The organism is Streptomyces sp. NPDC031365 (assembly GCF_055569765.1).
Window position 1 is genome coordinate 61,130 of record NZ_JBVIIM010000023.1, and the last position, 53,958, is coordinate 115,087.

General features: G+C 70.7%; 56 protein-coding genes, 2 tRNA genes and 1 riboswitch (1 of these 59 running past the window's edge). Of the genes, 18 read left to right on the plus strand and 40 right to left on the minus strand.

Annotated elements, in window-relative coordinates; all coding sequences use genetic code 11:
• Positions 1-90 precede the first annotated feature (90 nt).
• Positions 91-513: an Hsp20/alpha crystallin family protein gene (locus ACZ5C2_RS28205; RefSeq protein ID WP_468797099.1), complete on the minus strand. Its 423-nt coding sequence runs from the start codon at positions 511-513 to the stop codon at positions 91-93.
• Between the two features lie 214 nt (positions 514-727).
• On the opposite strand from ACZ5C2_RS28205, the gene ACZ5C2_RS28210 reads away from it, so the two are divergent.
• The gene (locus ACZ5C2_RS28210) at positions 728-1,030 is read left to right on the plus strand and encodes a hypothetical protein (protein WP_468797102.1); all 303 of its coding nucleotides are present in this window, start codon (positions 728-730) and stop codon (positions 1,028-1,030) included.
• Between the two features lie 333 nt (positions 1,031-1,363).
• Here the strand turns inward: ACZ5C2_RS28210 and ACZ5C2_RS28215 are convergent, their stop codons facing one another.
• Entirely contained in the window at positions 1,364-1,798 is a 435-nt protein-coding gene (locus tag ACZ5C2_RS28215) for a DUF5980 family protein (RefSeq protein WP_468797105.1), read from the minus strand.
• 312 nt (positions 1,799-2,110) lie between these two features.
• Complete coding sequence (locus tag ACZ5C2_RS28220) at positions 2,111-3,529, minus strand: DUF445 domain-containing protein (protein ID WP_468797108.1); 1,419 nt, start codon at positions 3,527-3,529, stop codon at positions 2,111-2,113.
• Positions 3,530-3,731: 202 nt separating this feature from the next.
• Here ACZ5C2_RS28220 and ACZ5C2_RS28225 point away from each other — a divergent pair, with 202 nt between their 5' ends.
• Positions 3,732-5,099, plus strand: a complete 1,368-nt coding sequence (locus tag ACZ5C2_RS28225) for an SGNH/GDSL hydrolase family protein (RefSeq protein WP_468797111.1) — start codon at positions 3,732-3,734, stop codon at positions 5,097-5,099.
• Positions 5,100-5,232: 133 nt separating this feature from the next.
• Here the strand turns inward: ACZ5C2_RS28225 and ACZ5C2_RS28230 are convergent, their stop codons facing one another.
• From ACZ5C2_RS28230 to ACZ5C2_RS28245, 4 genes are all read right to left on the minus strand, one after another.
• Positions 5,233-5,988 (minus strand): DUF1707 SHOCT-like domain-containing protein, encoded by a 756-nt coding sequence (locus ACZ5C2_RS28230; protein ID WP_468797114.1) that lies wholly within the window; start codon positions 5,986-5,988, stop codon positions 5,233-5,235.
• A 43-nt stretch (positions 5,989-6,031) separates the two neighbouring features.
• The gene (locus ACZ5C2_RS28235) at positions 6,032-7,030 is read right to left on the minus strand and encodes an ABC transporter ATP-binding protein (protein WP_468797117.1); all 999 of its coding nucleotides are present in this window, start codon (positions 7,028-7,030) and stop codon (positions 6,032-6,034) included.
• 7 nt (positions 7,031-7,037) lie between these two features.
• Positions 7,038-7,802, minus strand: a complete 765-nt coding sequence (locus ACZ5C2_RS28240; protein ID WP_468797505.1) for an ABC transporter permease — start codon at positions 7,800-7,802, stop codon at positions 7,038-7,040.
• Positions 7,803-7,887: 85 nt separating this feature from the next.
• Positions 7,888-8,655 carry an ABC transporter permease gene (locus ACZ5C2_RS28245; protein ID WP_468797508.1) on the minus strand — a complete coding sequence of 256 codons (768 nt, stop codon included), beginning with the start codon at positions 8,653-8,655 and terminating at the stop codon, positions 7,888-7,890.
• A 288-nt stretch (positions 8,656-8,943) separates the two neighbouring features.
• On the opposite strand from ACZ5C2_RS28245, the gene ACZ5C2_RS28250 reads away from it, so the two are divergent.
• Positions 8,944-11,340 carry a transglycosylase domain-containing protein gene (locus tag ACZ5C2_RS28250; protein WP_468797510.1) on the plus strand — a complete coding sequence of 799 codons (2,397 nt, stop codon included), beginning with the start codon at positions 8,944-8,946 and terminating at the stop codon, positions 11,338-11,340.
• Between the two features lie 36 nt (positions 11,341-11,376).
• Here ACZ5C2_RS28250 and ACZ5C2_RS28255 read toward each other — a convergent pair whose 3' ends face one another.
• The 3 genes from ACZ5C2_RS28255 to ACZ5C2_RS28265 all read right to left on the minus strand — a co-directional run bounded on the left by ACZ5C2_RS28255 (position 11,377) and on the right by ACZ5C2_RS28265 (position 12,590).
• Entirely contained in the window at positions 11,377-11,697 is a 321-nt protein-coding gene (locus ACZ5C2_RS28255; RefSeq protein WP_103540969.1) for a DMT family transporter, read from the minus strand.
• Positions 11,698-11,730: 33 nt separating this feature from the next.
• Positions 11,731-11,792: riboswitch (guanidine-III (ykkC-III) riboswitch) on the minus strand.
• 66 nt (positions 11,793-11,858) lie between these two features.
• Entirely contained in the window at positions 11,859-12,161 is a 303-nt protein-coding gene (locus ACZ5C2_RS28260; RefSeq protein ID WP_399980417.1) for a GroES family chaperonin, read from the minus strand.
• A 99-nt stretch (positions 12,162-12,260) separates the two neighbouring features.
• Positions 12,261-12,590, minus strand: a complete 330-nt coding sequence (locus ACZ5C2_RS28265; RefSeq protein ID WP_468797121.1) for a DUF3618 domain-containing protein — start codon at positions 12,588-12,590, stop codon at positions 12,261-12,263.
• 139 nt (positions 12,591-12,729) lie between these two features.
• On the opposite strand from ACZ5C2_RS28265, the gene bcp reads away from it, so the two are divergent.
• The gene (gene bcp, locus ACZ5C2_RS28270) at positions 12,730-13,197 is read left to right on the plus strand and encodes a thioredoxin-dependent thiol peroxidase (protein WP_468797124.1); all 468 of its coding nucleotides are present in this window, start codon (positions 12,730-12,732) and stop codon (positions 13,195-13,197) included.
• Positions 13,198-13,323: 126 nt separating this feature from the next.
• Positions 13,324-13,408, plus strand: a tRNA-Leu gene (locus ACZ5C2_RS28275).
• A gap of 53 nt (positions 13,409-13,461) precedes the next feature.
• Here ACZ5C2_RS28275 and rdgB read toward each other — a convergent pair.
• From rdgB to ACZ5C2_RS28295, 4 genes are all read right to left on the minus strand, one after another.
• On the minus strand, positions 13,462-14,064 hold the full coding sequence (gene rdgB / locus ACZ5C2_RS28280) for an RdgB/HAM1 family non-canonical purine NTP pyrophosphatase (RefSeq protein ID WP_468797127.1): 603 nt from the start codon (positions 14,062-14,064) through the stop codon (positions 13,462-13,464).
• Positions 14,065-14,101: 37 nt separating this feature from the next.
• Positions 14,102-14,500 (minus strand): tropomyosin, encoded by a 399-nt coding sequence (locus ACZ5C2_RS28285; protein WP_468797130.1) that lies wholly within the window; start codon positions 14,498-14,500, stop codon positions 14,102-14,104.
• 141 nt (positions 14,501-14,641) lie between these two features.
• Positions 14,642-15,379, minus strand: coding sequence for a ribonuclease PH (gene rph, locus ACZ5C2_RS28290; protein ID WP_468797133.1), 738 nt, complete (start codon positions 15,377-15,379; stop codon positions 14,642-14,644).
• A 92-nt stretch (positions 15,380-15,471) separates the two neighbouring features.
• Positions 15,472-15,705: a PTS sugar transporter subunit IIB gene (locus ACZ5C2_RS28295; protein WP_103540962.1), complete on the minus strand. Its 234-nt coding sequence runs from the start codon at positions 15,703-15,705 to the stop codon at positions 15,472-15,474.
• 197 nt (positions 15,706-15,902) lie between these two features.
• Here ACZ5C2_RS28295 and ACZ5C2_RS28300 point away from each other — a divergent pair, with 197 nt between their 5' ends.
• Both ACZ5C2_RS28300 and ACZ5C2_RS28305 read left to right on the plus strand, forming a co-directional pair.
• On the plus strand, positions 15,903-17,216 hold the full coding sequence (locus ACZ5C2_RS28300; protein WP_468797137.1) for a PTS transporter subunit EIIC: 1,314 nt from the start codon (positions 15,903-15,905) through the stop codon (positions 17,214-17,216).
• A 219-nt stretch (positions 17,217-17,435) separates the two neighbouring features.
• Positions 17,436-18,686 carry a PTS transporter subunit EIIC gene (locus tag ACZ5C2_RS28305; protein WP_468797140.1) on the plus strand — a complete coding sequence of 417 codons (1,251 nt, stop codon included), beginning with the start codon at positions 17,436-17,438 and terminating at the stop codon, positions 18,684-18,686.
• Positions 18,687-18,762: 76 nt separating this feature from the next.
• Here ACZ5C2_RS28305 and ACZ5C2_RS28310 read toward each other — a convergent pair whose 3' ends face one another.
• The gene (locus tag ACZ5C2_RS28310; protein WP_468797143.1) at positions 18,763-19,515 is read right to left on the minus strand and encodes an MBL fold metallo-hydrolase; all 753 of its coding nucleotides are present in this window, start codon (positions 19,513-19,515) and stop codon (positions 18,763-18,765) included.
• Positions 19,516-19,716: 201 nt separating this feature from the next.
• On the opposite strand from ACZ5C2_RS28310, the gene ACZ5C2_RS28315 reads away from it, so the two are divergent.
• Positions 19,717-19,863, plus strand: coding sequence for a hypothetical protein (locus tag ACZ5C2_RS28315; protein WP_468797146.1), 147 nt, complete (start codon positions 19,717-19,719; stop codon positions 19,861-19,863).
• Between the two features lie 45 nt (positions 19,864-19,908).
• Here ACZ5C2_RS28315 and ACZ5C2_RS28320 read toward each other — a convergent pair whose 3' ends face one another.
• The 7 genes from ACZ5C2_RS28320 to clpS all read right to left on the minus strand — a co-directional run bounded on the left by ACZ5C2_RS28320 (position 19,909) and on the right by clpS (position 24,925).
• Positions 19,909-20,859, minus strand: a complete 951-nt coding sequence (locus tag ACZ5C2_RS28320) for a PLP-dependent cysteine synthase family protein (RefSeq protein ID WP_468797149.1) — start codon at positions 20,857-20,859, stop codon at positions 19,909-19,911.
• A 6-nt stretch (positions 20,860-20,865) separates the two neighbouring features.
• Positions 20,866-21,153 (minus strand): MoaD/ThiS family protein, encoded by a 288-nt coding sequence (locus tag ACZ5C2_RS28325; RefSeq protein ID WP_468797152.1) that lies wholly within the window; start codon positions 21,151-21,153, stop codon positions 20,866-20,868.
• A 104-nt stretch (positions 21,154-21,257) separates the two neighbouring features.
• On the minus strand, positions 21,258-21,353 hold the full coding sequence (locus ACZ5C2_RS28330) for a putative leader peptide (RefSeq protein ID WP_312847494.1): 96 nt from the start codon (positions 21,351-21,353) through the stop codon (positions 21,258-21,260).
• Between the two features lie 110 nt (positions 21,354-21,463).
• Entirely contained in the window at positions 21,464-21,886 is a 423-nt protein-coding gene (locus tag ACZ5C2_RS28335) for a M67 family metallopeptidase (protein WP_468797156.1), read from the minus strand.
• Between the two features lie 155 nt (positions 21,887-22,041).
• Complete coding sequence (locus ACZ5C2_RS28340; RefSeq protein WP_468797159.1) at positions 22,042-23,583, minus strand: alanine/glycine:cation symporter family protein; 1,542 nt, start codon at positions 23,581-23,583, stop codon at positions 22,042-22,044.
• Positions 23,584-23,949: 366 nt separating this feature from the next.
• Positions 23,950-24,552, minus strand: coding sequence for a DUF2017 domain-containing protein (locus tag ACZ5C2_RS28345; protein WP_468797162.1), 603 nt, complete (start codon positions 24,550-24,552; stop codon positions 23,950-23,952).
• 55 nt (positions 24,553-24,607) lie between these two features.
• Positions 24,608-24,925: an ATP-dependent Clp protease adapter ClpS gene (gene clpS, locus ACZ5C2_RS28350; protein ID WP_468797165.1), complete on the minus strand. Its 318-nt coding sequence runs from the start codon at positions 24,923-24,925 to the stop codon at positions 24,608-24,610.
• A 122-nt stretch (positions 24,926-25,047) separates the two neighbouring features.
• Here clpS and ACZ5C2_RS28355 point away from each other — a divergent pair, with 122 nt between their 5' ends.
• Positions 25,048-26,394, plus strand: a complete 1,347-nt coding sequence (locus tag ACZ5C2_RS28355) for a nicotinate phosphoribosyltransferase (protein WP_468797168.1) — start codon at positions 25,048-25,050, stop codon at positions 26,392-26,394.
• 118 nt (positions 26,395-26,512) lie between these two features.
• A complete protein-coding gene (locus tag ACZ5C2_RS28360; protein ID WP_468797171.1) occupies positions 26,513-27,106 on the plus strand; it encodes an isochorismatase family protein in 594 nt (197 codons plus the stop codon).
• A 307-nt stretch (positions 27,107-27,413) separates the two neighbouring features.
• On the opposite strand, the gene ACZ5C2_RS28365 is transcribed toward ACZ5C2_RS28360, so the two are convergent.
• Together ACZ5C2_RS28365 and ACZ5C2_RS28370 are read right to left on the minus strand one after the other, a co-directional pair.
• Positions 27,414-27,740 carry a hypothetical protein gene (locus ACZ5C2_RS28365; RefSeq protein WP_468797174.1) on the minus strand — a complete coding sequence of 109 codons (327 nt, stop codon included), beginning with the start codon at positions 27,738-27,740 and terminating at the stop codon, positions 27,414-27,416.
• Positions 27,741-27,862: 122 nt separating this feature from the next.
• Positions 27,863-30,220 (minus strand): immune inhibitor A domain-containing protein, encoded by a 2,358-nt coding sequence (locus ACZ5C2_RS28370; protein ID WP_468797177.1) that lies wholly within the window; start codon positions 30,218-30,220, stop codon positions 27,863-27,865.
• Positions 30,221-30,609: 389 nt separating this feature from the next.
• Between ACZ5C2_RS28370 and ACZ5C2_RS28375 the strand changes: the two genes are divergently transcribed.
• Positions 30,610-30,918 carry a hypothetical protein gene (locus ACZ5C2_RS28375; RefSeq protein ID WP_468797180.1) on the plus strand — a complete coding sequence of 103 codons (309 nt, stop codon included), beginning with the start codon at positions 30,610-30,612 and terminating at the stop codon, positions 30,916-30,918.
• A gap of 24 nt (positions 30,919-30,942) precedes the next feature.
• Here the strand turns inward: ACZ5C2_RS28375 and ACZ5C2_RS28380 are convergent, their stop codons facing one another.
• The 3 genes from ACZ5C2_RS28380 to ACZ5C2_RS28390 all read right to left on the minus strand — a co-directional run bounded on the left by ACZ5C2_RS28380 (position 30,943) and on the right by ACZ5C2_RS28390 (position 34,802).
• Positions 30,943-31,692 carry an RDD family protein gene (locus ACZ5C2_RS28380; RefSeq protein WP_468797183.1) on the minus strand — a complete coding sequence of 250 codons (750 nt, stop codon included), beginning with the start codon at positions 31,690-31,692 and terminating at the stop codon, positions 30,943-30,945.
• A gap of 88 nt (positions 31,693-31,780) precedes the next feature.
• Positions 31,781-33,256 carry an RDD family protein gene (locus tag ACZ5C2_RS28385; protein WP_468797186.1) on the minus strand — a complete coding sequence of 492 codons (1,476 nt, stop codon included), beginning with the start codon at positions 33,254-33,256 and terminating at the stop codon, positions 31,781-31,783.
• Between the two features lie 115 nt (positions 33,257-33,371).
• Positions 33,372-34,802 carry an FAD-binding oxidoreductase gene (locus ACZ5C2_RS28390; RefSeq protein ID WP_468797189.1) on the minus strand — a complete coding sequence of 477 codons (1,431 nt, stop codon included), beginning with the start codon at positions 34,800-34,802 and terminating at the stop codon, positions 33,372-33,374.
• Between the two features lie 104 nt (positions 34,803-34,906).
• On the opposite strand from ACZ5C2_RS28390, the gene ACZ5C2_RS28395 reads away from it, so the two are divergent.
• Positions 34,907-36,304: a tetratricopeptide repeat protein gene (locus ACZ5C2_RS28395; protein ID WP_468797192.1), complete on the plus strand. Its 1,398-nt coding sequence runs from the start codon at positions 34,907-34,909 to the stop codon at positions 36,302-36,304.
• Positions 36,305-36,630: 326 nt separating this feature from the next.
• Here ACZ5C2_RS28395 and ACZ5C2_RS28400 read toward each other — a convergent pair whose 3' ends face one another.
• From ACZ5C2_RS28400 to hppD, 4 genes are all read right to left on the minus strand, one after another.
• Complete coding sequence (locus ACZ5C2_RS28400) at positions 36,631-36,882, minus strand: helix-turn-helix domain-containing protein (RefSeq protein ID WP_468797195.1); 252 nt, start codon at positions 36,880-36,882, stop codon at positions 36,631-36,633.
• On the minus strand, positions 36,882-37,220 hold the full coding sequence (locus ACZ5C2_RS28405) for a helix-turn-helix domain-containing protein (RefSeq protein ID WP_468797198.1): 339 nt from the start codon (positions 37,218-37,220) through the stop codon (positions 36,882-36,884). The genes ACZ5C2_RS28400 and ACZ5C2_RS28405 overlap by 1 nt, the downstream gene beginning before the upstream one ends.
• Positions 37,217-37,600, minus strand: a complete 384-nt coding sequence (locus tag ACZ5C2_RS28410) for a type II toxin-antitoxin system RelE/ParE family toxin (protein ID WP_468797201.1) — start codon at positions 37,598-37,600, stop codon at positions 37,217-37,219. The genes ACZ5C2_RS28405 and ACZ5C2_RS28410 overlap by 4 nt, the downstream gene beginning before the upstream one ends.
• Positions 37,601-38,009: 409 nt before the next feature.
• Positions 38,010-39,158 (minus strand): 4-hydroxyphenylpyruvate dioxygenase, encoded by a 1,149-nt coding sequence (hppD, locus tag ACZ5C2_RS28415; RefSeq protein WP_468797204.1) that lies wholly within the window; start codon positions 39,156-39,158, stop codon positions 38,010-38,012.
• 136 nt (positions 39,159-39,294) lie between these two features.
• Here hppD and ACZ5C2_RS28420 point away from each other — a divergent pair, with 136 nt between their 5' ends.
• Genes ACZ5C2_RS28420 through ACZ5C2_RS28440 form a run of 5 tightly spaced genes read left to right on the plus strand, consistent with a single transcriptional unit; the run spans position 39,295 to position 43,524 of the window.
• Entirely contained in the window at positions 39,295-39,765 is a 471-nt protein-coding gene (locus tag ACZ5C2_RS28420) for an Lrp/AsnC family transcriptional regulator (RefSeq protein ID WP_189595521.1), read from the plus strand.
• A gap of 28 nt (positions 39,766-39,793) precedes the next feature.
• Complete coding sequence (locus ACZ5C2_RS28425) at positions 39,794-40,441, plus strand: ABC transporter permease (protein ID WP_468797209.1); 648 nt, start codon at positions 39,794-39,796, stop codon at positions 40,439-40,441.
• On the plus strand, positions 40,434-41,702 hold the full coding sequence (locus ACZ5C2_RS28430) for a betaine/proline/choline family ABC transporter ATP-binding protein (protein WP_468797212.1): 1,269 nt from the start codon (positions 40,434-40,436) through the stop codon (positions 41,700-41,702). Before ACZ5C2_RS28425 ends, ACZ5C2_RS28430 begins: the two co-directional genes overlap by 8 nt.
• Positions 41,699-42,562 (plus strand): ABC transporter permease, encoded by an 864-nt coding sequence (locus ACZ5C2_RS28435; protein ID WP_468797215.1) that lies wholly within the window; start codon positions 41,699-41,701, stop codon positions 42,560-42,562. The genes ACZ5C2_RS28430 and ACZ5C2_RS28435 overlap by 4 nt, the downstream gene beginning before the upstream one ends.
• Positions 42,559-43,524: a glycine betaine ABC transporter substrate-binding protein gene (locus ACZ5C2_RS28440; RefSeq protein ID WP_468797218.1), complete on the plus strand. Its 966-nt coding sequence runs from the start codon at positions 42,559-42,561 to the stop codon at positions 43,522-43,524. The genes ACZ5C2_RS28435 and ACZ5C2_RS28440 overlap by 4 nt, the downstream gene beginning before the upstream one ends.
• Before the next feature lie 5 nt (positions 43,525-43,529).
• Here the strand turns inward: ACZ5C2_RS28440 and ACZ5C2_RS28445 are convergent, their stop codons facing one another.
• From ACZ5C2_RS28445 to ACZ5C2_RS28470, 6 genes are all read right to left on the minus strand, one after another.
• Positions 43,530-44,321 carry a hypothetical protein gene (locus ACZ5C2_RS28445; RefSeq protein ID WP_468797221.1) on the minus strand — a complete coding sequence of 264 codons (792 nt, stop codon included), beginning with the start codon at positions 44,319-44,321 and terminating at the stop codon, positions 43,530-43,532.
• Positions 44,322-44,386: 65 nt separating this feature from the next.
• On the minus strand, positions 44,387-45,028 hold the full coding sequence (locus ACZ5C2_RS28450; RefSeq protein WP_468797224.1) for an IclR family transcriptional regulator: 642 nt from the start codon (positions 45,026-45,028) through the stop codon (positions 44,387-44,389).
• 276 nt (positions 45,029-45,304) lie between these two features.
• Complete coding sequence (locus ACZ5C2_RS28455) at positions 45,305-47,107, minus strand: DEAD/DEAH box helicase (RefSeq protein WP_468797514.1); 1,803 nt, start codon at positions 47,105-47,107, stop codon at positions 45,305-45,307.
• Between the two features lie 113 nt (positions 47,108-47,220).
• Entirely contained in the window at positions 47,221-47,616 is a 396-nt protein-coding gene (locus ACZ5C2_RS28460) for a type II toxin-antitoxin system death-on-curing family toxin (protein ID WP_451773465.1), read from the minus strand.
• Positions 47,613-47,813, minus strand: coding sequence for a ribbon-helix-helix protein, CopG family (locus ACZ5C2_RS28465; RefSeq protein ID WP_086684213.1), 201 nt, complete (start codon positions 47,811-47,813; stop codon positions 47,613-47,615). The genes ACZ5C2_RS28460 and ACZ5C2_RS28465 overlap by 4 nt, the downstream gene beginning before the upstream one ends.
• A gap of 36 nt (positions 47,814-47,849) precedes the next feature.
• Positions 47,850-49,310 (minus strand): MFS transporter, encoded by a 1,461-nt coding sequence (locus ACZ5C2_RS28470; RefSeq protein WP_468797229.1) that lies wholly within the window; start codon positions 49,308-49,310, stop codon positions 47,850-47,852.
• Positions 49,311-49,530: 220 nt separating this feature from the next.
• On the opposite strand from ACZ5C2_RS28470, the gene ACZ5C2_RS28475 reads away from it, so the two are divergent.
• Positions 49,531-49,602 (plus strand) — tRNA-Cys (locus ACZ5C2_RS28475).
• A gap of 21 nt (positions 49,603-49,623) precedes the next feature.
• Here ACZ5C2_RS28475 and ACZ5C2_RS28480 read toward each other — a convergent pair.
• From ACZ5C2_RS28480 to ACZ5C2_RS28490, 3 genes are all read right to left on the minus strand, one after another.
• A complete protein-coding gene (locus ACZ5C2_RS28480) occupies positions 49,624-50,805 on the minus strand; it encodes an SUKH-4 family immunity protein (protein WP_468797232.1) in 1,182 nt (393 codons plus the stop codon).
• 245 nt (positions 50,806-51,050) lie between these two features.
• Positions 51,051-53,357, minus strand: a complete 2,307-nt coding sequence (locus tag ACZ5C2_RS28485; protein WP_468797235.1) for a xanthine dehydrogenase family protein molybdopterin-binding subunit — start codon at positions 53,355-53,357, stop codon at positions 51,051-51,053.
• Positions 53,354-53,958: the end of a (2Fe-2S)-binding protein gene (locus ACZ5C2_RS28490; RefSeq protein WP_468797238.1), read on the minus strand. It continues 1,432 nt past the right edge of the window; the window shows 605 of its 2,037 coding nt (coding positions 1,433-2,037); the start codon falls outside the window, past its right edge; the stop codon is at positions 53,354-53,356. The genes ACZ5C2_RS28485 and ACZ5C2_RS28490 overlap by 4 nt, the downstream gene beginning before the upstream one ends.

The window sequence follows — 53,958 nt, forward strand, 5'->3', positions numbered from 1 at the left end:
CCCCACACGGCGAGCAGGCGCGGCGTCCCCCCCCCCCCCCCCCCAGCCACCCCCCCCCCCCCCCCCCCCCCCCGGTGGGGGGTACCGCGGTCAGCTGCTGATCTGCCTGCGGCTGTCGCCGCCGGTGATCTGAATGCGGCGCGGCTTCGCCTGCTCGGCCACCGGGATGCGCAGGGTCAGAACGCCGGCGTCGTAGGACGCGTCGATGCGTTCCGTGTCCAGCGTCTCGCCGAGGAAGAGCTGACGGGTGAAGGTACCGGTGGGACGTTCGGCGACCAACGGCTCGGCGTCCTCGGGGGCCGGTGAGCGGCGCTCGGCGCGCACGTTGAGGACGTTGCGTTCGACGTCCAGTTCGATGCTCTCCGGGTCGATGCCGGGGAGGTCGAAGTGGACGATGAAGTCGTCCCCCGACCGGTAGGCGTCCATCGGCATGGCCGAGGGACGGGCGGTGGAACCGAGGACCTGCTGCGCGAGTCGGTCGAACTCGCGGAAGGGGTCGGTACGCATGAGCATCACAGTCCACTCCTCTCTTCGGTGTCATCTGTGCGATGCCCTGAACTACGTCTTCTTATATAGCTCGCGAGAGGAAACTTGACAAGCTGCGACTCAACTGCGGCCCCGCCCGGGGTCGCGGGGGGCCGTGTCCGCCGGTATCCACGCGCGCGAGTTAGCCTCGAAGGCCGGTGGATCCGCCCTTCCCGGGCGTGGCGGCAGGAGGCAGACAGGCATGGCGAAGGTTCCCAGTTCGGTGGTGGCCGCGAGCGGGCTCGTCGGCGGGTACGGCGTGGCCCGCTGGACGCGGAGGCGGGAGCTGGGCGGGGTCGTTCTCGCCGTCGCCGGGGCCACGGCCGCGCGGCAGTGGCGGGAGCGGGCCGGTGGAGCGGCCGCGGGAGCGCTGTCGGCCGCGTATGTCGCCGCCTTCGCCGGGTCGCATCCGCTGGCGAAGAAGGTCGGGGCCTGGCCGGCCGTATTCGGGGTGGCGGGGGCCATCGCGCTGACGTCGTGGGCGGTGGCCGACCGGCGGGGATGAGGCACAGGGGGGCCGGGCGCACGCGGCCGGCGCAGGGAAGCCCTGATGACGGCGGCGGAGGGCGCGCGACGGGGTGGTCGTGCGGCGGGACTCCGGGAGCACGTCGGGATCACGGCCGTGAGCGGGACTCCGGGAGCACCTCGGGATCACGGCCGTGAGCGGGATTCCGGAAGCACCTCGGGACTCAGCCACGAGCCGGACTCCGTCCGCAGGGCGGACTCCCGTCACACCACGGCGCCCGGGCCGGCCGTCGGGCCGGGTGGCCGGGCGGCCGGGCGGCCGGGCGGCCGGGCGGCCGGGCGCCAGGGCTGGTAGGTCGCTCCGTGGGACGACCTACCAGCACCTCTCCTTGTAGACGAGCTTGATCGAGTCGGTCTGGGTCCGCTTGCCGTCGGTGGCGTAGATCTCGGCGGTGTACTCGCCGATCGGCGCCGCCCCCAGGGACATGAAGACGAAGCCGTTGACGGTCAGGGCGCCGTCGACGGGGTCACGCTCGTTCGTCCCCGGAGGGATGGTGTCCCCGCCCAGACTGGAGGAGCCGGGCGGCAGGTTGCGGATGCCGGTCTTGACGGGCGTGGACCAGCTTCCGGACACCGGGGCCAAGGCGTAGGTGTAGGACCACCCGCCCTGGACGCATATCTGCTGCCCCTCGGCTTCCAGGGTCCAGGTCGACGCCGAGGCGGACGCCGGGGACGCGCCGATGAGCGGCAGGCTCAGAGCCGAGAACAGGCCGAGGAGTAATCCGGCTCCCCGGTGGCTTGTTTTCATCGATACCTCCTGGTTGAGGACGTGGGGACGCATGAGGCGGTACGACTTCGACGTGCCGGCCGGTCCGGTCCGGTCCACTGAGACGCCCGGCAGCCGCAGCGAGTGTCACTCACGTGACAACCCTCGACAAGGGGGTAGTTGTACTTTCAAGGACCTGTGTCCTGATGTCGCCGTCGGATGTCCGACAAGGGACCTCGCACGTTGCCGCGGCCCCGTCAGCTCCCCGCCGGCTTCACCGACGACGGTCCTGCGGCACCGTAGATGTCGGTCAGGCGCCCCCGAGAACTCCCCCGGACGCCCCCGAACGCGCTGTTACGCCCCCAGCGCCCGCGACACCGTGTAGATCACCAGGCCGGCCAGCGAGCCGACCACCGTGCCGTTGATGCGGATGAACTGCAGATCGCGGCCGATGTTGGCCTCGATCTTCTTCGTGGTGTGCTCGGCGTCCCAGCCCGCCACCGTGTCCGTGATCAGGGAGGTGATCTCCTTGCGGTACGTGGTGACCACGTACACCGCCGCGCCCTCCAGCCAGCCGTCGACCTTGCCCTGGATCTTGGGGTCCTCCGCCATCCGGGCGCCGAGGGAGAGCAGTGAGGCGCGGACCCGCAGCCGCAGTTCGCTGCGCTCGTCCTCCGCCGCGGAGACGATCATGGATCGTACGGCGGTCCAGGCCGAGGCGATCAGGTCCTGCACCTCGCCGCGGCCGAGGATCTCGCTCTTGAGCCGTTCGACACGGGCCCGGGTGTCGGTGTCGGACTGCAGGTCGGAGGCGAAGTCGGTGAGGAAGCGGTCCAGGGCGCCGCGCGCGGGGTGGGCGGGCATGTCGCGCATCTCGGTGACGAAGCGCAGCAGTTCCTTGTAGACACGCTCGCCGACCTTGCGGTCCACGAATTTCGGCGTCCAGCCGGGGGCACCGCCGTGGACGGCATCCATCACCGTGTCGCCGTGCAGCACCAGCCAGTCGTGCGCGCGGGTGACGACCACGTCGACGGCCCGTCTGTGGCCGCCGTCGGTGACGATCCGCTCCAGCATCTTGCCCATGCCGGGCGCGATCTCCTGGGCGTCGGCGCGGCGGGTGATGGCCTCGCCGACCACCGCCTGGACGTCGGAGTCGCGCAGCACGGTCAGCGCGCCGCGCAGCGCCGCGGACAGCTCGGCGGTGACCCGGTCGGCGTGCTCGGGCACGGCGAGCCAGGCGCCGAGCCGGCTGCCGATGCCGACGGCACGCAGCCGCTGCCGTACGACGTCCTGGGAGAGGAAGTTCTCGCCGACGAACTCACCGAGGGAGACGCCGAGCTGGTCCTTCTTGGTGGGGATGATCGCGGTGTGCGGGATGCGCAGGCCGAGCGGATGGCGGAAGAGGGCGGTGACGGCGAACCAGTCGGCGAGGGCGCCGACCATGCCGGCCTCGGCCGCGGCGGCGACATACCCCGCCCAGGGGCCGGCGCCCTGGTGGGAGGCCCATTTGGCGAGGACGTAGACCACGGCGACGAACAGCAGCAGGCCGGTGGCGGTCAGCTTCATCCGGCGCACTCCGCGCCGCTTCTCCTCGTCCGCGGGGCTGAACGTGTTCATCGCACGGTTCGTGAACGCGCCGGTGCGGGCATGCTGGCCTTCGGCGTCCCGGTCCGCGGATCCGGCCGGTCCCGCCGGCCCTGCCGTGCCCGCGGCCCGTGCCGGTTCCGCCGGCCCCGACGTCCGCGCCCGTTCAGTCCGTTCCATCCGCTCCACCCGTTCGGTGATCCCTCACACATTTGTCCCCACCTGACCGACTCCTGGAACGGAACAAGAGTTCCCGGCGTCTGTCCGGAGGGGGATCGTCCAGGGGAATCACCCAAGCGGTCCCTCCCCACAGCTTTCCCGGCCCATGGCTCATCATGGGTTCATCAGATCGGAGCATCGGGCTCCCGTCTCCCGAGGAGAACAGAACAGCATGACCCGGGGTCGTGACGAGGGCGCGGGGACGCCGCCCGCCAAGCAGCGTGCCCTGCTCGCCGCGGTGATCGCCGCGATCATGGCGGTCTCCGCCGCCATCTACGTCGGCGCGACCGCCGACGACGGCACCGCACACCGCACCACCGTCGCCGGCGGCCGCGGCGCCCAGAACAACCCGGCCGCACCCGCCTCCACCGGCACCTGGGTCGCCTCCTGGGCGACCTCCCCGGTCGGCGGCGAGCCCGGCACCGAGCTGACGGGGCTCGCGGGCCGCTCCGTGCGCAACGTCGTACACACCAGCGCCGGCGGCAGCGGTGCCCGCGTCACGCTGTCCAACCTCTACGGGCAGTCGGCGCTGACCATCAGCCACGCCACGATCGCCGTCTCCGCGAACCCGGACACGGCGGCGGCGCTCGCGGACACCATGCGGCCGCTGACGTTCACCGGAAACCCGTCGGTCGTCATCCCGGCCGGCGGACAGGTGATGAGCGACATCGTGCGCATCGTCGTACCGCACGACGGGGACATGCTGATCACCACCTACTCCCCCGCCGAGTCCGGGCCGGTGACCTACCACCCGCACGCGCGCCAGATCTCGTACGTCGCCGAGGGCGAGCACACCCGGGACGCGACCGGGACGGCGTACACCGGGCGCAGTGCGGTCTGGCGGTACGTGACCGCACTGGACGTACTGAGCAACGAGTCGGACGGGACGGTCGTCGTCCTCGGCGACTCGCTGACCGACGGGATCACCTCCACCACCGGGGCGAACAACCGCTGGCCCGACGTGCTGTCCGACCGGCTGCGGTCGGCGGTCGTCTCCGGCCGGAACGTACCGCGCTACAGCGTCGTCAACGAGGGGATCAGCGGGAATCAGGTGCTCGCCGACGGGCTCGGACGGCCGGCCGAGAACCCCAGCGGGCTGCACCGCTTCGAGCGGGACGTGCTGGGGCGGACGAACGTCAGGGCCGTCGTCGTCGTGCTCGGCATCAACGACATCCTGCGGACGCCCGGCACGGCCGATCCGGACCGGATCGTGACCGGGCTGGACACGCTGGTCGAGCGGGCGCACTCGCGCGGGCTGAAGGTGGTCGGGGCGACGCTGATGCCGTTCCGGGGCCATCGGGGGTACACCGACGGACGTGAGGCGGTCCGGCAGCGGATCAACGCGGAGATCCGGGCCGGGGGTGTCTTCGACGCGGTGGTCGACTTCGATGCCGCGTTGCGGGATGCGTACGATCCCCGGCGGTTCCGGGCGGACTACGACTCCGGAGACCATCTGCACCCCAGTGACAAGGGGTACGCACGGATGGCGGCGGAGTTCGATCTGGACGCGCTGAACGGGGGCGCGGCGGCGGAGCTGTGAGGGCTCCCCCCGGGGAAGGGTGGGGTCGGGGGGGGTGTGTTCGTCGCCCCGGCCGCCCCTTCCCGTCCCGTTCCCGGGGCTCTGCCCCCGGACCCCCGCTCCTCAAACGCCGGAGGGGCTGATCAGGGGACGGTCAGCGTTCTTCCCGGCGGCCGTGGATGTTCAGGTGGTCATGGACGGAGGGGTCCAGCTCCCGGCGGCGTTCCTCCTTGCGTTCCAGCCTCTCGCGCCGGCGCTCCTCGCGCAGACGCTGCTTCTCCGCGCGGGGAAGCTTGCGCTGGACACCGACACCGCCCCAGAAGGCCACACCCGTGACGATCACCCTGGGCGCGCCGGGCTCACCCGGTACGCCCTCCTCACGGTGGTCGAAGCCGCCCATGATGCCGATGCCGCGCACGACGACCTCGACGCCGGGCGGGACGATGACATCCACCCCGCCCATGATCGCGACCGCGTTGATCACGACCTCGCGGTCCGCGAAGTACGCCTCGCGCAGATCGATCTCCCCGCCACCCCAGAAGGCGAAGCAGGTGAAGCGGCGCGGTGCCGTCCAGCGGCCCTTGCGCTGAAAGCCCGACATCACGGCGACGGCCCACGTCGACGTCCCCGCGTCCCCGTCGCCGACGATCCGGTCCGCCCAGTCGCCGCCCCGCTCCGGATCCTTCGTCAGGGAGACGGCGGGGACGGCCGTCGTGCCATGGCCCGGCAGATCACGGGTGATCGGCGCCAGTTCCCCGTACGTACGCGCCCGGTACGTCGCGTCCAGCCGCTCCCCGAACTCCTCCATGTCGAGGCGGCCCTCCGCGAGGGCGTCCCGCAGGATCTCGGCGACCCGTTCACGGTCGGCGTCGGAGGCGCGGAGGTCCGGTACGGCAGCGTCGTCGGTCATACCCAGCAGCCTACGAGTTGTCTCCGTCACACGGCTACGAGGGCTACGAGGGCCGCGAGGGCGGCTGCGGGACGGTCCGCCCCGCACGCTCGGCGTACATCTTCGCGATCACCGCCTCGATGTCGGGCTCGCGCACCGAAAGGTCGACCAGCGGATACTCCGCCGCGATCCGCGCCACCAGCGCCGCCGCCGAGTCCGACGCCGGGAACGCCACCCACTGCCGCGGCCCCTCCACCCGTACCACCCGCGCGGGCGCCGGTGCCTCGATCGGCGGAAGCTCCCGCTCCAGGTCCACCACCAGCGTCCGCTCGCTCTCCCCCACCTCGTGCAGCCCGGCGAGCGCACCGTCGTACACCAGCCGGCCGTGGTCGATGACCATCACCCGCGAGCACAACTGCTCGATGTCCTGGAGGTCGTGCGTCGTCAGCAGCACCGTCGTGGCACGCTCGGCGTTCAGCTGCCGCAGGAAGTCCCGCACCCTGGTCTTGGAGATCACGTCCAGACCGATCGTCGGCTCGTCGAGGTACAGCACCTCCGGGTCGTGCAGCAGGGCCGCGGCGATGTCCCCGCGCATCCGCTGCCCGAGCGAGAGCTGACGCACCGGCACGTCCAACAGCTCCCCGAGATCGAGGTGTTCGACCAGCCGGTCGAGGTTCTCGCGGTACCGCGCGTCCGGGATGCGGTACATGCGGTGCATCAGCCGGTACGAATCGATGAGGGGGAGGTCCCACCACAGCGTCGTCCGCTGCCCGAACACCACCCCCATACGGTGCGCCAGCCGCGTCCGCTCCCGGGACGGGTCGATCCCCGCCACCCGCAGCCGGCCGCCGCTGGGCGTGAGGATCCCGGTGAGCATCTTGACCGTGGTCGACTTGCCCGCGCCGTTCGGCCCGATGTAGCCGACCATCTCCCCGCGCCCCACCGTGAAGGACAACGAGTCAACGGCCCGCACCCGCCGCCGCTCACGCTTGAGGAAACCGGTCTTCCTGCGCACCTCGAAGACCTTCTCGACCCGGTCCAGCTCGATGAACGCGTCCGCCATGACCGCCCTAACTCCCCGTGCTCCGATACGACCTCAGGCCCGTCCGCCACGCCACCCCGGCCAGCACCCCGCACACCACCGCCACCAGCGGCGACGCGAACGCCGCCCCGTCCGGCAGCCCCAGCGGGTACGGACGCCCCAGCAGATAGGACGCCGGCACCCAGTTGACGAAGGCGAGCGGCAGCACGAACGTCACCCCGCGCACCAGATCCCGGCCGAACACCGACGGCGGGTACTGCAGCAGCGTGGTGCCGCCGTACGTGAACGCGTTCTGCACCTCGGCGGCGTCCTGCGCCAGGAACTGGAAGGCCCCGCCCGCCACGAACAGCGCCCCGAAGATCACCGCCCCGCAGACCAGTGTCACCGGCACCAGCAGCACCTTCACCACGCTCCAGTCGACGTCCACCGTCACCAGCGCCCAGCCCAGCACCACCGCCCCCTGCACACCCCGGCCCAGCCGACGCAGCGCGAAGCGGTCCGCGGCGACCTGGGCGAGCACCGGCACCGGCCGCACCAGCAGCGTGTCGAACGAGCCGTCCCGCACCCGGCCCCCCAGGGACGCCACCGACCCGAACGCCAGCTGGGCGGCCCCGAACGCCGTCACGGACAAGCCGTACAGCAGCGCCACCTCGGGCAGCGTCCACCCACCGAGCGCGTCGACCTGCGAGAACATCAGAAGGATCGCCACGAAGTCCAGCCCCGTCAGCAGCAGGTTGCCGCACACCGTGAGGGCGAACGAGGCACGGTAGGCCAGGGTCGACCGGATCCACATGCCGGCGATCAGCCAGTAGGCCCGCAGCCCCTCCGCCACCCGGGAGCGCCCGGAGCGCCCCCGCACCGGCACCGGTACCCGCACCTCAGCCACCCTGCACCACCACCCGCCGCGTCGCCGCCGACTGCACCAGCCGGCCCACCGCCAGCAACGCCACCGCCCACGCCGCCTGGAAGACGTACGCCCCCAGCGGAGCCGTCTCCCCCATCAGCACGTCCGCCGGCACCTGGAGCTGCGCCGCCCACGGCAGCACCCGGACGACCTCACCCAGCGCCCCCGGAAACGCGTTCAGCGGCAGGGTCATCCCCGAGCAGAAGACCCCCGTGACCATCAAGGCCTGCGCGACGCCCTGGCCGTCCAGCAGCCAGAACGCACTCAACGCGAACAGATAGCGGATCGCGAAGCTGACGAGCAGCGCCAGCAGGAGCGACACCAGGAACGCCCCCCACACCGCCCACTCCCCCGGCAACGCTGTCGGGAAGAACAACGCACCGAAGAGGAAGGGGACCACGCCCCGCCCCAGCAACTGGAACACCGCCCGCCCCACGTCGTTCGCCAGCCACCACAGCTGGAGATCGACCGGCCGGTACAGATCGACCGCGATGTCACCCGTACGGATGCGTTCCATCAGCTCGACCTCGAACCCGCCGCCCTGGACCGCCAGCATCGCGAACAGCGCCTGCCCCAGCCACACATACGTGACCGCCTGCGCCTGGTCGTACCCGCCCAGACCGGGCCGGGCCTCCCACAGCGCCAGATACGTGTAGACCAGGATCAGCCCGAAGACGGTGTTGGTGAACACCCCGGCCGCGGTGGCCGCCCGGTACGTCGCGTACCGCCGGAAACACCCCATCGCGACCGCCGGGTACAAGCGCCACGAGCCCACGCCCGCCCCCTCCTCCCGCACCCGGCACCGAAGCGCAGGAGCCTAGTGCGCCCCCGGGGCCCGCTGCCACGGGTTTTCCCTCCCCGGGGACGGCGCGCGGAAGCCCTCGGGCAGGGCCATGCGTGTGAGAAGCCGCAAGTGTGCGCGACGCGCGCCGCCACCGCGGAATCCGTCACCGGATGGGACAGTCTTGAATAAGAGGCACGCACCCGGCGAACGGGTATGAACGAGGCGAAACAGGAGTCCGTGCACGACATGAGCGACGAGCCGCAGCCGCAGCCGCAGCCGCAGCAGCCCGAGAAGGGCTGGGCACCGAGAAGGCCCCAGGCGGCCGCCGCCCCCGAGGGCAGCGCGGGAGGCAAGGCGGGAGGCAGACCCCGACGCACCGGATGGCGCCGGCTGGTCCCCACCTGGCGCACGCTGCTCGGTGCCGCCCTCGTCACCGGCCTCCTCGTCGTCGGCGGCCTCTTCCTCGGCTACCACCTCGTACAGATCCCCGCCGCCAACGCCCTCGCCACCCAGCAGGCCAACGTCTACCTGTACGCCGACGGCTCCGTCATCGCCCGCGACGGCGAGGTCAACCGGGAGAACGTCACCCTCCCCCAGATCTCCGAGGACGCCCAGCACGCCATCCTGGCCGCCGAGGACCGCGACTTCTACACCGAGTCCGCCGTCGACCCCCAGGCCATGGTCCGCGCCGCCTGGAACACCGCCACCGGCAAGGGCAAACAGTCCGGCTCCACGATCACCCAGCAGTACGTGAAGAACTACTACCTCCGCCAGGAACAGACGGTCACCCGCAAGGTGAAGGAGTTCTTCATCAGCATCAAGCTCGACCGCGAGCAGAGCAAGGACGAGATCCTCGAGGGCTACCTCAACACCAGCTTCTTCGGCCGAGGCGCCTACGGCATCCAGGCCGCCGCCCACGCCTACTACGACATGGACGCCTCCGAACTCGACGCGGGCCGCGCCGCCTACCTCGCCTCGCTCCTCAACGCCCCCAGCCAGTACGACGTCATCACCCACCCGGAGAACCGGCAGACGGTCGAGGACCGCTGGAACTACGTCCTGGACGGCATGGTCGACGAAGGCTGGCTCGGCGCGGGCGAACGCGCCGGCATGACCTTCCCGACCCCCAAGGAGACCACCCACTCCACCGGCATGTCCGGCCAGCGCGGCTACATCGTCAACATCGTCAAGAAGTACCTCACGGAGAACGACATCGTCGACGAAACCTCCCTCGACGGCGGCGGCTACCGCATCACCACCACCCTGCACAAGGACAAGCAGGACGCCTTCGTCGACGCCGTCAACGACAACCTGATGGACCGGCTCGACCAGAAGAACCGCGAGGTCGACACCTACGTCCGCGCCGGCGGCGCCTCCGTCGACCCCAAGACCGGCAAGGTCGTCGCCCTGTACAACGGCATCGACTACGTCAAGCAGTACACCCCCAACGCCACCCGCCGGGACTTCCAGACCGGCTCCGCCTTCAAACCCTTCGTCCTCGCCTCCGCCATCGAGAACAAGGCCCGCACCCAGGACGGCCGCCGCATCACCCCCAACACCCGCTACGACGGCACCAGCGAACGCCCCGTCCAGGGCTGGCCCGGCGACCGCTACGCCCCCGAGAACGAGGACCACCGCGACTACGGCGACATCACCGTGCGCGAGGCCACCGACAAGTCCGTCAACGCCGTGTACGCGCAGATGGCCGTCGACGTCGGCCCCGACAAGGTCCGACGCACCGCCATCGACCTCGGCCTGTCCAAGAACACCCCCAGCCTCGACGACGCCGGACCCTCCATCGCCCTCGGCGTCGCCACCGCCAGCGTCCTCGACATGGCCGAGGCCTACGCCACCCTCGCCAACCACGGCAAACACGGCGCCTACACCATGGTCGAAAAGATCACCCACGGCACGAACACCATCGACCTGCCCGAACGCCGCACCCGCCAGGCCGTCAGCCGCCAGGCCGCCGACACCACCACCGCCGTCCTGCGCGGCGTCGTCGAGAACGGCACCGCCACCGCCGCCCAGACCGTCGGCCGCCCCGCCGCCGGCAAGACCGGCACCGCCGAGGAGGACACCGCCGCCTGGTTCGCCGGCTACACCCCCGATCTCGCCACCGTCGTCGCTGTCATGGGCCAGGACCCGGTCACCGCCGGCCACAAATCCCTTTACGGCGCCATGGGCCTGCCCCGCGTGAACGGCGGCGGCGCGCCCGCCGAGATCTGGGGCCAGTACACCCGCGACGCCCTCGACGGAGACCCCGTCCAGGCCTTCAACCTCCGCCTCCAGCCCGGCGCCTGGGAGAGCCAGCCGCCGCCCGCCGACTCCAGCACCGACCCGTCCTCCTCCGGCGACCCCACCGGCCGCGACCGCGGCACACCGGACGACGAGGGCACCGGCAGCCGCACCCCGGACGACACCGGGGAACCGACCGGGGACGGGCTGACGGACGGCCAGGACGAAGGCGGCACCACCGGTGACACCACGGGCGGCACCACCGGCGGCGACGACGACGGCACGAGCGACGGCGGCACCGAAACGGGCGACGGCAGCGGGGACGGCGACTCCAACGGGGACGACGACACCCGCCCCGGCAGCCTCACCGGCACGATCAACCAGAACGCCCGCCGGGTCTGGTGAACGCCCTCCGTCCCCTTCGGCGACCCGGGGCCGCCGTCAGTGCCCCGAGGTCGCCTTCAGACCCACCACGGCGACCAGCAACAGGCTGATGAAGAAGATCCGGGCGGCGGTCACCGGCTCACCCAGCACCACCATCCCCACCACCGCCGCCCCGGCCGCACCGATCCCCACCCACACGCCGTACGCCGTACCGATCGGCAGCGTACGAGCCGCATACGACAGCAGCACCATGCTCGCGACGATCCCAGCACCGGTGAGGAGGCTGGGCACCAGCCGCGTGAAACCCTCGGTGTACTTCATACCGACCGCCCAGCCGACCTCCAGCAGACCGGCGACCACCAACAGAACCCACGCCATGACAGGCACCTCCGGGACACGAACGGAAACGGGGGTGCGTCGTCTTTGCCTTCACCCCGGTACGGCGCGTCTCGTCGGGGCCCACAGGGGTCCCTCCACCGTAGCCGAAGACGACGGATGGGGCTGGTGACCATGGTCACCAGCCCCATCCACCCTTAGAACTACAGGTACAGGCCGGTCGAATCCTCAGAACCCTCGAAACGGTCCGCGGCCACGGCGTGCAGATCCCGCTCCCGCATCAGCACATACGCGGTCCCGCGCACCTCGACCTCCGCCCGGTCCTCCGGATCGAACAGCACCCGGTCACCCGGCTCCACCGTCCGCACGTTCTGCCCCACCGCGACCACCGCGGCCCAGGCCAGCCGACGGCCCACCGCCGCCGTCGCGGGAATCAGGATGCCGCCCCCCGAACGCCGCTCTCCCTCACTCGTGTCCTGCCGCACCAGTACGCGGTCGTGCAGCATCCGGATGGGCAGCTTGTCGTCTGGGGAACCGTGCTCGTGTCTCTTGGCGCTCACGTCCTGAAACCTACCTGCCTTCGCCCCGAACGTACGCGGGAGGGGTCAACGCCTACGCCGACGGGTCCCCAGGGCCAGCAGCCCCACGACCCCCACCACCAGCACCGCCACCGGCACGACCCGCTCCAGCCGCGGCGAACCCTCCGCGTCCACGAACTGGCCCTTCACCTCACTCACCACACCGTTGACGCGCACATACGCCCGCCCCAGCGTGTGGTCCACATGGGACACGACCCTGGCCTTCGCGTCCCCCATGATCGTCTGCGGGTGGACCCGCACACCGATCTCGTCCAGGGTCTCGGCCAGCACCGCACGGCGGCGCTCGATGTCCGCCTCGATCTGAGCCGGGGTTCTGGTGTCCGCCGTGTCCGCCACCGTGTCGCCTCCGAAATCCACTGATACCTGTGCCGGACAGTCTGTCAGTTCCACACCGCCACGCACGGTCAGGACCCCCGGTTACCCTCGATCCCGGCACCCGATCCACGCAGCGCGTACGTACGAGGAGACCAGACCGATGAGCGAACGCCTCCAGCCCGGGGACGAGGCCCCCGCCTTCACCCTGCCCGACGCCGACGGCAACGAGGTGTCCCTGGCCGACCACAAGGGCCGCAAGGTCATCGTCTACTTCTACCCGGCCGCCCTCACCCCCGGCTGCACGAAGCAGGCCTGCGACTTCACCGACAACCTGGAGCTGCTGGCCGGCGCCGGCTACGACGTCATCGGCATCTCGCCGGACAAACCGGAGAAGCTGGCGAAGTTCCGCGAGAAGGAGTCGTTGAAGATCACCCTCCTCGCCGACCAGGACAAGAAGGTCCTCGACACCTACGCGGCCTTCGGCGAGAAGAAGAACTACGGCAAGACGTACATGGGCGTCATCCGCTCCACGATCGTCGTCGACGAACAGGGCAAGGTGGAACACGCCTTCTACAACGTCCGCGCGACGGGCCACGTCGCCAAAATCATCAAGGACCTGGGCATCTGACGCCCCTTCACACGGCGCCCGTACCGGATCCGCGGAGGTCCGGTCCCGGCCGTCACGCGCCGTCCGGCACCTGACACGGGGGACCCACCGGGCGACACCCATCTCCCGGTACGATGGCAGGCGCCAGCGGCGGTGGCGCAACCGGCGACGCAGCAGACTTAGGATCTGTGGCCCTTGATCGGGCTTGAGGGTTCGAATCCCTTCCGCCGCACGGAAGACGACCTGCGAATCGAAGGATGATTCGCAGGTCGTTGTCGTGCGGGCTCAGCCCAGCAGCTCCCGTACCACCGGGACCAGTGCCCGGAAGGCCTTGCCCCGGTGGCTGATGGCGTTCTTCTCGGCCGGGGACAGTTCCGCGCACGTACGGGTCTCGCCGTCCGGCTGGAGGATCGGGTCGTAGCCGAAGCCGCCGGTGCCGGCCGGGGTGTGGCGGAGGGTGCCCTTCAGGTGGCCCTCGACGACCCGCTCCGTGCCGTCCGGCAGTGCGAGGGCTGCCGCGCAGGCGAAGTGGGCGCCCCGGTGGGCGTCGTCGATGTCCGACAGCTGGGCCAGGAGGAGGTCCAGGTTGGCCTGGTCGTTGCCGTGGGTGCCTGCCCAGCGGGCTGAGAAGATGCCGGGTGCGCCGTTCAGGACGTCCACGCAGAGGCCGGAGTCGTCGGCGACGGCGGGGAGGCCGGTGGCCCGGGCGAGGGCGTGCGCCTTGAGGAGGGCGTTCTCGGCGAAGGTGACGCCGGTTTCCTTGACGTCGGGGATGTCGGGGTAGGCGTCGGCGCCGACGAGGTCGTGGGGCAGGCCCGCGTCGGCGAGGATCGAGCGCAGTTCGGTGATCTTCCCGGCGTTGCGGGTGGCGAGGATCAGGCGGGTCATGGGCCCAGTATGTCTGGGCCCATGGGGCGCTCGTTCGCTACGGGGTGCAGACCTTGGTGAGTTCGCCGGCGGCGTCGGTGATGGGGCTGATGTCGGGGGTGGCGTCGCCGTTCTCGACGGAGGTGCGGACGTTCCCAACGGCCTTCTCGAGGTCGTCGACGGCCTTGGAGACGTCGGCGTTGTCGGTCTTGTCGCCGATCTCGGTGAGGTTCTTGTCTATCGCGTCGAGGGACTCTTCGAGCTGGGTGACGTCATTGCCGGCGTTGTCGACGGCCTGCTGCATGTCGGTGACGCTGTCGGCGATGGCGTCGGCGGTCTGGACGCAGTCCAGTGCCTTGTCGACGGCGGCGCAGCCGGTGGTGAGTCCGGCGGTCAGCGCGACGGCCGCCAGGGTGGCGGCGACGGCTGTGGTGCGGCGTCGGCGGCTCGCGGCCATGGAATGGTCCCTCCCTCGTCGGGCCGGACGGCCCGGTTCGTCGGCCGGGCGCCCGGTGTTGAGCCGTGCGCCCGTACTCGTTCAGACGCGTGGGTGACCGGCGCGGTTGCTCCGCGTCGGTCACGTGTCTTGGCGCGTCTTTTACCTTTCGAGGACGGTATCAAGCGCGGCACGTTGTGCGGTGGCGAGTTCGGTGCAGCCGGTGACGGCGAGGTCGAGGAGGGCGTTGAGTTCGTCGCGTGCGAAGGGTTCGGCTTCGGCGGTGCCCTGGACTTCGACGAAGCGGCCGTCGCCGGTGCAGACGACGTTCATGTCGGTGTCGGCCTTGACGTCCTCCTCGTAGCGGAGGTCGAGGAGGGGGATGCCGGCGACGATGCCCACGGAGACGGCGCTGACGGTGCCGGTGAGGGGTTGTCGGCCGGGCTTGATGAGTTTCCTGCCCTGGGCCCAGGTGATGGCGTCGGCGAGGGCGACGTAGGAGCCGGTGATGGCGGCGGTGCGGGTGCCGCCGTCGGCTTGGAGGACGTCGCAGTCGAGGACGACGGTGTTCTCGCCGAGGGCCTTGTAGTCGATGACGGCGCGCAGGGAGCGGCCGATGAGGCGGCTGATCTCGTGGGTGCGGCCGCCGATGCGGCCGCGGACGGATTCGCGGTCGCCGCGGGTGTTGGTGGCGCGGGGCAGCATCGAGTATTCGGCGGTGACCCAGCCCTCGCCGCTGCCTTTGCGCCAGCGGGGGACGCCTTCGGTGAAGGAGGCGGTGCAGAGGACTTTGGTGTCGCCGAAGGAGACGAGGACAGAGCCTTCGGCGTGCTTGCTCCAGCCGCGTTCGATGGTGACCGGGCGGAGTTGTTCGGGGGTGCGGCCGTCGATTCGAGACATGGCGCCGAGCCTAGCCGTACGTGCGGGAGGGGCCCCCGCCACGGTGGGCAGGGGCCCCGAAGGTGTGGTGTGCGCACGGCTTTCGCGGTGGTTTACATCATGTCTTCGATTTCGGCGGCGAGGGGGTCGGCGTCGGTGCCGATGACGACCTGGATGGCGCTGCCCATCTTGACGACGCCGTGGGCTCCGGCGGCCTTGAGGGCGGCTTCGTCGACCTTGGCGGGGTCCACGACTTCGGTGCGGAGGCGGGTGATGCAGCCTTCGATCTCGTCGATGTTGTCGATGCCGCCGAGTCCGGCGACGATCTTCTCAGCCTTGGTGGCCATCTTCGTTCTCCCTGATCCGAACCGCTTTTGTCGCAGTAACCCACAGTTGGCCCAGCTTTGCGAGCGGTCGTGTCGTGGGTACCGAATGATGGCGTCACGACAGCGGAACCGTCCCGCTTACTGGTCTACACCACCGGGTGGACTGCCGCCAAACCCCGTCGTGCCCGTCGTGACCGCGCTTCAGCAAAGGGGGCCGGATGAGTGCCGACAGTCCTGCCAGTGCCGAGCCTACGGTGAGTCCCGCGCGGGAGCGGTGGAACCGGTTGTTCCAGGGTCTGCAGAAGATGGGGCGGAGTCTGCAGCTGCCGATCGCGGTGCTGCCGGCGGCGGGCATCCTCAACCGGCTGGGGCAGCCGGATGTGTTCGGGGACGACGGCCTGGGCTGGACGAACGTCTCGAAGGTGATGGCGGGCGCGGGTGGCGCGCTGCTGGACGGTTCGCTGGGGCTGCCGCTGCTGTTCTGTGTGGGTGTGGCCATCGGGATGGCGAAGAAGGCGGACGGTTCGACGGCGCTGGCGGCGGTGGCGGGGTTCCTCGTCTATTTCAATGTGCTGCGCCAGTTTCCGGAGGACTGTCCGCAGGGGTCCAGGGCGGTGCCGCAGGTCGGGTGTCAGGTGACCGACGGGTCGGGGACGGTGACCTCGTTCACGTACCAGAACCCCGGTGTCTTCGGCGGCATCGTGATCGGGTTGATGGCGGCGTACTTCTGGCAGCGGTTCCACCGTACGAAGCTGGTGGACTGGCTGGGCTTCTTCAACGGGCGGCGTCTCGTCCCGATCATCATGGCGTTCGCGGCGATCGTGTTCGCGGCGCTGTGCCTGTGGGTGTGGCCGCCGATCGGTGACGCGCTGGAGAGTTTCAGCGACTGGATGACGGGCCTGGGCGCGTGGGGTGCGGGGGTGTTCGGGATCGCGAACCGGGCGTTGCTGGTGGTGGGGCTGCACCAGTTCCTGAACGTGCCCATCTGGTTCCAGTTCGGCTCGTACACGAAGCCGGACGGGACGGTGGTGCACGGTGACATCAACATGTTCCTGGCGGGTGATCCCGACGCGGGTCAGTTCCTGTCCGGGTTCTTCCCGATCATGATGTTCGCGCTTCCGGCGGCGGCGCTGGCGATCACGCACTGCGCGAGGCCGGGCCGGCGCAAGGAGGTCGGCGGTCTGATGCTGTCGGTGGCGCTGACGTCGTTCGTCACCGGCATCACGGAGCCGATCGAGTACTCGTTCCTGTTCATCGCGCCGTTGCTGTACGTGGTGCACGCGGTGCTGACGGGTGTGTCGATGGCGGTGACGTGGGGGCTGGGGGTGCATGACGGGTTCAGCTTCTCGGCGGGGCTGATCGACTACGTCATCAACTGGAATCTGGCGACGCGGCCGTGGGCGATCATTCCGATCGGGCTGTGCTTCGCGGTGCTGTACTACGTGATCTTCCGCTTCGCGATCACGCGGTTCGATCTGAAGACTCCGGGGCGGGAGCCGGAGGAGGAGGTGGAGGACACGACGAAGGCGTGATCTCGCGGAACTCATCAGGCTTCAGGCGGCTGTTGAGGCCCTCGGACCGTGCGGTCCGGGGGCTTTTCGGTGCGCCCGGGGAGGGTTCCGCTTCGCGGTTCGGGGCAGGCACGGTGCGTAGCCCCGCGGTCGCTGGATTCGCGGGTTCCTTACGCGCCCTTCATCGTGCTACAAAAGGTCTACACCACTAGTGGTGTAGACCACCACGATGGAGGAAGTATGAGCACCGAGACCGCCTCGGCGGCTCCCGCGAAGAAGCGGGGATCCGGCCTGTTCCAGGGCCTGCAGAAGGTCGGCCGCAGCCTTCAGCTCCCGATCGCCGTCCTGCCGGCGGCGGGCATCCTGCTCCGGCTCGGCCAGCGGGACGTGTTCGGCGCGGACGGGTTCGGCTGGGAGAAGGTCGCCGCCGTCTTCGCCACCGCCGGTGGCGCGATCTTCGACAACCTGCCGCTGCTGTTCTGCATCGGTGTGGCCATCGGCTTCGCCAAGAAGTCCGACGGCTCCACCGCACTCGCCGCGCTCGTCGGCTTCCTGGTCTACAGCAACGTCCTGAAGGCCTTCCCGGTCACCGAGGCGAAGGTGCAGGCCGGCGAGGACATAGCCGCGACCTACAACAACCCCGGAGTTCTCGGCGGCATCCTGATGGGTCTGCTGGCCGCGGTGCTGTGGCAGCGCTATCACCGCAAGCAGCTGGTCGACTGGCTGGGCTTCTTCAACGGCCGCCGGCTCGTCCCGATCATCATGGCCTTCGTCGGCACCCTCATGGGTGTCTTCTTCGGTCTCGTCTGGGAGCCGATCGGTGGGGTCATCTCCGACGCCGGTGAGTGGATCACCGGTCTCGGTGCCGTCGGTGCGGGCCTGTTCGGTCTGATCAACCGTGCGCTGATCCCGATCGGCATGCACCAGTTCGTGAACACCGTCTCCTGGTTCCAGATCGGTGACTTCACCAACGCCGCGGGCGAGGTCGTCCACGGTGACCTGAACCGGTTCTTCGCCGGTGACCCGGACGCCGGTCTGTTCATGTCGGGCTTCTTCCCGATCATGATGTTCGGTCTCCCGGCCGCCGCCATCGCCATCGCGCACGCGGCCCGTCCCGAGCGCCGCAAGGCCGTGATGGGCATGATGGTCTCCCTGGCGCTGACCTCCTTCGTGACCGGTGTGACCGAGCCGATCGAGTTCGCGTTCATGTTCATCGCCCCGGCGCTGTACGTGATCCACGCGGTGCTCACCGCCCTGTCCATGGCGATCACCTGGATGCTCGGGGTGCACGCGGGCTTCACCTTCTCGGCGGGCGCCATCGACTACGGGCTCAACTGGAACCTGGCGACCAAGCCATGGCTGATCATCCCGATCGGTCTGGTGTTCGCGGCGATCTACTACGTCGTCTTCCGCTTCGCCATCACCAAGTTCAACCTGCCGACTCCGGGCCGTGAGCCCGAGGAGGAGATCGAGGACACCACGAAGGCGTGAGCCGTCCCCGGACAGTGCGAAGGCCCCGGAACCGACTCCTTCGGTTCCGGGGCCTTCGCGCGTGCCGCCGGCGTGCTCAGATCTCGTACGTCGTCCCGGTTGCCGCCAGCCCCACCGGACCGTCGTACACGGCGCGGGCGTCGGTGAGGTTGATCTGCGGGTCGGTCCACGGGGGGATGTGGGTGAGGATCAGGCGGCGGGCGCCCGCGCGGGCCGCCGTCTCACCCGCCTCGCGGCCGTTGAGGTGCAGGTCGGGGATGTTCTCCTTGCCGTGCGTGAAGGCGGCCTCGCACAGGAAGAGGTCGGCGTCGCGGGCGAGGTCGTCGAGCGCGGGGCTGACGCCCGTGTCGCCGGAGTACGTCAGCGTCCTCCCGCCGTGTTCGATGCGGATCCCGTACGCCTCGACCGGGTGCGCGACGCGCTCGGTGTGCACGAGGAACGGGCCGATCTCGAAGGCGGACGGCTTGACCGTGCGGAAGTCGAAGACCTCGCTCATGGAGGAGGCCGAGGGGGTGTCGGCGTAGGCGGTGGTCAGCCGGTGCTCGGTGCCCTCGGGGCCGTAGACCGGCAGGGGGGCGCAGCGGCCGCCGTCGTGCCGGTAGTAGCGCGCCACGAAGTAGGCGCACATGTCGATGCAGTGGTCGGCGTGCAGATGGCTGAGGAAGATCGCGTCGAGGTCGTAGAGACCGCAGTGGCGCTGCAGCTCGCCCAGGGCGCCGTTGCCCATGTCGAGGAGCAGCCGGAAGCCGTCGGCCTCGACGAGGTAGCTCGAGCAGGCCGATTCCGCGGACGGAAACGACCCCGAGCAGCCGACGACGGTGAGCTTCATGAAGCAGAAACCTCCGCTGCGGGTGGGGAGAGACGGGGGTCGTGCGGTTCGTCGAGCGTAAGGCGCGAAACCAGTGGTCGCTCCTCCGCCAGGGGCCGTTGTGTGCGAACTCACCTGTGCTGTCACCGGTTCGGCTGGATGCGGCGCATGCCGGGGGCGGGAGGGGCGCGCGGTGGTGGCTCGCGCCGGTACGGTCTGGGCATGGACACGGCTTGGTGGCTCGCACTCGCCGCGGTGGTACTGCTCGCGTTCGTCACGGCGCTCGTCGACGGGTGGGGGCGGGGGCACCGGCCCACGAGACGGCGGCGGTCCCGGCGGCGCGGTGGTGGTGGCCCCGGGAACACGTGAGGGGCCGGAGACGTCGTTCTCCGGCCCCTGGTCGTGCGTGCGGCGCTATGCCCAGAGCTGGCCCTGGACCGCGTCGATGGCCTCTTCGGTCGTCGCGGCCGTGTAGACGCCGGTCGACAGGTACTTCCAGCCTCCGTCGGCGACGACGAAGACCACGTCGGCGGACTCTCCCGCCTTGAGTGCCTTGTTGGCGACGCCGATCGCCGCGTGCAGGGCGGCACCGGTGGAGACGCCGGCGAAGATGCCCTCCTGCTGGAGGAGTTCGCGGGTGCGGGTGACCGCTTCGGCGGAGCCGACGGAGAAGCGGGTGGTCAGCACGGAGGCCTCGTAGAGCTCGGGGACGAAGCCCTCGTCGAGGTTGCGCAGGCCGTAGACGAGGTCGTCGTAGCGCGGTTCGGCGGCGACGATCCTGACGTCGGGCTTGTTCTCGCGCAGGTAGCGGCCGACGCCCATCAGGGTGCCGGTGGTGCCGAGGCCGGCCACGAAGTGGGTGATGGAAGGCAGGTCGGCGAGGATCTCGGGGCCGGTGGTGGCGTAGTGGGCGCCGGCGTTGTCCGGGTTGCCGTACTGGTAGAGCATCACCCAGTCCGGGTGCTCGGCGGAGAGTTCCTTGGCGACGCGTACGGCGGTGTTGGAGCCGCCCGCGGCCGGAGAGGAGATGATCTCCGCGCCCCACATGCCGAGCAGGTCACGGCGTTCCTGCGAGGTGTTCTCGGGCATCACGCAGACCATGCGGTAGCCCTTGAGCTTGGCGGCCATGGCGAGTGAGATGCCGGTGTTGCCGCTGGTCGGCTCGAGGATCGTGCAGCCGGGCGTGAGGCGGCCGTCCTTCTCCGCCTGCTCGATCATGAACAGGGCGGGGCGGTCCTTGATGGAGCCGGTGGGGTTGCGGTCCTCCAGCTTCGCCCAGATGCGGACATCGGCGGACGGCGAGAGCCGCGGCAGGCGCACCAACGGGGTGTTGCCCACCGCGGCCAGCGGGGAGTCGTAGCGCATCGCCGATCAGGCCATACCGCCGGCGACGGCCGGCAGGATCGTGATGCTGTCGCCGTCGGTCAGCTTGGTGTTGATGCCGTCGAGGAAGCGGACGTCCTCGTCGTTGAGGTAGACGTTCACGAAGCGGCGCAGCTGCTCGCCGTTCGCCTCGTCGATGAGGCGGGCCTGGATGCCCGCGTGCCGGGTCTCGAGGTCGGCGAAGAGCTCGGTGAGGGTGTTCCCGGTGCCTTCCACCGCCTTCTGTCCGTCGGTGTACTGGCGGAGGATGGTCGGGATGCGGACCTCGATGGCCATGGCTGAGGACTCCTGTCGGAAGTGTCTGTCGTGGAGTTCGGGAAGGGCGCGCGGCGGCACGCGTGAGCCCGCCGCGGCTCTCGGCCGTACGGCGGCAGCGGGGATCAACAGATGGCGCTGTTCAGCCGGCACAGGTCGACGTGCAGCCGCGCCACGAGCAGTGCGCCCGGCGCTGTTTCGCTCACGTCGAGGAGAACCATGGGCTCATCGTATCGATTCCCGAACCCGCCCCCCGAGTGTGATCTCACCCTTCGGACACCTTCCTTCCGCGATACGGGATCCACCACGGGATCGGGGCCGGTTCGGCGGGTCAGTACGCCTCGACGACCTTGACCTCCTCCTCGGTGATCTCGCCCTCCCGGATGCGGAACGAGCGGAACTGGAACTCGCCGGCGTCGTCGGTGTCGGCGGTGGAGACCAGGACGTAGTGGGCGCCGGGCTCGCCCGCGTAGGAGACGTCGGTGCGGGAGGGGTAGGCCTCGGTCGCGGTGTGGGAGTGGTAGATGACCACCGGCTCCTCGTCCCGGTCGTCCATGTCCCGGTAGAGCTTCAGCAGGTCCTGGGAGTCGAACTCGTAGAAGGTGGGCGAGCGGGCCGCGTTCAGCATGGGGATGAAGCGCTCGGGGCGGCCGGAGCCCACCGGGCCCGCCACCACGCCGCACGCCTCGTCGGGGTGGTCCTTACGGGCGTGGGCCACGATCTGGTCGTAGAGGGCCTGGGTGATGGTCAGCATGGGGCCCAGGATAAGCAGAGGGGCCGTTCCGTACCGAGGAGTGGTACGGAACGGCCCGTATGCCGGACGCCTTGAGCGGACGACCGCAGGGAGTGCCACGAGTACTCCCCGCGGCCGGCGTCCTGGAGGAGACGGACGAGGCCCTGCCGGGGGGCTCAGAGCGACTTGGTCGCCGGAGCGTCGGCCGTCCCGGACGGGGTGTCCGCGGCTTCGCCGCTGTTGCGGCGGCGGACGAACTCCAGGAAGGAGTTGAGCTCCCGCTTGACCACGGGGGCCAGCAGGTAGAGGCCGATGATGTTGAACACCGCGAGCAGGAAGAGCGCGGAGTCGGCGAGACTGATCAGCGAGTCGAGGGAGAGCAGGGAGCCCGCGATCACGAACACGCTCCAGGTCACCTTGAACGTCATCTCGCTGGTCCTGCTCCGGCCGAAGAGGTACGTCCAGGACTTGAGGCCGTAGTAGCCCCAGGTCAGGATCGTGGAGAAGGCGAACAGCAGCACCGCGACGGTCAGCAGGTGCGGGAACCAGGGAAGGACGGTCTCGAAGGCGTCGGAGGTGATGGTGACGCCGCCGATGCTCTCGCCCTCGCGGGCCTCGCCCCAGCTGGCGGGGTTGGCGATGACGATGGTCAGCGCGGTCATGGTGCAGACGACGACCGTGTCGATGAACGGCTCGAGCAGGGCGACCAGACCCTCGCTGGCGGGGTGCTTGGTCTTGACCGCGGAGTGGGCGATGGGTGCGGAGCCGATGCCGGCCTCGTTGGAGAAGGCGGCGCGCTGGAAGCCGACGATCAGGGCTCCGATGATGCCGCCCGCGACGCCGTCCGCCTCGAAGGCGCCCTGGAAGATGCTGCCGATCGCGTCGGGAACGGCGGTGACGTTCGCCAGGATGACGATCAGACAGGCCACGACGTACATGATCGCCATGGCGGGGACCAGCCGGCTGGTGACGGAGGCGATGGAGCGGATGCCGCCCAGCAGGACGAGACCGACCAGGGCGGCGACGACCAGGCCGAAGAGCACGGCACCCGCGGAGGAGGCCAGGAAGCCGTCCTCGCCGCCGAAGGTCGACGAGATCTGCGCGTAGCTCTGGTTGGTCTGGAACAGGTTGCCGCCGAACAGACCGAAGAAGAGGATCATGACGGAGGCCAGGACGGCGAGCACCTTGCCGAGCTTGGCGCCACCGCTGCCGAAGCGTTCGGCCAGGCCCTTGGGCAGATAGTGCATCGGGCCGCCGGAGACGGTGCCGTCGGCGTGCTCCTCGCGGTACTTCACACCGAGGGTGACCTCGACGAACTTGGTGGCCATGCCGAGCAGGCCGCACAGGATCATCCAGAAGGTGGCGCCCGGGCCGCCGATGGAGACGGCGACGGCCACACCGGCGATGTTGCCGAGGCCGACGGTGCCGGAGACGGCGGCGGTCAGTGCCTGGAAGTGGTTGACCTCGCCGGGTGCGCCCTCCTCGTCGTACTTGCCGCGTACGACGTCGAGGGCGAGTTTGATTTTGCGCGCCTGGACCAGGCCGAACCAGCCGGTGAAGACCAGCCCGGCGATCACGAGCCAGGCGACGATGAGCGGAAGCTCGGCGTCGCCGACCGGGACGGTGTAGAAGACGATGTCGCCGACGGTGGTCGCGACAGGGTCGAAGAAATCACTTACGGCGTCGTCGATGTTTTGGGTGATGGAGTCGAGTGACATCGAACTTCCTCAGATGGCGCGGGGACGTGCTGGCGTGCGCAGCGGAGCGGGTGGTGATGTGGGCGGGGGCCCACGTCCCGTTCGGCGACGGCGGCGGGGCGGCGGCCCGTGAACCGGGGCCGTCGTCCTCTTGTCGTGCTGGTTGTACACGCCGGCGGTGGCCGGCTTCCTTGCTCACAGCTTGGGGTGGGCCGCAAGCGAGTTGCCGATTCTTACCACGCCGTTTACCGCGCCATGAGTGACGCAGATCACAGGAAACCGCTCTTACGGGGTAAACCCGCAGGGGCGGTGACACGATCGTTATCCGGACTTGAGGTTCCTCTGAGCGAACAAGTCAGGGGATCTTTATGGATGTATGGGGCACATTTACGGCATGAGCGTCGAAACGAGGGTCTCCTGGAGTCCGCCGAGCCACAGGTACGCCATCACCATCGGCTTGCGCGGGTCCTCGTCGGGAAGGTGGAAGAGGAGGTCGCTGTCGTCCTCGTCCCTGATCTCCAGGCGGGAGCCGATCGCCAGGCGCAGGTCGTTCAGGGCGCCGAGCCACTGGCGGGACTCGTCCGGCGACAGCTTGAGCACGCCGCCGCCCCCGCCCGCCGAGGTGAGCGCGTCCAGGGAGCGGATCACCACGAGGGCGTTGTCGCGCTTGCCGGCCCGCAGGTCGTTCTCGGTGTAGCGGCGGAACTCCGAGGAGTACGCCCGCTGCTCCTCGGCCTCCTTGGCCTGCGGCGTGCCCTCGGGGTCGCTGTAGGCGTCGGGGAAGAGGCGGCGCAGCACCGGGTCGGAGGGCGGTTCGCTCGGGCCCTCGGCGAAGAGTTCGGCGAGCGGGTCGCCGGAGGCGTCCTCGTCGGGCCCGGGGCCGATGAGCTCCATCATCTGCACGGCCAGGGACCGGATGATGGAGATCTCGACGTCGTCGAGGGCGACGGCCGCGCCGCCGCCGGGGAGCGGTTCGAAGGTTCCTGGCATGGAGGCGATCGCTACTTCCGGTCCTGCGGGCGGGGTCGGGTCATGTCCGGCTCGGTCACTTCCGGTCGTGCTGGAGGGTGGCCCACAGTCCGTAGCCGTGCATGGCCTGGACGTCGCGTTCCATTTCCTCGCGCGTGCCACTGGAGACGACCGCCCGGCCCTTGTGGTGGACGTCCATCATGAGCTTGGTGGCCTTGTCCTTGGAGTAGCCGAAGTACGACTGGAAGACGTACGTCACATAGCTCATGAGGTTCACCGGGTCGTTGTGGACGATGGTGACCCACGGAACGTCGGGCTCGGGTACGGCGAAGGCCTCCTCCGCCGACTCGGTGCGTTCGATCTCCAGGGGTGCGGGTGACGTCACACTGCCCATGCTGCCACCGCAGGGGGGTGGTCGCACAAACCGGCCCGGTCACGGGGGCGCGAGCAGGTGCCGGCGTCCGGCATCCGGACCCGAAATCGTCAGACTGACGAAATGGGGGTAGCATCCGTCGTATGAACACAGCGGATCTTGGGCTGCCGGTGGAGGTTCCCTCGACGGCGCTCTTCACGGACCAGTACGAACTGACGATGCTGCAGGCCGCGCTGAAGGCCGGTACGGCCGGGCGGCACAGCGTGTTCGAGGCCTTCACCCGGCGGCTGCCGGACGGCCGCCGCTACGGCGTCGTGGCCGGCACCGGACGGGTGCTGGACGCGGTGGAGAACTTCCGCTTCGACGCGGACGTCCTGCGCTTCCTGCGCGAGAAGGGGATCGTCGACGACCGGACCGTGGACTGGCTGGCCGGCTACCGCTTCTCCGGCGACATCTGGGGCTACCCCGAGGGCGAGGTGTACTTCCCGGGCTCGCCGATCCTGCGGGTCGAGGGCAGCTTCGCCGAGTGCGTCCTGCTGGAGACCGTGATCCTGTCGATCCTCAACCACGACTCGGCGATCGCCGCGGCCGCCTCCCGGATGTCGTCCGCCGCCGGGGAGCGGCCGCTGATCGAGATGGGCGCCCGGCGCACCCACGAGCTGGCCGCCGTGGCCGCCTCCCGGGCCGCGTACATCGGCGGCTTCGCCTCCACCTCCGACCTGGCGGCCGGCTTCCGCTACAACATCCCGACCGTGGGCACCTCCGCCCACGCCTTCACCCTCCTGCACGACAGCGAGCGGGACGCCTTCCGCGCCCAGGTGGACTCCCTCGGCGGCGGTACGACGCTGCTGGTCGACACCTACGACGTGACCGAGGCGGTCCGCACGGCCGTCGAGATCGCCGGGCCGGAACTGGGCGCCGTCCGCATCGACTCCGGTGACCTGCTGCTGGTCGCGCACCGGGTGCGGCAGCAGCTCGACGAGCTGGGCGCGACCGGGACGCGGATCCTGGTCACCTCGGACCTGGACGAGTACGCCATCGCCTCACTGGCGGCGGCGCCGGTGGACGCGTACGGAGTGGGGACGCAGCTGGTGACCGGTTCCGGGCACCCGACGGCCTCCATGGTCTACAAGCTGGTCGCCCGCGCCGAGACCGCCGACCCGGAGGCGCCGCTGGTGCCGGTGGCGAAGAAGTCCACCGGCGGCAAGACCTCCATCGGCGGCCGCAAGTGGGCGGCTCGGCGGCTGGACGCGTACGGCGTGGCCGAGGCCGAGGTGATCGGCACCGGTGAGGTGCCGGACGCGCTGGCCGACCGGCAGCTGCTGGTGCCGCTGGTCAAGGGCGGCGAGGTGATCGTCCGCGAGCCGCTGGACGTGGTCCGCGACCGGCACGCGGCGGCGCGTGCGGGGCTGCCGCTGTCCGCCACGCAGCTCTCCCGGGGGGAACCCGTGCTTCCGACGGAGTACGCGAACGGGCCCTCGGGTAGCTAAAGGCGTGCCGTTGCCGTTTACCTTGCCCCTGTCCGTGTCGTCCCCCGTTCAATAGGCTCGGAGGTCCCACCCGGCCGGGCCCGTCCACCACCCGACCCCCTCATCGAAGGACACCGCCATGCGCCGCGCACTGATCGTCGTCGACGTGCAGAACGACTTCTGCGAGGGTGGCAGCCTCGCCGTGACCGGCGGGGCGGATGTGGCCGCCGCCATCACCGAGCTGATCGGCCAGGCCGGCTCCGCCGGCGGCTACCAGCACGTGGTGGCCACCCGCGACCACCACATCGCGCCCGGCGGCCACTTCGCCGACAACCCCGACTTCGTACGGTCCTGGCCCGCGCACTGTGTCGCCGGGACGGAGGGGGTCGGGTTCCACCCGAACTTCGCGCCCGCGGTGACCTCCGGGGCGATCGACGCGGTGTTCGACAAGGGGGCGTACTCGGCCGCCTACAGCGGGTTCGAGGGGGCGGACGAGAACGGGACGACGCTGGCGGAGTGGTTGCGGGAGCGGGAGGTCGAGGAGGTGGACGTGGTGGGCATCGCCACGGATCACTGTGTACGGGCCACCGCGCTGGATGCGGCGAAGGAGGGGTTCCGGGTCCAGGTGCTGCTCGGTCTCACGGCCGGGGTGGCCCGGGAGTCCACCGAGCGTGCGCTGGAGGAGCTTCGGGGCGCGGGGGTGGAGCTCTCCGGGGCACCGGTCGTGCGGTGAGGCCGTGCGCGGGTGGGCCGGGGGGTGGCTGCAGCTTGCGGCGCCGAGCCGGTGCCACCGCGCCCACCAGTGCCGCCCTGCGGCACGAATGCCCGCGGCCGGGCACCACGGTGGACCGGGGTTGGGCACCACGGTTTGCCTGCGGTCGGGCGCCACGGTTTGCCTGCGGTCGGGCGCCACGGTGGGCTGCGGTCGGGCGCCACGGTGAGCTGCGGTCGGGCGCCACGGTGGGCTGCGGTCGGGCACCACGGTGGGCTGCGGTCGGGCAGCGCCGCGCGGTGGGCCGGGGCTGGGCGCGGTGGCGTGGTCAGGCGCGGGTGGGGCGTCTGAGGAGGGCCTTGATCGGGTGCCAGAGTTCCACCGTGAGGGTGCCGGTCTCGGGGCTTGTGCGCCATATGAGGCCGTCGGGGTGGTGGAGAACCGCGGTGATCTCGTCCGGGGTCGGCGGGGCGGCGTTGCCGCGCAGGTAGATGGCCCTGAGGCCCAGGTTGCGCAGCCTGGTCAGGGCACGGGCGCGGTTGTGGGCGTGGACGAGGACGCGGACCCCGGCGGGTGCGCCGGCGGCGGGGCTGGGCAGGTTGAGCGCCACCACCACCGTGCCGTTCGGCAGCTTGCAGAAACCTCCTGCGGCCATGCGCTCATACCCCCGTGTCAGCCGGTGTCAATAAGAGAGTCACAGGGGGCACCTAAACACGGATCGGCGGTGACCCGCCAGGGGGTCACCGCCGATCACGCTCTGACCTGGGCAGACGCTATTTACCTGCCCGCAGGCCCGACCTCGAGCTCGATCGTCGAGCCGCTCTTGGCCTCCTTCAGGATCTTGATCTTCGTGTTGGTGTCAGTGATCTTGACACCGCCGCCCGGGTTCTCGGCGTCGTAGTAGGTGTGGGTGCGGTCGTTGAAGACCGGCACACCCTTCGACCCCGGGATCCACGTGGCCACGTCCGCCTTGTGCAGGGTCATGCCCTGGGTGCGGAACGTGCTGAAGGTCGCGTCGTAGGTCTGGATGCGGTTGCGCATCAGCGTGCCGTCGGACCACTTCATCGCGGTCGGGTGCGAGTCGACCGGGAGGACCAGACCGGTGCCCGGGTGCTGGCTGGTGTTGTTGTCCGCCTGGGAGGTGTCCCACTTCCAGATCAGCAGACCGTTCTGGTAGGCGAAGTGCTCCACCCAGTCCGGACGGGTCGTGAAGCCGAAGTTGTACGGGCCGACCTCGAGGGTCTTGTCGTACGACACGTACTGGCGGTTCTCGGCGATGTAGTACTGCGCGTAGTCCTTGGTGAAGGAAGCGCCCTTGCGGGTGAAGCCGGTGGCGGTCCAAGCGGCGTCGGCGCTCTCGGCGTTGTCCGAGAACAGGACGGCACCATCAGCGGTGACGGTGATCCGGTCGGCCGTGAAACCCTTCATCGCCAGACCGCCGTCGGTCTGGTAGCGGAAGCGCAGGTCGATCTTCTTGCCCGCGTAGGCGTCCAGGGAGTACGCCAGGTTCTTGTAACCGTCGACCGCGCCGTGCAGGGCGGGCTTGTCGCTGCCGTCGCGCGGGATCGGCTGTCCGTCGACCGTGCCGTCGATGGCGGTCCAGTTGGCGCCGCCGTCGGTGGACACCTCGGTGTAGAGGTAGTCGTAGTTGGACTCGATCTCGTACCAGCCGTCGAAGGTGAGCTCGGCGGCGGACTTGCCGGTCAGGTCGACCGAACGCGTCAGCGTGTTCTTGAGGTTGTCACCGCTGCCGCTCCACCACTGGGTCTGGCCCTCGGCCGGCGGGACGATCTCGGTGGTGACGGCCTTCTTCGGCAGCGTCACGACCAGCGCCTGCTTGTGCTTGGTGTTGTACTCGGCGACGCCCAGCTTGTGCCAGGAGTTGACGCCGGCCTTGGCCGTGTCGTAGTTCAGCCAGCCGAGCTGGAGCTTGTCCCAGGCGGTCATGTCGCCGGGCAGGTTGCCGATCTCCTTCTTCCCGGTGCCGAGCCAGGAACCGGAGGACATCAGCGTCCAGAAGCCGGTGGAGTTCTCGCCGCCTGCCGTGTCGTAGAGGTCCGGCAGACCGAGGTCGTGGCCGTACTCGTGGGCGAAGACGCCGAGTCCGCCGTTCTCCGGCTGGACGGTGTAGTCGCCGACCCAGATGCCGGTGGAGCCGATCTGCGCACCGCCGAGCTTGTTCTGCTCGGGTCCGGTGGCGCCGGCGTCGGTGCCGAAGGCGTACCAGCGGTGGGCCCAGATCGCGTCCTCGCCCTGGGCGCCGCCGCCCGCGGACTCGTCCTCACCGGCGTGCACGATCTGGAAGTGGTCGATGTAGCCGTCGGACTCGTTGAAGTCGCCGTCGCCGTCGAAGTCGTAGCGGTCCCACTCGTCGAAGCGGGCGACGTCCGCCTTGATCTGGGCGTCGGTGCGGCCGGCCGCCTTCTGCTGGGCGACATAGGCGTTCAGACCGTCGCTGACGACGTTCCACACGCTGGGGCAGTTGCTGTCGCCGCAGGCGTTGTTGCCGTAACGGGCCTCGTTGTAGGGGACCTTGACCCAGTCGGAGACTTCGCCCTCCACCGAGTAGCGGCCGGAGGACTGCTTCTCGTAGTAGGTCTTGACCGAGTCGACGCCCTTGCCGGAGCCGAAGTACAGGTCGTCGAAGTGCTGCTGGTCGTAGTCCTCCTGCCAGGCCGTGGAGTTGTCCGTCCTGCGGTCCGGCTTGGCGATCTGGTTGTGCAGCGGGCCCGGGGTGCCGCCGTAGCGGCTGTCGATCTCGTCCCCGAACTCGACCAGGATCGTGAAGATCTTGTCGGTCTTCTCGCGGCCGAGCTCGACGTACTTGGCGTCGCCCTTCTTGCTCTTCAGCTGGACGACCTTCGAACCATCGCGGTTCTTGACCGAGGCCTTACCGGATATGACCTGGTTGAGGGCTTCTTCGCGCTGGGCCTCCTGCGTCTTGGAGAGCGGCCCCTCGAGGTCGTGCTCGACGTGGTTGCGCTCGGCCGGGTCGTGCCGTTCCACGGCGCCGGGACGGTCGGCCTTGTCAGCCGTGTCGGCCTGGGCCACGGTGAACGCAGAGCATGTGGCGGTAACCGCCGCGAGCGCCACGCCTGTCGCGGCCGCTCTGAACGTCCAGGGTCTACTGGTCACTCGAGATCCCCTCCAGCGTCCGTACGCGCGGTCGAAGGAGGTTCCGTTGGTGGAAGATCCCGCGCGGACGTGATCAACGCGTGTAGTCAAGTGACGACATTTGACTAGAGGTTCGGCTAAAAAAACAGACCTTGACTTGCACAGTTCAACTGCACTATGCGGAGTCGTGGTTCGCTTTTCGGACACACCCGTGCGCATACGACAGGGCGCGTGCGACCGTCCAGCTGATGGACGTCATGAATCCGTGCGCCCCCTGTGCACCGACGCTGTCGGTTAGGTCACGCTTACCACCCGTTCCGCTCGGGCACGCTCGCGGTTAGAGTCGCTTGGCGGCACGCCCTTGAACCGGTGGAAAGCCAGGCCGACAGCCCCCGACTCCCGAGGACACGATGGCCATGCCCCGTCCTACTGTCGCTCAGCTCGCTTACGGTTCGTGCACCGTGGTCCTCTCGACCTTCGCCATGCTGTTGTTGTCCGGGACGAGTTCGGGTGTGGGCATCGCGGTGGTCGCCGTGTCGGCGCTCATCCTCGGACTGCTGGTGGCCATGACCGTCGCGCTCCCCGCGCCCCTGCGGCCCGCCGCGGCGGTGGCACGGCCCACGGCCCCGGAGCCGGTGCGGGCCACCGTCCCCTCCCCCGTCCGTGAGCCGGTGCGGGAGTCCGTCCGTGAGCCGGTACGGGAACGGGCGGCGTCCTGACCGCGGCCTTCCGCCCTTCTCGCGTCATCCGGTGCTGACCACCACGGTCCTGGCCGCCTTGTCGTGCAGCCCCTGCTTGTAGGGCCGGTCGAAGAAGCTCCAGCCACCCGAGACCGCGGTCCAGACGCAGGCGCAGCAGAAGGCGAACGGCAGCCAGAGCACGGCGGCGCGGGTCAGCGACGTCTGCACGGAGGGGTTCGAGCCGTCGGCGAGGTCGGCCACCCTCAGGCCCAGCCACTTCTTGCCCAGGGTCTGGCCGGAGCGGGCGGTCATGAAGGTGTCGTAGGCGATGTAGAGCACGGCGGCGATGACGGACTGCGTGAAGCCGTTGCCGACGTTGATGTCGTTGCCGTCGACGGTGTACTCGTTGACGCCGAACGGCCAGGTGAACAGGACGACGACGATCCCGATGAGGATCATGTCGATGACGCGGGCGAGCGTGCGCCTGCCGCTGTCGGCGAGCGGGGGCATGCCGGCGAGGGGATCGGAGGAGCCGGGGGCGCCTCCGTAGGGGCCGCCACCGCCGTACGGGCCGCCTCCCGGCGGGCCCTCACCGCCGTAGGGGCCGCCTCCTGAAGGCCCGCCACCGCCGTAGGGGCCGCCTCCCGAGGGGCCGCCGCCGTACGGGCCGCCTTCGCCGGGGCCCGAGCCAGGGGCGTCGTACGGGGAGCCGGACCCCGGGGCTCCGGGGCCGCCCGGCGGGGGGTGTTTCCTGAACGGGTCGTCGTCGTCCGGCGGCTGCTGACCGGAGCCGGGGGGCGGTTCGGTGGTCATGCACCCGAGTCGACCGCGAACCCCCCGGCCGCGCATCCGGCGAGCCGCCGTCCGGAGTACCGGCGGTGCGGGGCGCCGGCCCCGGAGATCAGCCGGCGACGAACGTGTGCGCGGCCTTGTCGTGCCAGCACTGCCGCCAGGGCTTGTCGAACAGGCACCACAGGACACCGACGACGCCGACAACCAGCAGCCCGGGGACGCTGTAGACCAGCCAGCGGCGCAGGGCCGCGCCGAAACCGGGGGCATCGTGGCTCTCGATGTCCCGTACGTCCAGTCCCAGCAGCTTCTTGCCCAGGGTGCGCCCCCACTTGACGGTGGGCAGCACCTCGTAGAGGACTCCGGCGACGAGGAGGACGGCGAGGACGATGCCGAGGTGGACCGAGGTGGTGCCGTCGAGCAGCCAGACCGTGACGGTCTCGCCGGACAGCCTGGCCGCTTCGATCTTCGCGTCGATGTGGTCCATGGCCCTGCCGCCGAGCGGTACGGCGGCCGCGGCGGTGACGGCGCCGAGCACGACGGTGTCCAACAGCCGGGCGGCCAGCCGCCTGCCGAGCGCGGCGGGGCGGGCCTCGGCCTGACGGCGGGCGGCGGCCTGGAACACGTCGTCGACCGGCGGCTTCCACGGCACGACCGGCGGCTCCTCGCCACCGGCGAGCCGGTGCACCTGCTGCGCCCAGGAGGACTGGCCACCGCCGGCGCCGCTCGTCAGGGGCGCGGAGCCCGCAGCCGCCGAGGCGGGGGCGGCGGAGGCCGGTGCGGCGGGAGCGGCCGGCACGGCGGGAGCGGCCGGCACGGCGGGAGCGGCGGGCCGCGCCGGGGAAGCGGTCTGCGGGGGCACGGCCGGGGCGGTGGCCTGCTGCGGTCCGGACGGCGCCGGGGCGGAGGCGGCGGCACGGGCGGACGCGGCCTTCCCTGCGCCGAAGCCGGGGCGTGCCGAGGAGGTCCCCCGCCCCTGGTTCTGCTCTCCCGTGCGCGGTGTGACGGCGCGGAAGGTCATCGTGCCCTCGTCCTCGGCACCGGCACCGGCATCGGCGGCCGGCTGCGGCTTCGCCACGGGCCTGCGGAACACGAAGGTGCCGCCGGCCGGGCCCGCGTCCGGGGTGTCCGGCTCCGCGGTCGCGGCCTCCGGTGCGGGCGGTGCGGCGGCGTGCGGCACGCGCGGGTCGGCGCCCCAGGAGACCTTGCGGTCCTGGTCGCCGCCGAAGCCGGACTGGCGGGAGCGGTCGGCGCCCCAGGCCGAGGCGGGTTCGGGCCGGCTGCCGTGCTGCACATCGGCCGGTGACGGAGACGCCGCGGAAGCAGGGGGCGGGAACGGTGACGGGGCCGCCGGCGCGTCCGCCGGGTCCTCGTCGAAGAAGTGGGGGCCGGTCTCCTCCACGGAGGGCCGGGCCGGTCCCGCGCCGGACGGCGCCGCGAGCGGCTCTCCGTCCTTGGGTGCCGGACGGCTCGTGCCCGGCACCCAGGAGGCGCCGTTCCAGTACCGGACATATCCCGGAATGGAAGGGTCCGGGTAGTACCCTTCGCGGGGCCTGTCGTCGCCGGGGGCCGGGGTTGGGGCACTCATTCCGTCGTCCCGTATCTGCTCGATGGGGTGGGTCGGGGGGAACCACATCTATCAGACGGGCGGGGCTCCGACGGCCTGTCCGGCCGGACCCCACCCCTTTCGGGCACCTTCGTGGTCAGAAGAGCTTGCCCGGGTTCAGAATGCCCAGCGGATCGAAGGCCTTCTTGACGGCTCGCTGCATCTCCAGGCCCACGGGGCCCAGTTCGCGCGCCAGCCACTCCTTCTTGAGCATGCCCACGCCGTGCTCGCCGGTGATGGTGCCGCCGAGTTCCAGACCGAGCGCCATGATCTCGTCGAAGGACTCCCGGGCCCGCCGCGACTCCTCCGGGTCGGTGGCGTCGAAGCAGACCGTCGGGTGGGTGTTGCCGTCGCCGGCGTGCGCAACGACGCCGATGGTGAGCCGGTACTTCTCGGAGATCCGCTCGACGCCGTCGATGAGCTCGCCGAGCCTCGAGCGGGGCACGCACACGTCGTCGATCATCGTGGTGCCCTTGACCGCTTCGAGCGCGACCAGGGACATCCGCCGCGCCTGGAGCAGCAGTTCGGACTCGGCGGTGTTGTCGGCCGGGACGACCCGGGTGGCGCCGGCGGCCTCGCACAGCGCGCCGACGGCGGCGAGGTCGGCGGCGGGGTCGGTGGTGTCGAAGGCGGCCAGCAGCAGCGCCTCGGTGGACTCCGGCAGGCCCATGCGGGACATGTCGTTGACGGCCTTGACCGTCGTACGGTCCATGAGTTCGAGGAGTGAGGGGACGTGGCCCCCTGCCATGACGCGGCACACGGCGTCGCAGGCGGCGGCGCCGGAGGAGAACTCGGCGGCCAGCACCAGCTGCTCGGGCGGCTTGGGCCGCAGGGCGAGGACCGCGCGGACGACGACGCCGAGGGAGCCCTCGGCGCCGACGAACAGGCGGGTGAGGTCGTATCCGGCGACACCCTTGGCGGTGCGGCGGCCGGTGGACATCAGGCGGCCGTCGGCGAGGACGACGTCCAGTCCGAGGACGTACTCGGCCGTCACGCCGTACTTGACGCAGCACAGCCCGCCCGACGCGGTGCCGATGTTGCCGCCGATGGTGCACGTCTCCCAGCTGGAGGGGTCCGGCGGGTAGGAGAGGCCGTGTTCGCCGACGGCACGGGAGAGCGCCGCGTTGACGACGCCGGGTTCGACGACGGCGATCCGGTCGACCGGGCTGATCTCCAGGATGCGGTCCATCTTCGTCAGGGAGAGCACGACGCAGCCGTCGGTGGCGTTGGCGGCGCCGGACAGGCCGGTGCGGGCGCCCTGCGGGACGACCGGGACGCGCAGCTCGGTGGCGGTGCGCATGATGTGCTGGACCTGTTCGACCGTGCGCGGCAGGACCACCGCCGCGGGGCTGCCGGCCGGGCAGAAGCTCGCCATGTCGTGGGCGTAGGAGGCCGTGATGCCGGGGTCGGTGAGGACCGCCTCCGCGGGCAGGCCGTCGAGCAGCCGGTCGACGAGCAGCCGGTCGACGAGAGGGCCGGCCGTCACCGTGTCTTCATCGCGTCGCGCTTCGATACGGCTCATGATCACAGCGTCGCACCCGGGGCCATCGGTGTGAACCCCGTGTACGGCAGCCGCGTCACGCCGGAGTGTGATCATCGTATGTTCAGGGTGGGGGACGCACAGTGTGCGTCATGGACGACAAGCCGTGTGTGCCCCGCCGGAGGGGTCGCCGCCGGGCGCTGCTCGCCTCGGTCGCCGGGTGTGCGGCGCTCGGCGGGGTTCTGGTGCTGCTGCCGTGGGACCGAGGGGCGCCGCTCGCGCCCACTCCCGAGGCGCGGGCGCTGGCCGCGGTCACCAGCGGGGTGCCGGCCGCGCTGCCGGACCTGGAGGCGCTGGCCGAGGAGCGGGAACGGCATCTGAAGCGGCACCCGAAGGACGCCGAGGCCTGGGCGGTGCTCGGGGCGGCACGGGTGGAGCAGGGGCTGCGGCTGGCGGATCCGGCGTACTGGCCGCGGGCCGAGAAGGCACTGCGCGCCTCGCTGATGGTGCGGCCGGAGAACAACGCCCCGGCGCTGCGAGGGCTCGCCGCGCTGGCGAACGCGCGGCGGGACTTCGCCGGGGCGCGCCGGTGGGGCGAGGCGGCGCGGAAGCTGGAGCCCAAGCGGTGGACGGCGTATCCGCCGCTGATCGAGGCGTCGGCGGGGCTCGGGGACGAGGAGGAGACGGCGAAGCTGCTGGAGAGGCTCACCGCGCTGCGCGACGGTCCCGCGGTGATGGCGCGGGCGGCGGCCGTGTACCGCAACCGGGGCTGGCGGGAGGACGCCGCGGCGAAGCTCGCCGACGCGGTGTCGGCCACCGGGGAGCCGGCCGAGCGGGCGGCGTACCTGGAACGGGCCGGGCAGCTCGCCTGGGAGCGGGGGGACCGGGAGGACGCGTTGCGGCACTTCCGGGAGGCGGTGCGGATCGACCCCGACCAGTGGGCGGCGCGGGCCGGACAGGGCAGGGCGCTGGCGTCACTGGGGCGGATGACGGAGGCGCTGAGCGCGTACCGGGCGGCGCTGGCGCAGTGTCCCCGGCCGGAGTACGCGCTGGAGCTGGGCGAGCTGTACGAGTCGCTGGGCCTGAAGCAGGCGGCGGGGGTGCAGTACGGGGTGGTGCGGGAGCGGGTGCGGGCGGCCGCGGCACACGGAGGTGACGAGGAACTGGTGCTGGGGCGGTTCGAGGCGGACCACGCGGATGCGGAACGTGCCGTGCGGCGGCTGAGGAAGGAGTGGGAGCGGCAGCCGTCGACGGAGGTGGCGGACGCGTTGGGGTGGGCGCTGCACCGGGCGGGCGAGCACGAGGAGGCTCTGCCCTTCGCCGTGCGGGCGACCGAGGGGACGAAGGGCGGGGGTGTGCGCAGTGCGCTGTACGCGTTCCACCGGGGGATGATCGAGCGCTCGCTGGAGCGGTACGGGGCGGCTCGGCGGCATCTGCGGGAGGCGTTGTGGATCAACCCGTGGTTCTCGCCGCTTCGGGTACCGCAGGCGAAGGCGGCGCTGGCCCGCCTGGGGGAACCATCCGTCCAAGCGGGGCCCGAGTCTTTCTAGAGGACGCCGCACGTGCCACCAAGGTCGCGACCAATGGAGGCCGCAGGCGCCGCCGGCGCGGCGCCCTCCGCTTGGACCTCGATGCCGGCCAGCACCGACCGCGCGAGAGACGGTGCTCGCCCTGAAGCGCCAGGAGCGGACGCGCGGCAATGCGCTGGCGCACTACGCGGAGTGGGTCGGGATATAGCAGATCGCGGACAAGGTCGTCGTCGGACGCGTCGTCGCAGTGATGAACCAGGACCGGCGTGGCCCCCGCCAGGACATAGTACGTGTGCAGTCAGCGGTCTACACCGCCCCCGGGGAATTCCAAGAATTCCGAATGCGTGTCAAGCGGCTTCGTCGTGCGGGGTGAGGCTGATGGCCAGGTCGGCGCCGAGAGCGTGAGCCAGGCGGCGCAGGAGGGGAAGCGTGGGCACGGTTCCGCCGCCTTCGAAGCGGGAGATCTGCGGCTGCTTCATCCCGCACCGCTCGGCCAGCTCGGCCTGGGACAGCCCGAGCTCGATGCGCCGGTCGTGGACGAGTTGCCCGAGCTCACGGGCGAGCACGGAAGGCGGGTCCTGCATGGTTCCTCCCCGCATCAGGCCGCTGGGGCGACGATGGTGACGGTGGGCTCGTCTCCGCCGGCGAGGTGCACGTCCACCGTGAGGTCCAGTGCGCGGGCCAGGCGCATGATGACCGCGATGGGCGGCAGCTCGGTGGCCGTCTCGATGCCTTCGATGTCATCGACGTCGACGTGCATGCGCTCGGCGAGGTCGGCCTCGCTCAGGCCCAGCTGCTCACGCCTGTTGTAGACGGCTTTGCCCAACGTCATGGCGAGGCCGGCCTCTTCGTAGACCCGGTCGTACTCGGGGTCAGCGTCCAGGTGTTCGCCCAGCAGCTGGCGGTGGCGACGGGTCCTCCATTCGCTGTGGTTCATCGGTTCTCCTTGAGGTTGCGGCTGTAGAGGTCGTGCTCGGCGGCGGCTTCATGCTGTGCCTCGCACAATCGCTGTGCGGCGTGGGCGCGGTCCACTTCGGCCTGCTCGCGCATCTTGGTCTTGCGGAACACGGTGAGCAGCACGACACGTCGGCCGGGCGCCAGCCAGTAGGTGATCCGCTGATGGGCATCGCCCAGGCGGAAGCGCAGCTCGCGGAGCTTGCCGCCCAGATGGCGGGAGTGCGGTTCGTCGAGCGTGGTGGGCTGCTCGGCGAGCAGGTCGGCGACGCGTTCGGCCTGCTTGTAGTGATGGGCGGGAATGTTCTCCAGCCACAGCCGCACCTCCGGCTCGATCTCGATCGAGTACCGCCCGCCGTCCATAGCGCCGATGATATATGGCACGGGGTGCGAGAGCGCGACTTCGTAGTTCAGGTCGTGTGCCGTTGCCGCGATCGCAGCCACTCCGGCGTCGCATGCCCCTATGGTCCCCCTCATCCTGATGCGGCGGTGGTGCCGCAAACCAGCGGCAACCGGCCTGGGCGGCGCGGGCTGGAGTACGCCTGTTGGTCAGGACCAGGTCCGACCTGGTGCGTAGCCGTCCTCCCGACGGGGAACGCGCAGGCCGGCCATCACATCGGTGACGGCGGGTGCGTCACCCGCCTGGCCTGCGGTGAGAACGAAACAAACGAAACTGCCTAGCCTCGGGCAGTCGTGCCGAGCACTCGCACTGCGCGGGCAGTCGTGCCGCAGGGCGGCACGACTGCCCGCAGCTACGGCTGCGTCGGCGGCGTTACAGGTTGCCGCGCTTTTCCTGTTCGCGCTCGATCGCCTCGAAGAGGGCCTTGAAGTTGCCCTTGCCGAAGCCCATGGAGCCGTGGCGTTCGATGAGTTCGAAGAAGACCGTCGGACGGTCCTGGACCGGCTTGGTGAAGATCTGCAGCAGGTACCCGTCCTCGTCCCGGTCGACGAGGATCTTCAGCTCGCGCAGCGTCTCCACCGGCACCCGCGTCTCGCCGGCCCACTCACCGAGGGTGTCGTAGTACGAGTCGGGGGTGTCCAGGAACCGCACACCGGACGCGCGCATCTGGCGGACCGTCTGCACGATGTCGTTGGTGTTCAGCGCGATGTGCTGCACGCCCGCGCCGCCGTAGAACTCCAGGTACTCGTCGATCTGGGACTTCTTCTTGGCGATGGCGGGCTCGTTGATCGGGAACTTGACCTTGAGCGTCCCGTCGGCGACCACCTTGGACATCAGCGCGCTGTACTCGGTGGCGATGTCGTCGCCCACGAACTCCTTCATGTTCGTGAAGCCCATGACCTTGTTGTAGAACTCGACCCACTCGTTCATCCGGCCGAGCTCGACGTTGCCGACGCAGTGGTCGATGGCCTGGAAGGAACGCTGGGCCGGAGGCTCGACGATCGGGTCGGCGGCGACGTAGCCCGGCAGGTAGGGGCCGTCGTAGCCGCCGCGCTCGACCAGCGTGTGGCGGGTCTTGCCGTACGTCGCGATCGCGGCCAGGACGACGGTGCCGTGCTCGTCCTTCAGCTCGTACGGCTCGGCGACGGAGCGGGCCCCGTGCTCGATGGCGTAGGCGTACGCGGCGCGCGCGTCCGGGACCTCGATGGCGAGGTCGACGACACCGTCGCCGTGCGCGGCCACGTGGTCGGAGAGGAAGGCGCCCCACTCGGTGGACTGCTTGATCACCGAGGTGAGGACGAAGCGGGCGGAGCCGCTCTGAAGGACGTAGGCGGCGGTCTCGCGGCTGCCGTTCTCCGGTCCGGAGTAGGCCACCAGCTTCATGCCGAAGGCGGTGGAGTAGTAGTGCGCCGCCTGCTTGGCGTTGCCCACGGCGAAGACGACCGCGTCCATTCCCTTGACCGGGAAGGGGTCGGCCTGCCGGGCGGTCGCTTCGGGAGTGCGGTGTGTGGTCTGCGTCATAGGGGCAGGGTGGGCCAGCCCTGCAAGGTGCGCAATAGTTCACCTGTCCACTGGGCAATGTGTTCAGTCGCCCGACGGCCGGTGCGGGCTTTCTGTACAGGATGACCAACACGATGAGCGTCAAGGAAGGGCCGGTATGGCGATCGATCATCTGGACGGGCGGATCATCCTGCTGCTGGCGCGGGAGCCGCGGATCGGGGTGCTGGAGATGTCCCGGCGGCTCGGGGTCGCGCGCGGCACCGTGCAGGCCCGGCTGGACCGGCTTCAGTCGAACGGAGTCATCCGCGGTTTCGGCCCCGAGGTGGATCCGGCGGCTCTCGGCTACCCGGTCACGGCGTTCGCCACGCTGCAGATCCGGCAGGGTCAAGGCGCCGATGTGCGGGCCCACTTGGCGAGTGTCCCGGAGGTGCTGGAGCTGCACACCACGACCGGTACCGGGGACATGATGTGCCGGCTGGTGGCACGCTCCAACGCCGATCTCCAGCGGGTGATCGACCGCGTCGTCGGTTTTGATGGCATCGTCCGGGCCTCCACGGCGATCGTCATGGAGAACCCCGTTCCGCTGCGGATCATCCCGCTGGTGGAGCAGGCCGCGCTCGGCGAGTGACCGACCTGGCCGAGCTGGGGTGAGCTGCGTGAACTTCTGGGAGTACCTGGGGAGCCGGCATCAGCAACTGCTCATCGACGCCTACCAGCACGCGAGCGTCGTCTTCCAGTGCATGGTGGTGGCGACCGTGCTCGGTGTGGTGATCGGGGTGGTCACCTATCGCAGTGAGTGGGCGGGCAACCTCGCCACGACCGCCACCGCGACCCTCCTGACCATTCCCGCCCTGGCCATGATCGGTCTGCTGATCCCCGTCGTGGGGCTCGGGGTGCCGCCGACGGTGATCGCTCTGACCCTGTACGGACTGCTGCCGATCGTGCGGAACGCGATCGTGGGCCTGCGCGGGGTCGATCCGTCGCTGGTGGACGCGGCCCAGGGCATCGGCATGTCGCGGCTGACCCGGCTGACACGGGTGGAGCTGCCGCTGGCCTGGCCACCCATCCTGACCGGCATCCGGGTCTCCACCCAGATGCTGATGGGCATCGCGGCCATCGCCGCCTACGCCTCCGGTCCGGGCCTCGGCAACCTGATCTTCCGGGGGATCGCCTCCCTGGGCAGCTCCAACGCGCTGAACCAGGTGCTGGCGGGCACCCTCGGGATCATCGTCCTCGCCCTGCTGTTCGACGCCGCGTACGTCCTGATCGGGCGGCTGACCATTCCCAGGGGGATCCGTGCCTGATCCGACCGCTCCTGAGAGGGCCGGGGCGGGATCCCGGTCGGTCGGGGCGACCATCGAGCTGGAGGGCCTGACCAAGCGGTACCCGGGCAGCGCGCTGCCCGCCGTCGACAACGTCAGCATGGACGTGAGGGAGGGCGAGACGGTCATCCTCGTCGGCCCGTCGGGCTGCGGGAAGTCCACCCTCCTGAAGATGATCAATCGGTTGATCGAGCCGACGGGCGGCCGGATCCGTATCGGCGGCGAGGACGTCACCGACATGGACCCGGTGCGACTGCGCCGCAAGATCGGGTACGCGATCCAGGCGAGCGGGCTGTTCCCGCACATGACGGTGGCGCAGAACATCGCCCTGGTGCCGAGGATGCTGCGCTGGCCGGCGGCCCGGGTGCGGGCGCGGGTGGAGGAGATGCTGGACCTGGTCGGTCTGGACCCGGGCGAGTTCCACGGCCGCTACCCGCGTCAGCTGTCCGGCGGCCAGCAGCAGCGGGTGGGCGTGGCACGGGCACTGGCGGCGGACCCGCCGGTGCTGCTGATGGACGAGCCGTTCGGGGCGGTGGACCCGATCACCCGGGACCATCTCCAGGACGAGCTGATCCGGCTCCAGCGGGAGCTGCACAAGACGATCGTCTTCGTCACCCACGACTTCGACGAGGCCATCAAGATCGGCGACCGGATCGCGGTGCTGCGCGAACGCTCCCACATCGCCCAGTTCGACACCCCCGAGGCGATCCTCACCAACCCCGCCGACGACTTCGTGTCCGGCTTCGTCGGCGCGGGGGCAGCGCTGAAGCGGCTCAACCTGACCCGGGTGCGGGACGTGGGGATCACCGAGTACCCGACGGTGAGCGTCGACGACCCGCTCCAGGAGATCTTCACCAGGCTCCGCTCCGGCGGCACCAACGAGGTGCTGGTGCTCGACAGGCGGGGCCGCCCCTACAAGTGGCTGCGGCGCGGCGACATGATGCGCGCCAAGGGGTCGCTGGCCCGCGCGGGCGCGCTGGTGCACGACACGGTGACCCGGGACGCGACCCTGCGGGACGCGCTGGAGGCGGTGCTCACCGACAACACCGGCCGGGTTCCGGTCACCGGCCGGCGCGGCGCGTACGAGGGCGTCGTAGACGTGGAGACGCTGATGAACTCCGTACACGAACTGCTGGAGGCGGACCGGCTGGAGGCGAGGGAGGCGCAGGCCGGCCTGCAGGAGCAGCGGGCCTCGCAGACGCACGCCGAGCAGGAGGGCTTCGGAGGGGCGGCGAAGGCGTGAGTACCTCTTCCGGGCGGCGGCCCGAGGGTGAGCACGAGGTGAAGGGGCTGGCCTTCCGGGACGAGGGCGGCGGAGCGTCCGACCGGGCGGAGGCCGCTCCCCCGCCCACGGCCGCGCGACGGCCCCGGGTGACCTGGCAGAAGCTGACGTTCCTGCCGGCGGTGCTGATCGTCGTACTGCTCGCGACCTGGCTGTGGTTCGAGCAGGCGGACCTGGACGCGCTCACCCGGAACGCGCTGTCGGACGGACAGGTCAGCAAGGCGCTGTGGCAGCACATCGAGCTCACCGCGATCTCCACGTTCTTCGTGCTGATCATCGCGATCCCGCTGGGCATCCTGCTGACCCGGCCGATGTTCCGCAGGGCCGCCCCGGCCGCGATGGCGTTCGCCAACATGGGCCAGGCCACCCCGGCGATCGGTCTGCTGGCGCTGCTGGTCATCTGGCTGGGCATCGGCCGCAAAGCCGCCCTGATCGGCATCATCGCCTACGCCGTCCTGCCGGTGCTGGCCAACACCATCGCCGGTCTGAAGGCCAACGACCCGACGCTGCTGGAGGCGGCGCGCGGCATCGGCATGTCTCCGCTGGGCGTGCTCACCCGGGTGGAACTGCCGCTGGCGGTGCCGCTCATCCTCGCGGGGGTGCGTACGGCGCTCGTCCTGAACGTCGGCACGGCGACGCTGGCGACCTTCGGGGGCGGCGGCGGGCTGGGCGTGCTGATCACCACCGGGATCACCAGTCAGCGCATGCCGGTGCTGATGGTGGGCTCCGTCCTCACCGTCGCCCTCGCCCTGCTGGTGGACTGGCTGGCCTCGCTGGCGGAACTCCTGCTGCGGCCGCGAGGACTGGGGGCGGGGCCATGAGACGTGTCTGGCTGTTCGTGGCCGGGGCCCTGCTGGCGGCGGCCTCGGGTTGTGGCCTGACCAGTGGCTCCCCCATGGTCGACGACGTGGAACCCGGCTCGGTCGGCAGGGGCAAGCCGCTGGAGGGCGCGACGCTCACCGTCACCTCCAAGGAGTTCACCGAGCAGCTGATCCTCGGGGCGATCATGGGCATCGCCTTCCAGGCGGCCGGCGCGGAGGTCGTCGACCGGACCGGTATCCAGGGGTCGGTCGGCTCGCGGGAGGCGGTCGTCAGCGGGGAGGCGGACGCCGGGTTCGAGTACACGGGCACGGCGTGGATCACGTACCAGGGCAACAGCAAGCCGATCCCCGATCCGCGCGAGCAGTGGCTGGCGGTGCGGGACGCGGACGTGAAGAACGGGGTGACCTGGCTGGAGCCGTCCGAGCTGAACAACACCTACGCCCTCGCCATGAACCAGGCGAACTTCGAGAGGTACCGCACCCGGACCCTCTCCGACGTGGCCGCGCTGGCGAAGTCCGACCCGGGTGCGGTGACGCTGTGCGTGGAGGGAGAGTTCGCCAACCGCGCGGACGGGCTGCCGGGCATGGAGAAGGCGTACGGCATGAGCCTCCCGGCGGGCGACGTCACGCAGATGGACACCGGGATCATCTACACCCAGGCGGCCAAGGGCACCTGCACCTACGGCGAGGTCTTCACCACCGACGGGCGCATCAAGTCCATGAACCTGGTGGTGATGGAGGACGACAGGAAGTTCTTCCCCAACTACAACGCGGCGCCGACGGTCAACTCCGGCACCTTCGAGGAGTGGCCCGCCATCGCCGAGGTCCTCGCCCCGGTCACGGAGAAGCTGGACAACAACGTGGCACAGACGCTGAACGCGAAGGTGGACGTCGACGGGGAGGACCCGCACCAGGTGGCGCTGGACTGGATGGTGGAGGAAGGGTTCGTCAGGGAGAACTAGGGGCCCTAGCAGCTGGGGACCCTGCCGGTGCCCTTCTCCAGGTTGACCAGCGCTTCCACGGCGCCCTTGAGGGTGGTGACCGGGATCAGGCGCAGGCCCTCGGGGAGTTCGGCCTGCGCGTCGGCGCACTCGGCCCCGGGAACCAGGAAGACGGTGGCGCCGTCGCGCTTGGCCGCCTGTGTCTTCAGGGGGACGCCGCCGACCGCGCCGACCGTGCCGTCCTCGTCGATCGTGCCCGTACCGGCGATGACCCGGCCGCCGGTGAGGTCGCCGCCGCTGCCGTCGCCGTCCAGCTTGTCGACGATGCCGAGGGAGAACAGCAGGCCCGCGCTGGGGCCGCCGACGTCGGCGAGCCTCAGACTGACGTCGATGCCGTCGTCCTCGCGGTTCAGGTGATTCAGCGCGGCCCGGGTCGCCTCGTCCTGGGACGTCTTCATCTGCTTCCGGTTGTACTGCTCGATCTCCTTGACGCTGTCGCCGCTGGGGTAGACGGCGTCGCGGGGCATGACCGCCTGGTCGGTGCTGAACCAGCTGTCGATCACTTCCGGGAGGCCGACGCGGGTGTCCGGGGAGGTCGCCTCGATGGTCGTCATCCGCAGCTGCCCGCTGGTCTCCCGTACGGGTGCTCCGGAGATCGTGATGACCGGCGTCCCCTTGTTTGCGCCGAGCACGTCCGCGGTCAGGCCGGGCTGTGCGACGGAGAAGGGCAGCGGCGCGAAGGCGGCGGTGGCCAGCAGGGCCGCTACGGGCACCGCCAGGGCGGCGAGAGCTTGGGGACGCGTGAGGCGGGAGAGCACGGGGGTCAATCTAACGTGCCGCCGCCGCGGGCAGTCGCGCCGCCCGACGTGCCGTCGCCGTCACGTCAGCGCAGCGCCTCCGCGACCTCGCGGGCCGCGTCCATCACCCGTGCGCCCACCCGCTCGGGCACGACCTCCGCCAGCATGACGACCCCCACGCTGCCCTCGACCCCCGTCACTCCCAGCAGGGGCGCGGCCGCCCCGCACGCGCCGGCCTCCAGCTCGCCGTGCGTCAGCGTGTATCCGGGCTCGTCGGCGGACTGCTGCCGGGCGGAGAGGATGGCCTTCCCGGCGGCCCCCCGTTCCAGCGGATGCCGGAACCCGGCCCGGTACGCCACGTGGTAGTCCGTCCAGGACGGCTCCACCACGGCCACGGCCAACGCCTCCGCCCCGTCCACCAGCGTCAGATGCGCGGTCGCGCCGATGTCCTCCGCCAGCGACCGCAGCGCCGGCATCGCGGCCTCCCGTACCAGTGGATGCACCTGCCGCCCGAGCCGGAGCACACCGAGCCCGACCCGGGCCCGTCCGCCCAGGTCACGGCGTACCAGGGCATGCTGCTCGAGCGTGGCGAGCAACCGGTAGACAACGGTCCGGTTCACGCCCAGTTTGTGCGACAGCTCCGTGACGGTCAGCCCGTGATCCGTGTCGGCGAGCAGCTTGAGGACCCGTAGTCCCCTGTCGAGCGTCTGAGAGGTCTCCGCGGTCACGACGCCCACTCCTTAGTGGTGAGGTCGACGGCCCCTCGCGGCAGATGCGTCACCGAGTCCCGTCGGTCACGCGCTTCAGAGGCCGCCGATCGGCCTGCGGCCCGGCAGTGTCCCGGGCACGGTCGCTTCACGGCTGCGCTCCGCGGCGGCGCTGCCACGGGGCGTGTGCGTAGCGGGGACAGTAGCGAGCCGGTTCGGTGAGCGGAAGTCTCCGTCCAGAATCCGGGCACTCTCAGCGGGAAGTGGTTCCGTTTGTCCTCATACGTACACAGGGTGTCATCGCATGCGCGTGGCCCACTCCTGCACCTTTTCGATCCGCTGGCGCAGCTGTCCCGCCGTGGCCTCGGCCGAGGGCGGGCCGCCGCAGACGCGGCGCAGTTCGGTGTGGATGACGCCGTGCGGCTTGCCGCTCTGGTGGACGTACGCGCCGACCAGGTTGTTGAGCCGCTTGCGCAGCTCCATCATCTCCTTGTGGGAGACCACCGGGCGCCGCTCGGCGGGCATTTCGAGCAGGTCCGCCTCCTCGGCCGGCTTCTTGCGGCTGTGCGCGATCTGCCGGGCCTGCCGCTTCTGCAGCAGCAGCTGCACCTGGTCGGGCTCGAGGAGCCCCGGGATGCCGAGGTAGTCCTGCTCCTCCTCGCTGCCGGGGTGGGCCTGCATGCCGAACTCGGCGCCGTTGTACATCACCCGGTCGAAGACGGCGTCGGACTCCAGCGCCTCGAAGGGCAGCATGTCCTGCTCGCCGGTGTCCTCGTCCTGCTCCCGGTTCGCCTCCTCCATCTCCTTCTCGGACTCGGCGTACGGGTCCTCCTCGCCGTCCTTCTTGGGCTTGTCGAGGACGTGGTCGCGTTCGCGCTCCATCTCGTTCGCGAAGCCGAGCAGGTCCGGGATGGTCGGCAGGAACACGGACGCGGTCTCGCCGCGCCGCCGGGACCGTACGAAACGGCCGACGGCCTGGGCGAAGAACAGCGGGGTGGAGATGGTGGTGGCGTACACGCCGACCGCGAGGCGCGGGACGTCGACGCCCTCGGACACCATGCGGACGGCGACCATCCAGCGGTCGGTGTTCTGGCTGAACGCGTCGATGTTCTTCGACGCGCCGGTGTCGTCGGACAGCACGACGGTGGCCTTGTCGCCGGTGATCTCGCGGATCAGCTTGGCGTAGGCCCGCGCGGAGTCCTGGTCGGCGGCGATGACGAGGGCGCCGGCGTCCGGGATGGCCTTCCTGACCTCGGTGAGCCGCTGGTCGGCGGCGCGCAGCACGGCCGGCATCCACTCGCCGCGCGGGTCGAGCGCGGTGCGCCAGGCCTGGCTGACGGCGTCCTTGGTCATGGGTTCGCCGAGGCGGGCGGCGATCTCGTCCCCGGCCTTGGTGCGCCAGCGCATGTTGCCGCTGTACGACATGAAGATGACGGGGCGGACGACGTTGTCGGCGAGGGCGGAGCCGTATCCGTAGGTGTAGTCGGCGGACGACCGCCGGATCCCGTCGTCGCCCTCCTCGTACGCCACGAACGGGATGGGGTTGGTGTCGGAGCGGAACGGCGTACCGGTGAGCGCGAGCCGCCGGGTCGCCGGTTCGAACGCCTCCAGACAGGCCTCGCCCCAGGACTTGGAGTCACCGGCGTGGTGGATCTCGTCGAGGATGACGAGGGTCTTGCGCTGCTCGACCCGGTTGCGGTGCAGCATGGGCCGCACGCCGACACCGGCGTACGTGATGGCGATCCCGTCGTAGTCCTTGCCGAGCGGGCCCGCGCTGTACTCGGGGTCGAGCTTGATGCCTATCCGTGCGGCGGCCTCGGCCCACTGCTTCTTCAGGTGCTCGGTGGGCGCGACGACGGTGACCTGCTGCACGACGTGGTGGTGCAGCAGCCAGGAGGCCAGCGTCAGCGCGAAGGTCGTCTTGCCGGCGCCGGGCGTGGCCACCGCCAGGAAGTCCCGGGGCTGGGCCTGTAGGTACTTGTCCATCGCCCGCTGCTGCCAGGCGCGCAGCTTCCCGGCGGTGCCCCAGGGGGCACGTCCGGGGAAGGCCGGGGACAGGTGGTGCGAGTGGGACGCGGTGCCGGCGGTGGTAGTCACGATCTCCGTCGGGGTGGTTCGGGCGGCGGCGCATCTGCGCGGGACGACCGGGCCACCCTACCGATGGCCCGGTCGTGTCGACGCCGGTACGCGACCGGGAGACCCCGGGATGGGACTCAGGTCACATCGCCCTGCTCGGCCAAGTCCCTCAGCGCTTCGGAGATCGCTTTGACCTCGTCCAGGCTACTGGTCGCCACACCGATGACCAGGCGTTCGGCCGCATCGATGTCGGGGCGCAGTTGCACCTCGTTCATCGCCAGGAAGACGACACAGGACACCCATGCCGTGCGCTTGTTCCCGTCGACGAAAGGATGATTGATGACCAGGGACTGCAGGAGTGCTGCCGCCTTGTCGAACAGGTCGGCATAGGCCTCCTGACCGAACATGGACGCCGAAGGCCGATGGACGGCCGACTCCAGCAGCCCCGCGTCGCGCACGGCGATCTGCTGGTCGTCGACGGCGTCCTCGGCAATGGCCAGGACGTCCTCGGCCGTGAGGTAGACGTACGTCACTTCAGCCGCTCCAGCAGTTCGGCCCACTTGGCGGTCTGCTCCTTGGCGGCCTTGCGCACCAGCGCCTGGTGCGCGGTCCGCGCCAGATAGTCGTCCACAGCCCGCAGCAGTATCGCGTGCATGCTGACCCCCTCCTCCTCGGCGCGCAGCTTGAGAGCTTCCGTCTGGTCGTCGCGAAGACGCAGGTTCATGGCCATACCAAAACGGTACCACCACGTGACACCAAAGTGGTACTACTTGATGGCTCGCACCCGCGTAGCCACCCACACCCCCACCAGCGCCACCGCCGACATCGGCAGGAACACGGCGACGAAGGCGGCCGGGTGGGAGCCGGAGGCCTCCGTCGCCGCGTGGCTGACCGTGCCGCCGCCGAGGGCCGCGAAGGCGGCACCGCCCGCGGCGAGGAGGATGACGTTGGAGAGGCCGTCGGAGATCTGGAGGGCGGCGGAGTTGGAGCCGGCCTCCTTGGGGGCGGAGAGCTGGAGCAGCAGGACGCTGGTGGAGGAGATCACCAGGCCCATGCCGAAGCAGCCGAAGGCCCAGGCGACCGCCAGCGTCCAGGCCGGCACCGCCTCGATGAGTACGGTCGGGGCCGCCGCGATGGTCGCCGCCACCAGGAGCATGCCGAGGGCCATCAGACGTTCCCGGTGCTGTTCGAGCCGGGGCCGGGACTGCACCCAGGACCCCAGCGCCCAGGTGCCGCCGCCCGCCGCGAGCGAGAAGCCGGCCAGCGTCGGGCTGAGTCCCCGCTGGGTGACCAGCATCAGCGGGACGAAGGACTCCGCCGCGATGAAGGAGCCGGCGGCGACTCCGCGCAGGAGGACCACCGAGGGCAGGCCGCGGGCCGCCCGGTAGGTGCCGCGCGGCAGGAGGCCCAGCACCGCGGGGACGAGCAGGGCGACGCCCAGCGCGCCCGGAAGGAGTGAGATCCAGCGCAGGTCCTGGGCGGCGTACTGGAGGAAACCGGCGCCGAAGGAGATCGCGAGGGCCAGCCGGATGCGGCGGCCGTCGGGGGAGGCCGGGGCGTCCGTGCCGTCGTCCACCGGGCCGGAGGCCAGGCGCCGTATCTGCGGCAGCGCGAGGGCCAGCGGGAAGACCACGAGGGCCGGTATGCCGAGGAACACCCAGCGCCAGCCGATGTGCTCCGTCACCGCGCCGGAGGCGAGCGGTCCGACGATCGACGGCACCACCCAGCTCGCCGCGAACGCCGCCATGATCGCCGGACGCAGCCGTTCCGGGTAGGCCCGTCCGACGATGACGTACAGCGCGACGATCACCAGCCCGCCGCCGAGCCCCTGCACCGCCCGCCCCAGGATGAACAGCCACATCGCGCCCGCCGTCCCGGCGAGCAGCAGACCGGCCGCGAAGGAGGCGATGCCCCAGGCCAGCGGGCCCAGCGGGCCGCGCCGGTCGGACCACTGGCCGGACAGCACCATGCCGAACAGGCTGGTGGTGAAGTACCCCGAGAACGCGAACGCGTACAGCGACACCCCGTTCAGCTCCCGCGCCGCGACCGGCATCGCCGTGCCGACCGCCGTCGCCTCGAAGGCGATCAGCAGCACCACGGAGACGATCCCGATGCTCAGCGCACGGTAGGGGCGGCTCAGCACGGTGTCGTCGAGGGCGGCGAGGGCCGGGGGCGGGGCGTCTGCGGGCTCGGCGACATCGGTGTCGCGCGGGTTCGGGGCGGTCATGAACGCCAGAGTAAGGTCCGCTGCACGGTTTGACCCCTGTCGGGGGTCGTGATCGGCACCGGGACCTTGGTCGTAGGACCGGGCCCGCCCGTTCGTGAACGGCGTATGGCAGTTCCGTTGCGGCGCCCGGCTTTTCCTTGAGTGCCGCCTGCCGGCCGACTTACGGTCGGTGCAGCGGTTCGGAACGGCGGGGCAGCGCACGGCGCTTCGCCACCGACACGGCCGTGTGCCCGAGTGGCCCAGGGACTCGCCTGCAAAGCGAGGCACGCGGGTTCGAATCCCGCCACGGCCTCCGTACAGGGCGGGGTGTTGTCTACAGCACCCCGCCCGCCTCGTCCTGGAAGAGTTCCGTCCAGTAGTGCCAGTCCGCGTCGGCGGTGGTGCCCGTCGGGTCGATCGAGGACAGGACCTGGATCATCGTCAGCGCCAGCTGGTCGTAGGTGTCGCTGGTCAGGGCGTGGCCCGACGCCTCGTCGAGGGAGCGCTCGCGGTGGAGCAGCCAGAGGGTGAAGGCGAGCGTGGAGATGTCCGTGTTCAGCGGGCGGAGCACGGCGTCCGGTTCGTTCCAGCTGAGGACCGCGCCCGTGGTTCCGTCGATCACGAGGCTGTGGTCGTCGACCAGGTAGCCGAGGCGTATCAGGCGCTCGATGCGGGCGGGGGGAAGGTCGGTGAGGAGTTCGCCCCGGCAGTCGTCCGCGTAGTACTCCGCGAGGGTCCGCAGCGGCGGGTCCGTGTCCAGGGAGAAGAGGAAGCCGTCCTCCGGCAGGCCCGTCTCGCGCAGGAAGCGGCGGGTCGGCTCGTGCGTGAGCGTCGACGGGAAGTCGACCTCCTCGAAGCGGACCACTCCGCCCCGGCCGAACTCCTCGTCCAGCAGACGGAGGGGAAGGTCCAGGGCCAGTCCCGAGGCCGTGCCGGGTCCCGCCACCAGGGCCAGCGGTCTGATCAGCGCGGCCATCCGCCAGAACGGGGCGGGCTCGCCGTCCGTGTCCTCCTCGAAGACCGCCAGCAGCTGCCGGGAGGCCTCCGCGACCGCCTTGGTCCCGTACCGGCCCGCGTAGTCGGCGAACTGGCCGCGCAACCCCGCCAGTTCGTCCGTCGCCGCGGCGAACCGCACCAGCGTCGGCAGGGACGGGGCGAGCGGGCGGCGGTCCATCAGGTCGGGGTAGTCGTGCCACAAATACGTCGTGGACACCTCGCCGGTCGCTCCGTCGAGCAGTACCGATTCCGTCTCCAGGCCCTGCGGGCCCAGCATTCCGCCGATGACCAGTTGGTCCCGCAGCTCCGCGGAGAGCCGCTCGACGGGGACTCCCGTCGAGTCGGCCACCGTGTGCGGGCCGCCCGGCCGCGCCAGCTCCGCGAAGCTGAACAGGCCACCGTCCGAGGGCAGTCCGGGCCCGGTCAGCCAGCGGCGCGTGGACGCGTGCGTGATGAGGGGATCGAGGTCGGCGTCGGAAAGCGTGATCGTTGTTGTGACGACGGTGTCGGTCGTGCTCATGATTCCCCCGCGATACGTGTGCTCGGTCCCGGGTCCGCGAACATCCCGCCCCGGGCAGGACGGCGGAAGCCCTTCCGGGCCCGGCAGCCGTCCCCCACTGACCGGAACACTACGCGCCACCACTGACAACGCCCCCGGACCGAGGGCGCGACGGACCCAACGCCCATCACTTCTTCAGACGCGTCAGCAACCGCTTGCGTTGCCTTTCCCCCGGGAAACCGTGGGAATCCGTCCGGAACGGCCGCTCAGCCCCCGGTGACCACCGCGGCCTGCGGGCGGATCGGCAGCCGGTTCACCGGGCGGCCCGTGGCGGCCCGGACGGCGGAGGCGATGGCCGCCGGCGAGGTCACCACCGGCACCGCGCTGACGGCCTTCGCGCCGAACGGCGCGACCACGTCCCGCTCCTCGACCAGCTTCACGATGTGGATGTCCGGCGCGTCCAGCGCGGTCGGGAGCGCGTAGCCGGTGAGGTCGGGGTGGCGGATCAGGCCGCGCGGTGTGCGCAGGTTCTCGGTGAGCGCGGCGCCCAGGCCCTGGGTCACGCCCGCCTCGATCCGGGCGGCCAGCTGCGCCGGGTTCAGCACCCGGCCCACGTCCTGGGCGACCGCCAGTTCGACGACCCGGACCGAGCCGAGCTCGATGTCGACGTCGACCACCGCGCGGATCGCGCAGAACGACATGCCGACGAAGGCGTCGCCCTGGCCGGACTCGTCCAGCGGTTCCGTCGGATGCGGGCGGCACTGGGCGGTGGCCCACAGTTCCTTGCCGTCCAGCGCCTCCGTCACGGTCGTGGACAGCACACCGTCGTACGAGGTGATCTTGCCGTCGGTGATCTGGAGCAGCTCGGTGGACATGCCGAACTTGTGTGCGAGCGGCTGGAGGAGCTGGGTGCGGACCATCTTCGCCGCACGTTCCACCGCGCCGCCCGACACCCAGGTGTGCCGGCCGCGGCAGCCGGGGCCGGCCGGGGGCTGGTCGGTGTCGACGGGCGCCACGTGCACCTCGTCGACGCCAAGGGTCTCCTGGACGATCTGCCGGGCCAGGGTGGAGAAGCCCTGGCCGGTCTCCACGGCCGCGCACAGCACGGTCGCCACGCCGCCCTGGACCCGCACGGTGGCCGTGGACACCTCGTCGGCGCCCTCCGCGCCGAGCATGTGCACCATGCCCAGTCCGTAGCCGACGCCCCGGCGCACCGCGCCCGGTTCGCCCGCGCCCTCGGGGCCGCCGGGCAGCAGCCACTCGTCCTCGGGGGTGTCCTTGGGCAGCGGCGGCAGCGGGAAGTCCCGTACCGCCTGGAGGAGTTCGGCGACCGGGGCCGGGCAGGTCACGGTCTGCCCGGTGGGCAGGACATCGCCGGTGGCCATGACGTTGCGCAGGCGCAGTTCCGCCGGGTCGACGCCGAGCTTCTTGGCCAGCTTGTCCATCTGCGCCTCGTAGGCGGCGCACACCTGGAGGGCGCCCTCACCGCGCACATGGCCGGAGGGCGGGTTGTTGGTGCGTACGGCCCAGCCCTCGATGAAGGCGTTCGGGACGACGTACGGGCCGCAGGCGAAGGCGACGGCGGCGGCCAGGGCGTCGGAGGAGGTGTCGGCGTACGCACCCGCGTCGAGCAGGATCTGCGCCTCGACCTTGACCAGCCTGCCCTCGGCGTCGGCGTGGTGGCGGTAGCGCAGCAGGGTGGGGTGGCGGTGGGTGTGGCCGAGGAAGGACTCCTCGCGCGTGGCGGTGAGTTTCACCGGGCAGCCGGTCTTCAGCGCGAGCAGGCCGAGGGGAAGCTGGAAGCTCTGGTCCTCACGGTCCGCGGTCGCGCCGGGCACCCCGGTGACGACGATCTTCACCCGATCGGGATCCAGGCCGAACGCGGCGGCGGCCGTGTCCCGGTCGCCGTGCGGGTCGGTGGACGCCAGGTACAGCTCGACGCCGCCGTCCGGGCGGGGCACGGCGAGACCGGCCTCGGCCCCTATGGGGGCGGGGTCCTGGCGGCCGATGCGGTACAGGCCCTCGACGACGATGTCGCCGGCCGCGTCGGGGTCGCCGTGGCGCAGCGGGATGTGGCGGATCAGATTGCCGTCGGGATGCAGCGGTTCGGCCTCGAACGCCTGCTCGGGGTCGGTCACCGGGTCGAGCACCTCGTACTCGACGATGACGGCCGCGGCGGCCATCCGCGCGGTGTCGGGGTGGTCGGCGGCGACGGCGGCCAGGGGCTCACCGTGGTGGCGTACGACCTCGGAGGCGAAGACCGGACGGTCGGCCGTGCCCCGGCCGAGCACCGGGGTGCCGGGGACGTCCTCGTGCGTGACCACCGCGCGGACGCCGGGCATCTCACGCGCGTGGGTGGTGTCGATGGACACGATGCGCGCGTGCGGGTGCGGCGAGCGCAGCACGGCCGCCCACAGCAGGCCCTCGGCCCACAGGTCGGCGGCGTACGGGAAGGTGCCCTCGGTCTTGGCGTGGGCGTCGGCGGCCGGGAGGGAGACTCCGAGTCCGTGCGGGACCGGCTCCGGCTCGGGGTGGGTCTCGGCGGCCTGTGCGGTGGCTGCTTCGTTGGTCACACCTGGCCTCCGTCCTGGCCGTGGGGCTCGTCATGGGGGTGCTCGGGCTGCTCGTGGGGTGCGGGGCCGCCGAACGCCGAGAGGTTGACGCCGCCGGCGCCGGGGCCCGCCTGGTGCGGGATGCGGGGCGTGTCCGGCGCGCCGTCGGAGTCGTCCTCGGCCGCGGAGTGCGCCTTGCGTTCGGCGACGACCTCCTTGACCGCGTCGACCACGCCCCGGTAGCCGGAGCAGCGGCACAGGTTGCCGCACAGGGCCTGGCGGGTCTCCAGTTCGGTGGGCGCCGGGTTGCCCTCCAGGAGGTCGTGCACGGTCATCGCCATGCCCGGTACGCAGAAGCCGCACTGGACGGCGCCGCACCGCGCGAGGGCACGCTGCACGTCCGAGGGCCGGCCCTCCTGGGCCAGGCCCTCGACGGTACGGACCTCGCTGCCGGCCGCGGTGACGGCCGGGACCAGGCAGGACGCCACGAGCCGCCCGTCGACCTGCACGTTGCAGGCGCCGCACTCGCCCTGCGAGCAGCCGTCCTTGGCGCCGGCCAGGCCGAGCCGCTCGCGCAGCACGTAGAGCAGTGACTCCCCGATCCACGCGTCGGTGACGGGCC

Bases quoted from the DNA above. Each gene is read 5' to 3' on its own strand.
- ACZ5C2_RS28210 (WP_468797102.1), top strand. From the start codon at position 728: ATGGCGAAGGTTCCCAGTTCGGTGGTGGCCGCGAGCGGGCTCGTCGGC.
- ACZ5C2_RS28465 (WP_086684213.1), bottom strand. From the start codon at position 47,813: ATGGCCATGAACCTGCGTCTTCGCGACGACCAGACGGAAGCTCTCAAG.
- ACZ5C2_RS28255 (WP_103540969.1), bottom strand. From the start codon at position 11,697: ATGGCGTGGGTTCTGTTGGTGGTCGCCGGTCTGCTGGAGGTCGGCTGG.
- ACZ5C2_RS28420 (WP_189595521.1), top strand. From the start codon at position 39,295: ATGGCGATCGATCATCTGGACGGGCGGATCATCCTGCTGCTGGCGCGG.
- ACZ5C2_RS28235 (WP_468797117.1), bottom strand. From the start codon at position 7,030: ATGGCGGACGCGTTCATCGAGCTGGACCGGGTCGAGAAGGTCTTCGAG.
- clpS (WP_468797165.1), bottom strand. From the start codon at position 24,925: ATGGGCAGTGTGACGTCACCCGCACCCCTGGAGATCGAACGCACCGAG.
- ACZ5C2_RS28260 (WP_399980417.1), bottom strand. From the start codon at position 12,161: ATGCTGCACGACCGCGTACTGGTGCGGCAGGACACGAGTGAGGGAGAG.
- ACZ5C2_RS28300 (WP_468797137.1), top strand. From the start codon at position 15,903: ATGAGTGCCGACAGTCCTGCCAGTGCCGAGCCTACGGTGAGTCCCGCG.
- ACZ5C2_RS28310 (WP_468797143.1), bottom strand. From the start codon at position 19,515: ATGAAGCTCACCGTCGTCGGCTGCTCGGGGTCGTTTCCGTCCGCGGAA.
- ACZ5C2_RS28245 (WP_468797508.1), bottom strand. From the start codon at position 8,655: ATGGGGTGTTTCCGGCGGTACGCGACGTACCGGGCGGCCACCGCGGCC.
- ACZ5C2_RS28335 (WP_468797156.1), bottom strand. From the start codon at position 21,886: ATGCTGACCATCACCCAGGCCCTCTACGACCAGATCGTGGCCCACGCC.
- ACZ5C2_RS28385 (WP_468797186.1), bottom strand. From the start codon at position 33,256: ATGAGTGCCCCAACCCCGGCCCCCGGCGACGACAGGCCCCGCGAAGGG.
- ACZ5C2_RS28355 (WP_468797168.1), top strand. From the start codon at position 25,048: ATGAACACAGCGGATCTTGGGCTGCCGGTGGAGGTTCCCTCGACGGCG.
- ACZ5C2_RS28240 (WP_468797505.1), bottom strand. From the start codon at position 7,802: ATGTGGATCCGGTCGACCCTGGCCTACCGTGCCTCGTTCGCCCTCACG.
- ACZ5C2_RS28395 (WP_468797192.1), top strand. From the start codon at position 34,907: ATGGACGACAAGCCGTGTGTGCCCCGCCGGAGGGGTCGCCGCCGGGCG.
- ACZ5C2_RS28440 (WP_468797218.1), top strand. From the start codon at position 42,559: ATGAGACGTGTCTGGCTGTTCGTGGCCGGGGCCCTGCTGGCGGCGGCC.
- ACZ5C2_RS28400 (WP_468797195.1), bottom strand. From the start codon at position 36,882: ATGCGGGGAGGAACCATGCAGGACCCGCCTTCCGTGCTCGCCCGTGAG.
- ACZ5C2_RS28405 (WP_468797198.1), bottom strand. From the start codon at position 37,220: ATGAACCACAGCGAATGGAGGACCCGTCGCCACCGCCAGCTGCTGGGC.
- ACZ5C2_RS28250 (WP_468797510.1), top strand. From the start codon at position 8,944: ATGAGCGACGAGCCGCAGCCGCAGCCGCAGCCGCAGCAGCCCGAGAAG.
- ACZ5C2_RS28230 (WP_468797114.1), bottom strand. From the start codon at position 5,988: ATGACCGACGACGCTGCCGTACCGGACCTCCGCGCCTCCGACGCCGAC.
- ACZ5C2_RS28365 (WP_468797174.1), bottom strand. From the start codon at position 27,740: ATGGCCGCAGGAGGTTTCTGCAAGCTGCCGAACGGCACGGTGGTGGTG.
- ACZ5C2_RS28375 (WP_468797180.1), top strand. From the start codon at position 30,610: ATGGCCATGCCCCGTCCTACTGTCGCTCAGCTCGCTTACGGTTCGTGC.
- ACZ5C2_RS28225 (WP_468797111.1), top strand. From the start codon at position 3,732: ATGACCCGGGGTCGTGACGAGGGCGCGGGGACGCCGCCCGCCAAGCAG.
- ACZ5C2_RS28295 (WP_103540962.1), bottom strand. From the start codon at position 15,705: ATGGCCACCAAGGCTGAGAAGATCGTCGCCGGACTCGGCGGCATCGAC.
- ACZ5C2_RS28480 (WP_468797232.1), bottom strand. From the start codon at position 50,805: ATGAGCACGACCGACACCGTCGTCACAACAACGATCACGCTTTCCGAC.
- ACZ5C2_RS28340 (WP_468797159.1), bottom strand. From the start codon at position 23,583: ATGTCACTCGACTCCATCACCCAAAACATCGACGACGCCGTAAGTGAT.
- ACZ5C2_RS28380 (WP_468797183.1), bottom strand. From the start codon at position 31,692: ATGACCACCGAACCGCCCCCCGGCTCCGGTCAGCAGCCGCCGGACGAC.
- ACZ5C2_RS28215 (WP_468797105.1), bottom strand. From the start codon at position 1,798: ATGAAAACAAGCCACCGGGGAGCCGGATTACTCCTCGGCCTGTTCTCG.
- ACZ5C2_RS28345 (WP_468797162.1), bottom strand. From the start codon at position 24,552: ATGCCAGGAACCTTCGAACCGCTCCCCGGCGGCGGCGCGGCCGTCGCC.
- rdgB (WP_468797127.1), bottom strand. From the start codon at position 14,064: ATGACCCGCCTGATCCTCGCCACCCGCAACGCCGGGAAGATCACCGAA.
- ACZ5C2_RS28205 (WP_468797099.1), bottom strand. From the start codon at position 513: ATGCTCATGCGTACCGACCCCTTCCGCGAGTTCGACCGACTCGCGCAG.
- ACZ5C2_RS28330 (WP_312847494.1), bottom strand. From the start codon at position 21,353: ATGGTTCTCCTCGACGTGAGCGAAACAGCGCCGGGCGCACTGCTCGTG.
- bcp (WP_468797124.1), top strand. From the start codon at position 12,730: ATGAGCGAACGCCTCCAGCCCGGGGACGAGGCCCCCGCCTTCACCCTG.
- rph (WP_468797133.1), bottom strand. From the start codon at position 15,379: ATGTCTCGAATCGACGGCCGCACCCCCGAACAACTCCGCCCGGTCACC.
- ACZ5C2_RS28320 (WP_468797149.1), bottom strand. From the start codon at position 20,859: ATGCGCTACGACTCCCCGCTGGCCGCGGTGGGCAACACCCCGTTGGTG.
- ACZ5C2_RS28285 (WP_468797130.1), bottom strand. From the start codon at position 14,500: ATGGCCGCGAGCCGCCGACGCCGCACCACAGCCGTCGCCGCCACCCTG.
- ACZ5C2_RS28410 (WP_468797201.1), bottom strand. From the start codon at position 37,600: ATGGACGGCGGGCGGTACTCGATCGAGATCGAGCCGGAGGTGCGGCTG.
- hppD (WP_468797204.1), bottom strand. From the start codon at position 39,158: ATGACGCAGACCACACACCGCACTCCCGAAGCGACCGCCCGGCAGGCC.
- ACZ5C2_RS28360 (WP_468797171.1), top strand. From the start codon at position 26,513: ATGCGCCGCGCACTGATCGTCGTCGACGTGCAGAACGACTTCTGCGAG.
- ACZ5C2_RS28325 (WP_468797152.1), bottom strand. From the start codon at position 21,153: ATGGCCATCGAGGTCCGCATCCCGACCATCCTCCGCCAGTACACCGAC.
- ACZ5C2_RS28470 (WP_468797229.1), bottom strand. From the start codon at position 49,310: ATGACCGCCCCGAACCCGCGCGACACCGATGTCGCCGAGCCCGCAGAC.
- ACZ5C2_RS28305 (WP_468797140.1), top strand. From the start codon at position 17,436: ATGAGCACCGAGACCGCCTCGGCGGCTCCCGCGAAGAAGCGGGGATCC.
- ACZ5C2_RS28315 (WP_468797146.1), top strand. From the start codon at position 19,717: ATGGACACGGCTTGGTGGCTCGCACTCGCCGCGGTGGTACTGCTCGCG.